This is a genomic window from Micromonospora gifhornensis, from assembly GCF_016863515.1.
Lineage (GTDB): Bacteria > Actinomycetota > Actinomycetes > Mycobacteriales > Micromonosporaceae > Micromonospora > Micromonospora gifhornensis.
The window spans coordinates 112,004-162,416 of the sequence record NZ_BOPA01000028.1 but is presented as its reverse complement, the minus strand read 5'-3'; the positions used below and the strand labels follow the sequence as shown (position 1 = coordinate 162,416).

General features: G+C 70.8%; 46 protein-coding genes and 1 pseudogene (1 of these 47 only partly in view). 33 read left to right on the top strand and 14 right to left on the bottom strand.

Annotated features, from left to right (window positions below):
• The first annotated feature begins 118 nt into the window (after window positions 1-118).
• From Vgi01_RS20900 to Vgi01_RS20815, 18 genes are all read left to right on the top strand, one after another.
• Window positions 119-826, top strand: a complete 708-nt coding sequence (locus tag Vgi01_RS20900) for a demethylmenaquinone methyltransferase (RefSeq protein ID WP_102657977.1) — start codon at window positions 119-121, stop codon at window positions 824-826.
• Between the two features lie 60 nt (window positions 827-886).
• Complete coding sequence (locus tag Vgi01_RS20895) at window positions 887-1,102, top strand: hypothetical protein (protein ID WP_204292108.1); 216 nt, start codon at window positions 887-889, stop codon at window positions 1,100-1,102.
• An 89-nt stretch (window positions 1,103-1,191) separates the two neighbouring features.
• On the top strand, window positions 1,192-2,466 hold the full coding sequence (locus Vgi01_RS20890) for a geranylgeranyl reductase family protein (RefSeq protein WP_204292107.1): 1,275 nt from the start codon (window positions 1,192-1,194) through the stop codon (window positions 2,464-2,466).
• Between the two features lie 97 nt (window positions 2,467-2,563).
• Window positions 2,564-2,929 (top strand): NADH-quinone oxidoreductase subunit A, encoded by a 366-nt coding sequence (locus Vgi01_RS20885; protein ID WP_013731018.1) that lies wholly within the window; start codon window positions 2,564-2,566, stop codon window positions 2,927-2,929.
• Between the two features lie 13 nt (window positions 2,930-2,942).
• On the top strand, window positions 2,943-3,620 hold the full coding sequence (locus Vgi01_RS20880; RefSeq protein ID WP_102657964.1) for a NuoB/complex I 20 kDa subunit family protein: 678 nt from the start codon (window positions 2,943-2,945) through the stop codon (window positions 3,618-3,620).
• Window positions 3,617-4,348, top strand: a complete 732-nt coding sequence (locus Vgi01_RS20875) for an NADH-quinone oxidoreductase subunit C (RefSeq protein WP_204292106.1) — start codon at window positions 3,617-3,619, stop codon at window positions 4,346-4,348. Before Vgi01_RS20880 ends, Vgi01_RS20875 begins: the two co-directional genes overlap by 4 nt.
• Complete coding sequence (locus Vgi01_RS20870; RefSeq protein WP_204292105.1) at window positions 4,345-5,670, top strand: NADH-quinone oxidoreductase subunit D; 1,326 nt, start codon at window positions 4,345-4,347, stop codon at window positions 5,668-5,670. Before Vgi01_RS20875 ends, Vgi01_RS20870 begins: the two co-directional genes overlap by 4 nt.
• Window positions 5,667-6,704, top strand: coding sequence for an NADH-quinone oxidoreductase subunit NuoE (gene nuoE, locus Vgi01_RS20865; protein ID WP_204292104.1), 1,038 nt, complete (start codon window positions 5,667-5,669; stop codon window positions 6,702-6,704). Before Vgi01_RS20870 ends, nuoE begins: the two co-directional genes overlap by 4 nt.
• Window positions 6,701-8,017: an NADH-quinone oxidoreductase subunit NuoF gene (gene nuoF, locus Vgi01_RS20860; RefSeq protein WP_204292103.1), complete on the top strand. Its 1,317-nt coding sequence runs from the start codon at window positions 6,701-6,703 to the stop codon at window positions 8,015-8,017. The genes nuoE and nuoF overlap by 4 nt, the downstream gene beginning before the upstream one ends.
• On the top strand, window positions 8,017-10,512 hold the full coding sequence (locus Vgi01_RS20855) for an NADH-quinone oxidoreductase subunit G (protein ID WP_204292102.1): 2,496 nt from the start codon (window positions 8,017-8,019) through the stop codon (window positions 10,510-10,512). Before nuoF ends, Vgi01_RS20855 begins: the two co-directional genes overlap by 1 nt.
• Window positions 10,509-11,855 carry an NADH-quinone oxidoreductase subunit NuoH gene (nuoH, locus tag Vgi01_RS20850; protein WP_204292101.1) on the top strand — a complete coding sequence of 449 codons (1,347 nt, stop codon included), beginning with the start codon at window positions 10,509-10,511 and terminating at the stop codon, window positions 11,853-11,855. Before Vgi01_RS20855 ends, nuoH begins: the two co-directional genes overlap by 4 nt.
• Window position 11,856: 1 nt before the next feature.
• Window positions 11,857-12,498 carry an NADH-quinone oxidoreductase subunit NuoI gene (gene nuoI / locus Vgi01_RS20845; protein WP_102657960.1) on the top strand — a complete coding sequence of 214 codons (642 nt, stop codon included), beginning with the start codon at window positions 11,857-11,859 and terminating at the stop codon, window positions 12,496-12,498.
• Window positions 12,495-13,265, top strand: a complete 771-nt coding sequence (locus Vgi01_RS20840) for an NADH-quinone oxidoreductase subunit J (RefSeq protein WP_102657959.1) — start codon at window positions 12,495-12,497, stop codon at window positions 13,263-13,265. The genes nuoI and Vgi01_RS20840 overlap by 4 nt, the downstream gene beginning before the upstream one ends.
• On the top strand, window positions 13,262-13,579 hold the full coding sequence (nuoK, locus tag Vgi01_RS20835; protein WP_013731028.1) for an NADH-quinone oxidoreductase subunit NuoK: 318 nt from the start codon (window positions 13,262-13,264) through the stop codon (window positions 13,577-13,579). Before Vgi01_RS20840 ends, nuoK begins: the two co-directional genes overlap by 4 nt.
• Before the next feature lie 12 nt (window positions 13,580-13,591).
• Window positions 13,592-15,550 carry an NADH-quinone oxidoreductase subunit L gene (nuoL, locus tag Vgi01_RS20830; protein WP_204292100.1) on the top strand — a complete coding sequence of 653 codons (1,959 nt, stop codon included), beginning with the start codon at window positions 13,592-13,594 and terminating at the stop codon, window positions 15,548-15,550.
• Between the two features lie 100 nt (window positions 15,551-15,650).
• Window positions 15,651-17,177, top strand: a complete 1,527-nt coding sequence (locus tag Vgi01_RS20825; RefSeq protein ID WP_204292099.1) for an NADH-quinone oxidoreductase subunit M — start codon at window positions 15,651-15,653, stop codon at window positions 17,175-17,177.
• Window positions 17,178-17,262: 85 nt separating this feature from the next.
• On the top strand, window positions 17,263-18,813 hold the full coding sequence (gene nuoN / locus Vgi01_RS20820; protein ID WP_102657956.1) for an NADH-quinone oxidoreductase subunit NuoN: 1,551 nt from the start codon (window positions 17,263-17,265) through the stop codon (window positions 18,811-18,813).
• A 107-nt stretch (window positions 18,814-18,920) separates the two neighbouring features.
• Window positions 18,921-19,988, top strand: coding sequence for a polyprenyl synthetase family protein (locus Vgi01_RS20815; RefSeq protein WP_239089092.1), 1,068 nt, complete (start codon window positions 18,921-18,923; stop codon window positions 19,986-19,988).
• 25 nt (window positions 19,989-20,013) lie between these two features.
• Here Vgi01_RS20815 and Vgi01_RS20810 read toward each other — a convergent pair whose 3' ends face one another.
• Window positions 20,014-21,216 carry an MFS transporter gene (locus Vgi01_RS20810; protein ID WP_204292097.1) on the bottom strand — a complete coding sequence of 401 codons (1,203 nt, stop codon included), beginning with the start codon at window positions 21,214-21,216 and terminating at the stop codon, window positions 20,014-20,016.
• 154 nt (window positions 21,217-21,370) lie between these two features.
• On the opposite strand from Vgi01_RS20810, the gene Vgi01_RS20805 reads away from it, so the two are divergent.
• The gene (locus Vgi01_RS20805) at window positions 21,371-22,153 is read left to right on the top strand and encodes an IclR family transcriptional regulator (protein ID WP_102657975.1); all 783 of its coding nucleotides are present in this window, start codon (window positions 21,371-21,373) and stop codon (window positions 22,151-22,153) included.
• Window positions 22,154-22,228: 75 nt separating this feature from the next.
• Here Vgi01_RS20805 and Vgi01_RS20800 read toward each other — a convergent pair whose 3' ends face one another.
• Window positions 22,229-24,040, bottom strand: coding sequence for a PhoX family protein (locus Vgi01_RS20800; protein WP_204292096.1), 1,812 nt, complete (start codon window positions 24,038-24,040; stop codon window positions 22,229-22,231).
• 241 nt (window positions 24,041-24,281) lie between these two features.
• Here Vgi01_RS20800 and Vgi01_RS20795 point away from each other — a divergent pair, with 241 nt between their 5' ends.
• Window positions 24,282-24,776 carry a sigma-70 family RNA polymerase sigma factor gene (locus tag Vgi01_RS20795; protein ID WP_233196787.1) on the top strand — a complete coding sequence of 165 codons (495 nt, stop codon included), beginning with the start codon at window positions 24,282-24,284 and terminating at the stop codon, window positions 24,774-24,776.
• Window positions 24,773-25,465 (top strand): anti-sigma factor family protein, encoded by a 693-nt coding sequence (locus tag Vgi01_RS20790; protein WP_204292095.1) that lies wholly within the window; start codon window positions 24,773-24,775, stop codon window positions 25,463-25,465. The genes Vgi01_RS20795 and Vgi01_RS20790 overlap by 4 nt, the downstream gene beginning before the upstream one ends.
• A 7-nt stretch (window positions 25,466-25,472) precedes the next feature.
• On the opposite strand, the gene rarD is transcribed toward Vgi01_RS20790, so the two are convergent.
• From rarD to eccE, 4 genes and pseudogenes are all read right to left on the bottom strand, one after another.
• The gene (gene rarD / locus Vgi01_RS20785; protein ID WP_204292094.1) at window positions 25,473-26,393 is read right to left on the bottom strand and encodes an EamA family transporter RarD; all 921 of its coding nucleotides are present in this window, start codon (window positions 26,391-26,393) and stop codon (window positions 25,473-25,475) included.
• A gap of 17 nt (window positions 26,394-26,410) precedes the next feature.
• On the bottom strand, window positions 26,411-26,890 hold the full coding sequence (locus Vgi01_RS20780) for a GNAT family N-acetyltransferase (protein WP_102657952.1): 480 nt from the start codon (window positions 26,888-26,890) through the stop codon (window positions 26,411-26,413).
• A 146-nt stretch (window positions 26,891-27,036) separates the two neighbouring features.
• A complete protein-coding gene (locus Vgi01_RS20775; RefSeq protein WP_102657951.1) occupies window positions 27,037-27,423 on the bottom strand; it encodes a phage holin family protein in 387 nt (128 codons plus the stop codon).
• A gap of 13 nt (window positions 27,424-27,436) precedes the next feature.
• Window positions 27,437-29,300 (bottom strand): annotated as a pseudogene (eccE, locus tag Vgi01_RS20770) (type VII secretion protein EccE).
• A 240-nt stretch (window positions 29,301-29,540) separates the two neighbouring features.
• Between eccE and Vgi01_RS20765 the strand changes: the two are divergent.
• Together Vgi01_RS20765 and Vgi01_RS20760 are read left to right on the top strand one after the other, a co-directional pair.
• Entirely contained in the window at window positions 29,541-29,861 is a 321-nt protein-coding gene (locus Vgi01_RS20765) for a WXG100 family type VII secretion target (protein WP_013731042.1), read from the top strand.
• Between the two features lie 21 nt (window positions 29,862-29,882).
• The gene (locus tag Vgi01_RS20760) at window positions 29,883-30,176 is read left to right on the top strand and encodes a WXG100 family type VII secretion target (RefSeq protein ID WP_013731043.1); all 294 of its coding nucleotides are present in this window, start codon (window positions 29,883-29,885) and stop codon (window positions 30,174-30,176) included.
• Window positions 30,177-30,322: 146 nt separating this feature from the next.
• On the opposite strand, the gene mycP is transcribed toward Vgi01_RS20760, so the two are convergent.
• Window positions 30,323-31,537 carry a type VII secretion-associated serine protease mycosin gene (gene mycP / locus Vgi01_RS20755; protein WP_373307006.1) on the bottom strand — a complete coding sequence of 405 codons (1,215 nt, stop codon included), beginning with the start codon at window positions 31,535-31,537 and terminating at the stop codon, window positions 30,323-30,325.
• A 191-nt stretch (window positions 31,538-31,728) separates the two neighbouring features.
• Between mycP and Vgi01_RS20750 the strand changes: the two genes are divergently transcribed.
• Together Vgi01_RS20750 and Vgi01_RS20745 are read left to right on the top strand one after the other, a co-directional pair.
• Complete coding sequence (locus Vgi01_RS20750) at window positions 31,729-34,692, top strand: SseB family protein (RefSeq protein WP_239089090.1); 2,964 nt, start codon at window positions 31,729-31,731, stop codon at window positions 34,690-34,692.
• Window positions 34,689-35,054 (top strand): UCP033725 family protein, encoded by a 366-nt coding sequence (locus tag Vgi01_RS20745; RefSeq protein WP_204292090.1) that lies wholly within the window; start codon window positions 34,689-34,691, stop codon window positions 35,052-35,054. Before Vgi01_RS20750 ends, Vgi01_RS20745 begins: the two co-directional genes overlap by 4 nt.
• Here Vgi01_RS20745 and Vgi01_RS20740 read toward each other — a convergent pair whose 3' ends face one another.
• The 3 genes from Vgi01_RS20740 to acs form a co-directional block, all read right to left on the bottom strand.
• Window positions 35,055-35,987, bottom strand: coding sequence for an alpha/beta fold hydrolase (locus tag Vgi01_RS20740; protein WP_204292089.1), 933 nt, complete (start codon window positions 35,985-35,987; stop codon window positions 35,055-35,057). It lies immediately after the preceding gene.
• 135 nt (window positions 35,988-36,122) lie between these two features.
• Window positions 36,123-38,528, bottom strand: coding sequence for an immune inhibitor A domain-containing protein (locus Vgi01_RS20735; RefSeq protein WP_204292118.1), 2,406 nt, complete (start codon window positions 38,526-38,528; stop codon window positions 36,123-36,125).
• A gap of 285 nt (window positions 38,529-38,813) precedes the next feature.
• Window positions 38,814-40,808, bottom strand: a complete 1,995-nt coding sequence (acs, locus tag Vgi01_RS20730; protein ID WP_204292088.1) for an acetate--CoA ligase — start codon at window positions 40,806-40,808, stop codon at window positions 38,814-38,816.
• Window positions 40,809-41,210: 402 nt separating this feature from the next.
• Here acs and Vgi01_RS20725 point away from each other — a divergent pair, with 402 nt between their 5' ends.
• On the top strand, window positions 41,211-41,957 hold the full coding sequence (locus tag Vgi01_RS20725; RefSeq protein ID WP_102657945.1) for a Fic family protein: 747 nt from the start codon (window positions 41,211-41,213) through the stop codon (window positions 41,955-41,957).
• A 142-nt stretch (window positions 41,958-42,099) separates the two neighbouring features.
• Here the strand turns inward: Vgi01_RS20725 and Vgi01_RS20720 are convergent, their stop codons facing one another.
• The 3 genes from Vgi01_RS20720 to Vgi01_RS30795 all read right to left on the bottom strand — a co-directional run bounded on the left by Vgi01_RS20720 (window position 42,100) and on the right by Vgi01_RS30795 (window position 44,474).
• Window positions 42,100-42,906, bottom strand: coding sequence for an HAD family hydrolase (locus Vgi01_RS20720; RefSeq protein WP_102657944.1), 807 nt, complete (start codon window positions 42,904-42,906; stop codon window positions 42,100-42,102).
• 464 nt (window positions 42,907-43,370) lie between these two features.
• The gene (locus Vgi01_RS20715; RefSeq protein WP_146017526.1) at window positions 43,371-43,574 is read right to left on the bottom strand and encodes a hypothetical protein; all 204 of its coding nucleotides are present in this window, start codon (window positions 43,572-43,574) and stop codon (window positions 43,371-43,373) included.
• Window positions 43,575-43,754: 180 nt separating this feature from the next.
• Window positions 43,755-44,474 (bottom strand): VHL beta domain-containing protein, encoded by a 720-nt coding sequence (locus Vgi01_RS30795; RefSeq protein ID WP_239089089.1) that lies wholly within the window; start codon window positions 44,472-44,474, stop codon window positions 43,755-43,757.
• Between the two features lie 449 nt (window positions 44,475-44,923).
• Here Vgi01_RS30795 and ssd point away from each other — a divergent pair, with 449 nt between their 5' ends.
• Genes ssd through Vgi01_RS20675 form a run of 7 tightly spaced genes read left to right on the top strand, consistent with a single transcriptional unit; the run spans window position 44,924 to window position 50,212 of the window.
• The gene (gene ssd, locus Vgi01_RS20705) at window positions 44,924-46,021 is read left to right on the top strand and encodes a septum site-determining protein Ssd (protein ID WP_102657943.1); all 1,098 of its coding nucleotides are present in this window, start codon (window positions 44,924-44,926) and stop codon (window positions 46,019-46,021) included.
• Complete coding sequence (locus Vgi01_RS20700) at window positions 46,018-47,268, top strand: TadA family conjugal transfer-associated ATPase (protein ID WP_204292087.1); 1,251 nt, start codon at window positions 46,018-46,020, stop codon at window positions 47,266-47,268. Before ssd ends, Vgi01_RS20700 begins: the two co-directional genes overlap by 4 nt.
• Complete coding sequence (locus tag Vgi01_RS30790; RefSeq protein WP_239089088.1) at window positions 47,265-48,542, top strand: type II secretion system F family protein; 1,278 nt, start codon at window positions 47,265-47,267, stop codon at window positions 48,540-48,542. Before Vgi01_RS20700 ends, Vgi01_RS30790 begins: the two co-directional genes overlap by 4 nt.
• Window positions 48,542-49,306: a type II secretion system F family protein gene (locus Vgi01_RS20690; protein WP_204292086.1), complete on the top strand. Its 765-nt coding sequence runs from the start codon at window positions 48,542-48,544 to the stop codon at window positions 49,304-49,306. The genes Vgi01_RS30790 and Vgi01_RS20690 overlap by 1 nt, the downstream gene beginning before the upstream one ends.
• A gap of 32 nt (window positions 49,307-49,338) precedes the next feature.
• Window positions 49,339-49,497 (top strand): DUF4244 domain-containing protein, encoded by a 159-nt coding sequence (locus Vgi01_RS20685; protein WP_013731057.1) that lies wholly within the window; start codon window positions 49,339-49,341, stop codon window positions 49,495-49,497.
• 47 nt (window positions 49,498-49,544) lie between these two features.
• The gene (locus tag Vgi01_RS20680; protein ID WP_486348001.1) at window positions 49,545-49,862 is read left to right on the top strand and encodes a TadE family type IV pilus minor pilin; all 318 of its coding nucleotides are present in this window, start codon (window positions 49,545-49,547) and stop codon (window positions 49,860-49,862) included.
• Window positions 49,859-50,212, top strand: a complete 354-nt coding sequence (locus Vgi01_RS20675) for an Rv3654c family TadE-like protein (RefSeq protein WP_102657939.1) — start codon at window positions 49,859-49,861, stop codon at window positions 50,210-50,212. Before Vgi01_RS20680 ends, Vgi01_RS20675 begins: the two co-directional genes overlap by 4 nt.
• A 93-nt stretch (window positions 50,213-50,305) precedes the next feature.
• Here the strand turns inward: Vgi01_RS20675 and Vgi01_RS20670 are convergent, their stop codons facing one another.
• Window positions 50,306-50,413: the end of a hypothetical protein gene (locus tag Vgi01_RS20670; protein ID WP_239089087.1), read on the bottom strand. The gene runs 309 nt beyond the window's last position; 108 of the gene's 417 nt are visible here — the last part of the coding sequence; its start codon lies off the right edge, out of view — the gene reads right to left on this strand; its stop codon occupies window positions 50,306-50,308.

Genomic DNA, 50,413 nt, shown 5'->3' with positions numbered 1-50,413 from the left:
GCGGGCCGTTCACATAACGCACGGCAGTGAGGGCGGGGTGGGCAACCACCTCGCCCTCACTGTGTTCGCCGGTGACCTCGCCGCCAGCCGTCGCGGACCGGGCTGGCAGAGTGGAGGGGTGAGCATCCCGCAGGGCCGGCGCGCCAGCCTGGACAAGCAGCCGCACGAGGTCGCCGCGATGTTCGACGGGGTCGCGGCCCGCTACGACCTGACCAACACCGTCCTCTCCTTCGGCCAGGACCGGTTCTGGCGGCGGGCCACCCGCGCCGCGCTCGACCTGCGCCCAGGGGAGCGGGTGCTCGACGTGGGCGCGGGCACCGGGGTCTCCACCGAGGAGCTTTCCCACTCCGGGGCGTACGCGGTCGGTGCCGACCTGTCGCTCGGCATGCTCTACGCCGGCAAGCGCACCCGGCCGCAGGTGCCGCTGCTGGCCGGGGACGCGCTGCGGTTGCCGTTCGCCGACGCCAGCTTCGACGCGGTGACGATCTCCTTCGCGTTGCGCAACGTCAACGACACCGACGCCGCGTTGCGCGAACTGGCGCGGGTGACCCGTCCGGGTGGCCGGCTGGTGGTGTGCGAGTTCAGCACTCCGGTGAACCCCGCCTTCCGTACGGTCTACCTGTCGTACCTGATGCGGTCGCTGCCGGCGGTGGCGCGGACCGTCTCCAGCAACCCCGACGCGTACGTCTACCTTGCCGAGTCGATCCGGGCCTGGCCCGATCAGGCGGCCCTGGCCGCCCGGGTGCAGGCGGCCGGCTGGGGTCGGGTGGCCTGGCGCAACCTGACCGGTGGTGTGGTGGCCCTGCATCGCGGCATTCGGCAATGATTGGCGATATTTAGGAGAAAATCGGTCATTCGCCCTGATTTGCGGCTTAGGCTGGCCGGCATGACGGATCCGAGGGATGTCGCCGACGGCGACGCCGCCGAGTTGGTGGAGCAGCTGCGGGATCTGGCCGGCGCGGATCCGGCGGAGGTGCGGCAGGTGGTGTCCGAGGTGCTGGCGGCCCTGGACCGGGCCGCCGGAGGCGCCCTGCGCGAGCACCTGCCGGAGACGATCCGGGCTGGTCTCGACGCGGCCAGTCCGGTTTCACGAGTTAGGTAGCCCTAACAAACCGAGCGTACGGCCACAGTCCTAGACTCGTCTCGGCTGGCTTGTGAAGCATTTCACGAGCACGCGGGGAGGAGGCGCAAATGACTGCGGTGGAGAACGACGCCGACGTGATCGTCGTGGGCGCCGGTCCCGGTGGCTCGGCGACCGCTTACCACCTGGCTCGGCACGGCGTACGCGTGCTGCTGCTGGAGAAGACCGAGTTCCCTCGGGAGAAGGTCTGCGGTGACGGGCTGACCCCCCGCGCGGTGCGCCAACTGATCCGCATGGGTGTGGACACCTCGCCCGAGGCCGGTTGGCTGCACAACCGCGGCCTGCGGGTCATCGGTGGCGGCGTCCGACTGGAACTCGACTGGCCGGATCTGGCCAGCTTCCCGAACTACGGCCTGGTGCGTACCCGCCTCGACTTCGACGACCTGCTCGCCAAGCGGGCGGTCTCCGCCGGTGCCGACCTGCGCACCAGCGTCAACGTCATCGGCCCGGTGCTGGACGACAACGGCCGGGTGATCGGCGTCGAGGCCGAGACCGGCCCGGACAAGGCCCCCGCCACCTTCCACGCGCCGCTGGTGGTCGCCGCCGACGGCGTCTCCGGTCGGTTCCCCCTCGCGCTGGGGCTTGCCAAGCGCGAGGACCGTCCGATCGGCGTGGCGGTGCGCCGCTACTACCGCTCCGAGGTCCGGCACGACGACGACTACCTGGAGTCGTGGCTGGAACTGCGGGCCAAGGGCACCGGCGAACTGCTGCCCGGGTACGGCTGGATCTTCGGCCTCGGTGACGGTCGGGTCAACGTCGGGCTGGGCATCCTGAACTCCTCCTCGGCCTTCGGCAAGACCAACTACCGACGGCTGCTCACCGACTGGTTGGCCAACACCCCACCGGAGTGGGGCATGACCGACGAGGCGAACGCCGAAGGGCCGACCCTCGGCGCGGCGCTGCCGATGGGCTTCAACCGGGTGCCGCACTACACCCGTGGCGTCATGCTCGTCGGCGACTCCGGCGGCATGGTCAACCCCTTCAACGGCGAAGGCATCGCGTACGCGATGGAGTCCGGCGAACTGGCCGCGGAGGTCGCGGCGCAGGCGCTGGCCCGACCGGCCGGTGCCGAGCGGGAGCGGGCGTTGATGGCCTACCCGCAGGAGCTCAGGACGCGCTTCGGCGGCTACTACCGGCTCGGCGGGATCTTCGTGAAGCTGATCGGCCGCCCGGAGGTCATGCGGGTGGCGACGAAGCATGGCATGCCGCACCCGACGCTGATGCGCTTCGTGCTCAAGCTGCTGGCCAACCTCACGGACCCCCGGGGCGGTGACGCGATGGACCGGGTGATCAATGCGATGACCCGGGTCGCGCCAGCGGTCTAGGACGCAAGGCCACCCCGCCGGAGGGCGTCGGGTGGGATGTGAATAGTGTGAATTTCGCCAACGAACGAGGGCAGGGAAGGACGAGCAGGAGAAGAATATGTCGCTCTCGCCTTACGTACCCATCATCGGGCTGTTCGCCCTTGCCGCGGCCTTCGCGCTGTTCTCGACGGTCGCCACCCGGTTCACCGGGCCTCGGCGCTACAACCGAGCCAAGCTCGAAGCCTACGAGTGTGGAATCGAGCCTAGCCCGCAGCCGATCGGTGGCAGCCGCTTTCCGGTCAAGTTCTATCTGACGGCGATGCTGTTCATCGTCTTCGATGTGGAAATGATCTTCCTTTACCCGTGGGCCGTCTCTTTCGACGCCCTACCGGTGTTCGGGCTCGTGGCCATGTTCGTGTTCATCGGTGCGGTCTTCGTCGCGTACGCCTACGAGTGGCGTCGCGGCGGCCTGGACTGGGACTGAGGGAGGAACCCAGATGGGTATCGAGGAAAAACTTCCCGCCGGTGTCCTGCTCACCTCGGTGGAGAAGCTGGTCAACTGGTCGCGCAAGTCCTCGGTCTGGGGCGCCACGTTCGGCCTGGCCTGCTGCGCGATCGAGATGATGGCCGCCGGTGGGCCGCACTACGACATGGGCCGCTGGGGCATGGAGGTCTTCCGGGCCTCGCCGCGCCAGGCGGACCTGATGATCGTCGCCGGCCGGGTCAGTCAGAAGATGGCCCCGGTGCTGCGCCAGATCTACGACCAGATGGCCGAGCCCCGCTGGGTGCTCTCCATGGGCGTCTGCGCCAGCAGCGGCGGCATGTTCAACAACTACGCCATCGTGCAGGGCGTCGACCACGTCGTACCGGTCGACATGTACCTGCCCGGCTGCCCGCCGCGGCCGGAGATGCTCATCGACGCGGTGCTCAAGCTGCGCGAGAAGATCGGCCACGAGCCGCTCGGGGCGAACGGTCGCAAGATGCTCGCCGCCCGCGAGGCACGCGGTGACGTGCCGGTGGTGCCGTACGGCTCGATGCCGTCGTCGTACCGCAGCGACAAGGCCCGGCGGGCCGAGTGGACGAAGGCTGTCCGTGAGGGCCGCGAGGAGCAGCTGCGGATCGAGAACTGGATGAAGGCCCAGAACCACCTCCAGCCGTACCGGGGGATCAAGTGACTGACTCCAAGCCGAGCACCGGCGGCGTACCGGTTCCGGTGACGCCGGCCGGGGCGACAAGTGGCGCTCCCGCCGAGCTTCCTCCGTCGGCACCGGCCGGCCGGGGCATGTTCGGCAACCAGGGCAGCGGTGACGTCTCCGGTTTCGGTGGCCTGGTCCGGCCGCAGCGCACCATCGAGGATTCGCCCCGGCCGTACGGTGGCTACTTCGACGAGGTCCGTGACGCGCTGGAGGAGGCGTACCCGGCCTTCGGCGAGGCGATCGAGCACGTGGTGGTCGACCGTGGCGAGCTGACCCTGCACATCCGGCCGGAGCGCATCGCCGAGGTCTGCCAGGTGATGCGGGACGACCCGGCGCTGCGTTTCGAGCTCTGCTCCTCGGTCTCCGGGGTGGACTACCTCGGCGCCGACGACCGTCGGCTGCACGTGGTCTACCTGCTGACCTCGATGACCTACCGCCGGCGGGTCCGGTTGGAGGTCGCGGTCTCCGCCGAGGAGCCGCACCTGCCGAGTGTCACCGCCGTCTACCCGACGGCCGACTGGCAGGAGCGGGAGGCGTACGACATGTTCGGCGTCATCTTCGACGGTCACCCGGCGCTGACCCGGATCCTCATGCCGGACGACTGGGAGGGTCACCCGCAGCGTAAGGACTACCCCCTCGGCGGTGTGCCCGTGGAGTACAAGGGCGCCGAGATCCCGCCGCCCGACAAGCGGAGGTCGTACCAGTGAGCGCTTCCAACTACGCCACCGAACGCGAGACCACCGAGGGTCGCGTCTTCAACGTCACCGGCGGGGACTGGGACGACGTGGTGTCGGGGGTCGACCCGATCAACGAGGGTCGCATCGTCGTCAACATGGGTCCGCAGCACCCGTCCACGCACGGCGTGCTCCGGCTGGTCCTGGAGCTGGAGGGCGAGACGGTCCGGGAGGCCCGCTCGGTCATCGGCTACCTGCACACCGGCATCGAGAAGAACCTGGAGTACCGCAACTGGGTCCAGGGTTCCACCTTCGTGACCCGGATGGACTACCTCTCGCCGATCTTCAACGAGACGGCGTACGCGCTCGCGGTGGAGAAGCTGCTCGGCATCACCGACGACGTGACCGAGCGGGCCAACACCATCCGGGTGCTCATGATGGAGCTGAACCGGATCTCCTCGCACCTGGTCTGGGTGGCCACCACGGCCATGGAGCTCGGCGCGATCAACATGATGCTCTACGGCTTCCGGGAGCGCGAGTACATCCTGGAGATCTTCGAGCTGATCACCGGGCTGCGGATGAACCACGCGTACGTCCGGCCGGGCGGTGTCGCCCAGGACGTGCCGGACGAGGCGATCGTCAAGATCGGCGACTTCCTCAAGCTTCTGCCGAAGCGGCTCAAGGAGTACGAGGACCTGCTCTCCGGTCAGCCGATCTGGCTGGAGCGGACGCGCAACGTCGCGGTGCTCGACGTGACCGGCTGCGTGGCGCTGGGCGTCACCGGCCCGGTGCTGCGTTCCGCGGGCCTGGCCTGGGACCTGCGCAAGACGATGCCCTACTGCGGCTACGAGACGTACGAGTTCGACGTGCCGACGCACGCCGACGGTGACGTCTGGGGCCGCTACCTGGTCCGGATGGCCGAGATGCGCGAGTCGCTCAAGATCATTGAGCAGGCGGTCGACCGGCTCAAGCCCGGCCCGGTGATGGTGGCGGACAAGAAGATCGCCTGGCCGGCGCAGCTGGCCATCGGTGTCGACGGCATGGGCAACTCGCTGGAGCATGTCGCCAAGATCATGGGGCAGTCGATGGAGTCCCTGATCCACCACTTCAAGCTGGTGACGGAGGGCTTCCGGGTGCCGCCGGGGCAGGTCTACGTGGCGGTCGAGTCGCCCCGTGGCGAGCTGGGCGTGCACGCGGTCTCCGACGGTGGCACCCGGCCGTACCGGGTGCACTACCGGGAGCCGAGTTTCGTCAACCTCCAAGCCCTGCCGGCGATGGCCGAGGGCGGCCTGATCGCCGACGTGATCGCCGGCGGCGCTTCGCTGGACCCCGTGATGGGAGGTTGTGACCGGTGACTACGGTCTTCACCGACGAGACCCGGGCCCGGGCGCGGGAGATCATCGCCCGCTACCCGGCCGACCGGTCGCGCTCGGCCCTGCTGCCCCTGCTGCACCTGGTGCAGTCCGAGGAGGGCTACGTCTCCCCGGCCGGTGTGGCGTTCTGCGCCGAGGTCCTCGGCCTGAACAAGGCCCAGGTCGGCGCGGTCGCCAGCTTCTACACCATGTACAAGCGCCGGCCCACCGGCGACTACCTGGTCAGCGTCTGCACGAACACGATGTGCAACGTGCTCGGTGGCCAGGAGGTCTACGACACCCTCGCCGAGCACCTGGGCGTCGGGCACGACGAGACCACCGAGGACGGCAAGATCACGCTGGAGCACGCCGAGTGCCTGGCGGCCTGCGACTACGGCCCGGTGATGACCGTCAACTACGACTTCTTCGACGGAGTCGACCCGCAGGGCGCGGTGGGCCTGGTCGACGAGCTGCGGGCCGGCAACCGGCCCACGCCGAGCCGGGGCGCCCGCCTCTGCACCCTCAAGGAGATGTCGGTCCAGCTCGCCGGGTTCGCCGACGAGCGCGAGGGCGCGGTCGCCGACGGCGTGCCGGGCGAGCCTTCGTTGCGCGGCCTGCGGCTGGCGCAGCAGCACGGTGTGGCGGCACCGGGCTTCGACCCGAACACCCCGATCCGCAGCAGCAAGGCCGGTGACAAGCCGGCCCCGGCCACCCCGCCGAAGGCGGCACCGACCGGGACCACCGCACCCGACGTCGCGGCTCCCGACCGCAAGTCGCCGCAGGTGCGTACAGCCGAGACCCGCCAGCCGGACGCGAAGACCGCCGTGCCGGACGCACCCGGCACGAAGGTCCCGACCGACGGTGCGGCACCCGGGCCGCGGGACGCCCAGGCGGCGGAGGCGGCCGGTGTGGCGGCCAACAAGCCGGCCAGCGACGCCAAGCCCGCCGGCGACGACGCCGAGGCGCAGGAGCGCAACCTCAGTGAAGCGGAGTCCACCGGCCGTGGCTCCGCGAACGACAAGGGGGGTCAGAAGTGACCACGCCTCGGCCGGAGACCCTGGCCAAGCTGACGCCGGTGCTGACCAAGCGCTGGCTGTCGCCCGACGCCTGGCAGATCGGCACCTACGAGAAGCTCGACGGCTACGCGGCGCTGCGCAAGGCGCTCAAGGCCCACCCGGACGACCTGATCCAGCTGGTCAAGGACTCCGGGCTGCGCGGCCGTGGCGGCGCGGGCTTCCCGACCGGTCTCAAGTGGGGCTTCATTCCGCAGGGTGACGGCAAGCCGCACTACCTCGTGGTGAACGCCGACGAGGGCGAGCCGGGCACCTGCAAGGACCTGCCGCTGATGACGCACGACCCGCACTCGCTGGTCGAGGGCGTGATCATCGCGTCGTACGCGATCCGGGCCAGCCGGGCCTACATCTACATCCGGGGCGAGGCGGTGCACGCCGCGCGTCGGCTGCGCAACGCCGTCGAAGAGGTGAAGGCCAAGGGCTACCTGGGAAAGAACATCCTGGGCAGCGGCTTCGACCTGGAACTGGTGGTGCACTCCGGCGCCGGGGCGTACATCTGCGGCGAGGAGACGGCGCTGCTCGACTCGCTGGAGGGCTTCCGCGGCCAGCCTCGGCTGCGTCCGCCGTTCCCGGCCACCCACGGCCTGTACGCCAGCCCCACGGTGGTCAACAACGTCGGCACCATCGCCAGCGTGCCGTACATCGTGCTCGGCGGCGCGGACTGGTGGAAGTCGATGGGCACGGAGAAGTCCGCCGGCCCGATGATCTACTCGCTCTCCGGCCGGATCGCCAACCCCGGCCAGTACGAGTGCGGCCTCGGCATCACGCTGCGCGAGCTGATCGAGCTGGCCGGTGGGATGCAGCCGGGGCACAACCTGAAGTTCTGGACCCCGGGTGGCTCGTCGACGCCGCTGCTCACCGCCGAGCACCTGGACGTGCCGATGGACTTCGAGGGCGTCGCGGCAGCCGGGTCGATCCTCGGCACCACGGCCACCCAGATCTTCTCCGACCAGGACTGCCCGGTCTACGCGACCTACCGGTGGCTGGAGTTCTACCACCACGAGTCGTGCGGCAAGTGCACCCCGTGCCGGGAGGGCAACTACTGGATGGTGCGGGTCTACCGCCGCATCCTGGCCGGTCAGGGCACCCACGACGACCTGGACACCCTGCTCGACACCTGCGACAACATCCTCGGTCGCTCGTTCTGTGGCCTGGGTGACGGTGCCACCAGCTCGGTGACCTCGTCCCTGAAGTACTTCAAGCAGGACTACCTCGACTACATCGAGGGCCGGACTGCGCCGAAGTTGTCCGACAAGCAGTTGGTGGGAGCCCACTAATGACGGACGTAGCGAAGTCGACCGAGACGGTCACCCTCACCATCGACGGTGTCGAGGTCACCGCCCCCAAGGGTGCGCTGCTGATCCGGGTGGCCGAGCAGATCGGCACCGAGATCCCCCGGTTCTGCGACCACCCGCTGCTGGCCCCGGCCGGCGCCTGCCGGCAGTGCCTGGTGGAGGTGGAGGGGCAGCGCAAGCCCGTCGCCTCCTGCACCCAGACGGTGGCCGAGGGCATGGTGGTGCGTACCCAGCTCACCTCCCCGGTCGCCAAGAAGGCGCAGGAGGGGGTCATGGAGCTGCTACTGCTCAACCACCCGCTCGACTGCCCGATGTGCGACAAGGGTGGCGAGTGCCCGCTGCAGAACCAGGCCATGTCGACCGGGCGCACCGACTCCCGGTTCCACGAGCACAAGCGGGAGTACCCGAAGCCGCTGCCGATCAGCACCCAGGTGCTGCTCGACCGCGAGCGGTGCGTGCTCTGCCAGCGCTGCACCCGGTTCTCCGAGGAGATCGCCGGCGACAAGTTCATCGACCTGATGAACCGCTCCTCCGCCGAGGAGATCAACATCTACCGGGACGAGGCGTACGGTGAGGAGGGCGACTCCGGGGACGTCCCGTTCAACTCGTACTTCTCCGGCAACACCGTGCAGATCTGCCCGGTCGGTGCGCTGACCGGCACCCAGTACCGCTTCCGCGCCCGCCCGTTCGACCTGGTCTCCACGCCCAGCGTCTGCGAGCACTGCTCGGCCGGCTGCGCCCAGCGCACCGACTGGCGGCGCGGCAAGGTGCTGCGCCGGCTGGCCGGCGACGACCCGCAGGTCAACGAGGAGTGGAACTGCGACAAGGGCCGCTGGGGCTTCCAGTACGCCCGGGCCACCGACCGGCTCACCACCCCGCTGGTCCGCGACCAGAGCACCGGTGAGCTGCGGGAGGCTTCCTGGAGCGAGGCGCTGCGCGTCGCCGCCGAGGGTCTGCGGGCCGCCCGTGACGGTGGCCAGGGTTCGGCGGTGCTCACCGGCGGCCGGCTGACCGTCGAGGACGCCTACGCGTACGCGAAGTTCGCCCGGGTCGCGCTGCACACAAACGACATCGACTTCCGCGCCCGGCCGGTCTCCCGCGAGGAGGCCGACTTCCTGGCCAGCACGGTCGCCGGCAGCACCGACGTCACCTACGCCGACGTCGAGAAGGCCCCGGCGGTGGTGCTGGTCGGCCTGGAGCCGGAGGAGGAGTGCCCGATCCTCTTCCTGCGCCTGCGCAAGGCGTACCTGAAGAACAAGCTCAAGGTGTACGCGATCGCCCCGTTCGCCACCCGCGGCCTGGAGAAGCTCGGTGCCAAGCTGGCCCGGGTGGTGCCGGGCGAGGAGGCCGGGGTGCTCGCCGAGCACGCGACGGTCACCGAGGCGCTCAGCGCCGAGGGCGCGATCCTGATCGTCGGCGAGCGACTGGCCAGCGTGCCGGGTGGTCTCTCCGCCGCCGCCGAGGTGGCCGCGCGTACCGGCGCGAAGCTGGCCTGGGTGCCGCGGCGCGCGGGTGACCGTGGCGCGGTGGACACCGGCTGCCTGCCCAACCTGCTGCCCGGTGGGCGTCTGGTCACCGAGCCGGCCGCCCGCGCCGAGCTGGGTGAGGCCTGGGACATCCCGGCCGGGGTGATCCCGAGCCAGGCCGGTCGGGACACCGACGGCATCCTCGCCGCCGCCGCGGCGGGTCAGCTCGGTGCCCTGGTGGTGGCCGGCGTCGACCCGGCCGACCTGGCCGACCCGCGGCTGGCCGAGCAGGCCCTGGACGCGGTGCCGTTCCTGGTCAGCCTGGAGCTGCGGGCCACTGCGGTGACCCGCCGGGCGGACGTCGTCCTGCCGGTCGCGCCGGTGGTCGAGAAGGCCGGCAGCTTCCTGGACTGGGAGGGTCGGCTGCGTCCGTTCGACGCGGTGCTGACCACGGCCGCGATGACCGACGGTCGGGTGCTCGACGCGCTCGCCGCGCAGCTGGACGTGCGGTTGGGCACCGGGGACGTGCTGAGCGTCCGCCGCGAGCTGGGTGGACTGCCGCAGACCAGGACGACCCGGCCGGGCGCCCCGTCGGTCACGCCGAGCGCGGTGCCGCAGCCGGGTGCCGGCGAGGCGGTCCTGTCGACCTGGCACCAGCTGATCGACCTGGGCAGCCTCACCGACGGTGACGAGCACCTGGGTGGCACCGCCCGTCCGCCGGTGGTCCGGCTGGGCAAGGGCACCGCCGACGCGCTCGGTGTCGCCGACGGCGACCCGGTGACGGTGGGCACCGACCGGGGGGCGTTGACCCTGCCGGCGGCGATCACCGAGATGCCGGACGGGGTGGTCTGGCTGCCCACCAACTCGCCCGGCGCGACCGTGCGGCGCAGCCTGGGCGCGACCTCCGGCGCAGTGGTGCGGATCTCCGCGCCCGGCACGACCGAGTCGGTCGCCGCCGACGCGGCCGGCCGTCCGGGCCCGCTCCTCAACTCCTCCGGGGGTGTCGCATGATCCCGATCGCTCAGCCACCGTCGCTTTCCGACTTCGGTCACGACCCGTGGTGGCTGGTCCTTGGCAAGATCGTCTTTGCCTTCGTCGTCGCACTGCTCGGCACGCTGCTCGGTGTCTGGTTCGAGCGACGGGTCGTGGGGCGGATGGCGGTGCGGCCCGGCCCGAACCAGCTGGGCCCCTTCGGTCTGCTCCAGACCCTCGCCGACGGTCTGAAGATGGCATTCAAGGAGGACATCCTCCCGAAGGCCGCCGACAAGGTCATCTACTTCATCGCCCCGGCCATTTCGATGATCTGCGCGGTCACCATGCTCTCGGTGATCCCGTTCGGTCCGATGGTGAGCATCTTCGGCCACCAGACGCCGCTGCAGGTCACCGACGTGTCGGTGTCGGTGCTTGTGGTGCTGGCCCTGTCGTCGATGGCGGTGTACGGCATCGTGCTCGCCGGTTGGGCCTCCGGTTCGACCTACCCGCTGCTCGGTGGTCTGCGCTCCACCGCCCAGCTGATCTCGTACGAGGTGTCGCTGGGTCTGTCCATCGTGGCGGTCTTCATGCTCGCCGGCACGATGTCCACGAGCGAGATCGTGGCCGCGCAGGGGCAGGGCGTCACGCTCAACCTGTTCGGCGCCGAGCTTCCCGGCCCGGGCTGGTTCGCACTGCTGCTCTTCCCGAGCTTCGTGGTCTTCTTCATCTCCATCGTCGGTGAGACCAACCGGCCGCCCTTCGACATGCCCGAGGCGGAGTCGGAGCTGGTGGCGGGCTTCATGACCGAGTACAGCTCGCTGAAGTTCGCGCTGATCATGCTCAGCGAGTACGTCGCGATGGTGGCCATGTCGGCGTTCACCGTGACGCTCTTCCTCGGCGGCTGGTACGCGCCGTGGCCGATCAGCATCTGGTCGGGTGCCAACTCCGGTTGGTGGCCGCTGCTCTGGTTCTTCGCCAAGGTCATCCTGCTGGTCTTCGTCTTCGTCTGGCTGCGTGGCACGCTGCCCCGGCTGCGCTACGACCAGCTCATGCGCCTCGGCTGGAAGGTCCTCATCCCGGTCAGCCTGGTCTGGATCGTCTTCCTGGCCACCTGGCTCAAGGTGCAGGACTGGGAGCGCAACGACCGGCTGGTGGTGTTCGGCATCCTCGGCGGTATCGCACTGATCGCCGCCCTGTTCTGGCCGAACCGCAAGCCGGAGCAGAAGCCGACCGTCGCCGAGCAGGTCGAGAACCGGCCGCAGGGCAGCTTCCCGCTGCCCCCGATGGACCTGCAGGTACCACCGAGCCCGCGCACCCGGCGCATGGTCGCCGAGCGGGAGCCGGCCAACGTCCCCGCCGGCCAGGACTCTGAGGAGGTGTGACGTGGGCGCGATCACCGGAACGTTCAAGGGCTTCGGGGTCACCTTCTCGCACATGTTCAAGAAGGTCGTCACCACCGACTACCCGTTCACCCCGCCGACGCCGGCCCCCCGTTACCACGGGCGGCACATCCTCAACCGGCACCCGGACGGGCTGGAGAAGTGCATCGGCTGTGAGCTGTGCGCCTGGGCCTGCCCGGCGGACGCGATCTACGTCGAGGGTGGCGACAACACCGACGAGCAGCGGTTCTCGCCGGGTGAGCGGTACGCCAGCGTCTACCAGATCAACTACGCGCGGTGCATCTTCTGCGGACTGTGCATCGAGGCATGCCCGACCCGTTCGCTCACCATGAGCAACGAGTACGAGCTGGCCCGGGACAACCGGCAGGACCTGATCTTCACCAAGGAGCAGTTGCTCGCGCCCCTGCTCGAAGGGATGGAGCAGCCGCCGCACCCGATGCGCCTGGGCGACAGCGAGAAGGACTACTACGTCGGCAGCCTGACGAACCCGGGTACCTCGGCCGGTGCCGAGCGCTCGCCGATGGGGCCGGGCCGCTACCAGGTGGACGAGCACCCGGGCGTCACGTTCCCCGGTGCCGAGCAGGCCGCCCAGCGAGCTGCGGCGGAAAAGGGAGAGACGGCATGACCACGTCGACGGTGCTCGCCGCCGCGGGGGCGGTCTCCGGCGGGGAGGCGGTGACCTTCTGGATCCTCGCCCCGCTCGCGTTGGCCGGCGCGATCGGCATGATCGCGGCGCGCAACGCGGTGCACTCGGCGCTCTGGCTGGTGCTGACCATGCTCAGCCTGGGCGTGTTCTACGTGCTCCAGGCGGGGCCGTTCATCGGCATGGTGCAGATCATCGTCTACACCGGCGCGATCATGATGCTCTTCCTGTTCGTACTAATGCTTGTCGGCCGGGATGCCTCCGACTCGCTGATCGAGGTACTACGCGGTCAGCGGATCGCCGCGATCGGGCTCGGCGTCGGCTTCGCCGCCCTGCTCGGCAGCGGCACCTACCGGGCCACCCAGGGCACCGAGGCGGTCGGCCTGGAGCAGGCCAACGCCGGCGGCAACGTACAGAGCATCGCCCGGCTGCTGTTCACCGACTACGTCTTCGCGTTCGAGCTCACCGCGGCGCTGCTGATCACCGCCACCATCGGCGGCATGATCCTGGCGCACGTCGAGCGGCGCAAGGAGGACCGGCGCGACCAGGTGGCCACCATGAAGGCGCGCTTCACGCCCGGCAACTACCCCGGCCCGAAGCCCGGCCCGGGTGTCTTCGCCACCTCCTCGTCGGTCGCCACCCCGGCCCGCCTGCCGGACGGGCGACTCAGCGACCGGAGCACGCCGGACATCCTGCCGGTCCGCGAACTGACCGCCGAGGAGACCACCCTGAAGGGCACTGAGAAATGAGTGACTTCTTCTCGGTCGAGCCGAACTACTACCTGGTCCTCGCCGCGGTGCTGTTCACCATCGGCGCGGCCGGGGTGCTGGTCCGGCGCAACGCGATCGTGCTGTTCATGTGTGTCGAGCTGATGCTCAACGCGGCCAACCTGGCGTTGGTCACCTTCAGCCGGATGAACGGTGACCTCAACGGCCAGATCATGGCGTTCTTCGTGATGGTGGTGGCGGCGGCCGAGGTCGTGGTCGGGTTGGCCATCATCATGGCGATCTTCCGCACCCGGCGCTCCGCCAGCGTCGACGACGCCAACCTGCTGAAGTACTAGAGGGGCCCACCGGTGGACGAAATTCTGACGTACGCCCAGGCTGCTCCGGCCGAGACGGTCTCGTACGCGACGGCCGACGGCCTGCTGAGCAGCGTCTGGCTGCTGGTGGCGATCCCGCTGCTCAGCGCGGCGGTGCTGCTGCTGCTCGGGCGGCGGGCCGACCGTTGGGGACACTGGCTCGGCGTCGCCGCCATCGGCGCGGCGTTCGTGCTCGGGTTGAGCTACTTCCTCGGTCTGCGCGGCCTGGAGAACAAGTCGGTCGAGCTGAGCCTCTGGGACTTCATCGCGGTCGGCGGCCTGCACGTCGACTTCGGCCTGCTCTTCGACCCGCTGGCCGGTGTCTTCGTCCTGCTGATCACCGGCGTGGGTCTCCTGATCCACCTGTACGCGGTCGAGTACATGGCGCACGACCCGGGTCGGCGGCGGTTCTTCGCCTACTTCAACCTGTTCGTCGCGGCCATGCTGCTGCTGGTCCTCGGCAACAACTACGTGATGCTGTACTTCGGCTGGGAGGGCGTCGGTCTGGCGTCGTACCTGCTGATCTCCTTCTGGTACACCAAGCCGGCCGCTGCCACCGCCGGTAAGAAGGCGTTCCTGATGAACCGGGTCGGTGACGCCGGTCTGGCCATCGCCATCTTCATCATGTTCGCCACACTCGGCACCACCCAGTACGACGAGGTCTTCAACGGCGTCGGCGCGCTGGCCGGTGGCACCGTGCTGGTGCTCGGCCTGCTCCTGCTGCTCGGTGCGGCCGGTAAGTCCGGTCAGTTCCCGCTGCAGGCGTGGTTGCCGGACGCGATGGAGGGCCCGACCCCGGTGTCGGCGCTCATCCACGCCGCGACGATGGTCACCGCGGGCGTCTACCTGATCGCCCGATCCAACATCATCTTCTCGGTCAACACCACCCTGCAACTGGTGGTGGTGAGCGTCGGTGCGCTGACCCTGGTGATGGGCGCGATCATCGGCTGCGCCAAGGACGACATCAAGCGGGTGCTGGCCTGGTCGACGGTGAGCCAGATCGGCTACATGTTCCTCGGCGTCGGCCTGGGTGGCGCGGCGTACGCGCTGGCCATCGTGCACCTGCTGGCGCACGGCTTCTTCAAGGCCAACATGTTCCTCGGTGCCGGCTCGGTCATGCACGGCATGAAGGACCAGGTGGACATCCGCCGCTTCGGTGGCCTCTCCAAGTACATGAAGATCACCTGGTTGACCTTCGGTGCGGGCTGGCTGGCCATCATCGGCATGTTCCCGTTCTCCGGGTACTTCTCCAAGGAGCCGATCATCGCCGCCGCCTTCGAGCGGGAGGGCTGGACCGCCTGGCTGTTCGGTGGGGCCGCGGTACTCGGTGCCGCGCTTACCGCCTTCTACATGACCCGGCTGTTCATGCTCACCTTCCACGGGCCGAAGCGGTGGACCACGGACATCGAGCACCCGCACGAGTCCCCGCCGCTGATGACCATCCCGCTGATCCTGCTCGGCATCGGCTCCCTCGGCGCGGGTTGGCTGCTGGCCACCTCGGTGCCGGACTGGCTGACCGCCACCGCCGGGCTGAGCGCGGGCGAGGCGCACCACGACGCGGTGCTGCCGCACTGGGCGATCGTCGCGCTGTCGCTGGGCGTCACCGTGCTCGGTGCCCTGCTCGGTTGGTTCCTGTTCCGGGGCGGTACGGCCATCGAGCCGCAGCCGGCCGGGGTGCTTGTCACCGCCGCTCGCAAGAACCTCTACACCGACACGGTCAACGAGGCGGTCTTCGAGAAGCCGGGCATCTTCCTCACCCGGGCGCTGGTCTACCTGGACAACCGGGGGATCGACGGGCTGGTGAACGGTCTGGCTGCCGGTGTCGGCGGCGGTTCGAGTCGCCTGCGGCGGATGCAGACCGGCTTCGTCCGGTCGTACGCCACCTCGATCCTGACCGGTGCGCTGCTGGTGGTGGCCGCCTTCCTGGCCGTCCAGGCGGGGTGGTTCGCGTGATCGACCTTCAGGGGTCGGGAAACCGCGCGGCTTTCCCGACACTCTCCCAGGCGGCCGTCGCCGGCGGACCGCGCTTCGACGACGGAGGTAAGGCCGCATAATGTCCGACTTCCCGTTCCTCTCGGTGCTCACCGTGGCGCCGCTGGTCGGCGCAGTGGTGGTCGCCCTCCTGCCGCGTAGCCGGCCGACGCTGGCCAAGCAGGTCGCGCTCGGCTGGTCTCTGCTGGTGCTGGCGCTGTCGATCGTCATGTGGGTGACCTGGCAGGTCGACGGCCAGCGCTTCCAGTTCCGCGAGTCGTACCCGTGGATTCCCAACTGGGGTGTCAACTTCACCTTCGCCGCCGACGGCATCGCGCTTGTCATGCTGATGCTGATCGCGGTGCTGGTGCCGCTGGTGATCCTGGCCTCCTGGCACGACGCCGAATCCTCGAAGCGGTCGGTACCTGCCTACTTCGCGCTGCTGCTGGTCCTCGAATGCACGATGCTCGGTGTCTTCGCTGCCGCCGACGTCTTCCTGTTCTACGTGTTCTTCGAGGTCATGCTGGTGCCGATGTACTTCCTGATCGGCAGCTACGGCGGCCACCAGCGGCAGTACGCGGCGGTCAAGTTCTTCCTCTACTCCCTGGTCGGCGGTCTGTTCATGCTGGCCGCGGTGATCGGCCTGTGGGTGGTCGGCGGCAAGACCTTCGACTGGGTGGCGCTGTCCGAGGTGGACATCTCCACCGGCGCGGAGCGCTGGCTGTTCCTCGGGTTCTTCATCGCCTTCGCGATCAAGGCACCGTTCTTCCCGTTCCACACCTGGCTGCCGGACGCCGGTGGTGCGGCGCCGGCCGGTGCCGCCGCCCTGCTCGTCGGCGTGCTGGACAAGGTGGGCACCTTCGGCATCCTGCGCTACTGCCTGCCGCTGTTCCCGGACGCGGCGCAGTGGTTCGCGCCCTGGGCGCTGGCCATCGCGGTGATCGGCATCATCTACGCCGCGCTGCTGGCGGTGGGTCAGAACGACCTGAAGCGACTTGTGTCGTACACCTCGATCGCGCACTTCGGCTTCATCGGCGTCGGCATCTTCGCCTTCACCACCCAGGCCGGTACGGGTGCGGTGCTCTACATGGTCAACCACGGGCTCGCCACCGGTCTGCTCTTCCTGGTGGTCGGCATGCTGGTCGCCCGCCGGGGCTCGGCGTTGATCAGCGACTTCGGTGGTGCCGGCAAGCTGGTTCCGGTGCTGGCCGGGGTGCTCTTCTTCGCAGGTCTCGCCTCGCTGGCGCTGCCCGGCACCGCGCCGTTCGTCTCCGAGTTCCTGGTGCTGATCGGCACGTTCACGGTGAACAAGCCGGTGGCGGTGATCGCCACGCTCGGCATCATCCTGGCCGCCGCGTACGTGCTCTGGATGGTGCAGCGCACCACGCAGGGCACGCTCAACCCGGCGCTCACCGAGATCGACGGGATGAAGCGGGACCTGAACCTCCGCGAGAAGTTCGTGGTCGCGCCGCTTATCGCGCTGATCGTGCTGCTCGGCTTCTACCCCAAGCCGGTCACGGACGTGATCAACCCCGCCATCCAGGCGACGATGGAGGACGTCGGCCGGACCGACCCGGCTCCGACGGCAGTGCAGGAGGCCGCCCGGTGAGCGCGAGGAGTGAGCTTGCTGGTTCGGTGAGCGCGAGGAACGCAGCGCAGCGGAGTACCGCAGTCGCGAACGAAAGGCTGGTCTGGTGAACGAGTTTGAACTGCCGCCGATCGACTACGCGGCACTCGCGCCGATCCTGATCATGATGGGCGCGGCGGTGGTCGGGGTGCTGGTCGAGGCGTTCGTGCCTCGCCGCCTGCGGCACCCCATCCAGCTGCCGCTGGCGCTGCTGGCGGTGCTCGCCGCGCTGACCATGGTGGTGTTCAACGCCGACAAGCGGCTGATCACCATCGGGGTGATCGCCATCGACGGGCCGACGCTGTTCCTCCAGGGCGGAATCCTGGTGCTCTCGGCGGTGGCGTTGCTGCTGATCGGTGAGCGGGCGATCGAGCGTGGTGGCGCGTTCGTCGCCCAGGCCGCCATCACCGCCGACTCGCCGGACGACCGGCGGCAGGCGCAGCGCGCCGGCGGTGCCGGCGAGGTGTACCCGCTTGTCACCTTCGCCATCGGCGGCATGCTGATCTTCGTTTCGGCGAACGACCTGCTGACCATGTTCATCGCGCTCGAGGTCTTCTCGCTGCCGCTCTACCTGCTCTGTGCGCTGGCCCGCCGCCGCCGCATCCTGAGCCAGGAAGCGGCGATGAAGTACTTCCTGCTCGGCGCGTACGCCTCGGCCTTCTTCCTGTTCGGCCTGGCCCTGCTGTACGGCTTCACCGCCGGCCTGGGCGACCGCCCGGCGGGGGTCGACTTCGCCACCATCCACGCGGCGGTGGCCAACTCGACGCAGAGCCCGGTGCTGCTCTTCGCCGGTATGGCGCTTGTGGCGATCGGCCTGCTGTTCAAGGCCGCTGCGGCACCGTTCCACGTCTGGACTCCGGACGTGTACCAGGGCGCTCCGACGCCGGTGACCGGCTTCATGGCGGCCTGCACGAAGGTGGCCGCGTTCGGTGCCCTGCTGCGGGTGTTCCACGTCGCCTTCGAGGGTGCGCGCTGGGACTTCACTCCGGTGCTCGGCGTGGTGGCGGTGCTCACCATGCTGGTCGGCGCGGTGTTCGCGGTGACCCAGACCGACATCAAGCGGCTGCTGGCGTACTCGTCCATCGCCAACGCCGGGTACCTGCTGGTCGGCGTGTTGGCACCGGGCGCGAACGGGCTCTCCGGGACCATGTTCTACCTGGTCGCGTACGGCTTCGCGGTGCTCGCCGCGTTCGCGGTGGTGACCCTGGTCCGGGACGCCGACGGCGAGGCCACCCACCTGTCCCGGTGGGCGGGGCTGGGCCGGCGTTCCCCGCTGTACGCGGCGGTGTTCACCTTCATCCTGCTGGCCTTCGCCGGCATCCCGCTGACCAGCGGCTTCACCAGCAAGTTCGCGGTGTTCGGGCCGGCCCTGGAGGGTGGGCAGGTCTGGCTGGTGATCGCCGGTGTGCTGACCAGCATGGTGCTGGCCTTCCCGTACCTGCGGGTCGTGGTGATGATGTGGCTGTCCGAGCCGGGTGAGTCGACTCCGACGGTCACCGTGCCCGGTGGGTTGACCTCGGCCGCCCTGGTGATCGGCGTAATCGCCACCCTGGTGCTCGGTGTCGCGCCGGGCCCGCTGCTGGATCTGGCCTCCGGTGCCGCCGAGTTCGTGCGGTAGCTGCTGACCCTGCTGGCGAGGGCCTGCCCACGACTGTGGGCCGGCCCTCGCCGCGTATCCCCGGTCCGGTGCAGGTAGAGGCCGTGTGGCATGGTGGAGCTGTGGCGATCAGGGGTGGCGAGGGTTCAGGTGTCACCGGCTCCGGTGCCCGCCGGAACCGGCTTGGCGCAGGTCAGTTCGGCGCGCTCGGCCTTCATCTCGCCGACTCTCGCACGGAGGAGTCCGTGCTGGGTCTGCTGGAGGCGGTAGAGGCGGAACTGCGGGAAACCGTCGCCAGCGCCGACCCGTTCGTGACCGAGGCCGCCCGCCACCTGGCGGACGCCGGTGGGAAGCGTTTCCGGCCGCTGCTGGTGGCGCTGGGCGCGCAGTTCGGCGACCCGAGCCGGGCGGAGATCGTGTCGGCCGCCGTGGTGGTGGAGCTGACCCACCTCGCGACGCTCTACCACGACGACGTGATGGACGAGGCGCCGGTGCGCCGGGGCGCCCCGAGCGCCAACTCCCGCTGGACCAACTCGGTGGCGATCCTGGTCGGCGACTACCTCTTCGCGCGGGCCGCGGACGTCGCGGCCGAGCTTGGCCCCGAGGCGGTACGCCTGCAGGCACGCACCTTCGCCCGACTGGTGCACGGTCAGATCGCCGAGACCGTCGGGCCTCGGGCCGGCGACGACCCGGTGACGCACTACCTGCGGGTGATCGCGGAGAAGACCGGTTCGTTGATCGCCACCAGCGCGCACTTCGGTGGCCTGTTCTCCGGGGCGACTCCGGAGCACGTGGCGGCGCTGGCCGGCTACGGCGAGACCATCGGGGTGGCGTTCCAGCTCTCGGACGACCTGCTCGACATCGCCAGCGAGTCCACGGAGTCGGGCAAGACGCCCGGCACCGACCTGCGGGAGGGTGTGCCGACGCTGCCGGTGCTCTACGCCCTGGCGGCGGACGACACCGACGCCGCCTCGGTGCGACTGCGGGAGATCCTGGCCACCGGCGCGTTGACCGACGACGCGCTGCACGCCGAGGCGCTCGGTCTGCTCCGCGAGTCCGCGGCGCTCAAGCGCGCCCGGGAGACCGTCCGCAGTTACGCCGAGGACGCGCGGGCCCAGCTGGCGTCGCTGCCGCAGATCCCGGCCCGACGGGCCCTCGAATCGCTCTGCGACCACATCGCCGACCGCACCAGCTGACCCACCGTCGATCGTTCGGCACCTCTCAAGCCGAGCGGGTGGCCACCGGGTGGCGCTGGGCGGACAGCAGGCGGGTGGCGGTGAGCATCAGGGCGGCGGCGGCGAGCATGGCGGCGGCCGCGGTGAGCCACATCGTCGGGTAGCCGGCTGCGGCGGCGAGCGGGCCGAGGGTCAGTGGACCGAGGGCGCCGCCCGCGTACACCCCGGTCTGGGTGATCGAGGTGGCGGCCCCCGGTGCCTGCGGATGCAGCTGGACCACGGCGAAGTTCATCAGGCCCGGCCAGGACCAGCCCAGGGCGAAGCCGAGCAGTACGCCGATCACCAGCGGGGCTGAACCGGCCATCGCGAGCAGGGCCAGCCCGATCGCCCCCACGACGAGATTGCCGGCGATGATCGTGACGTGCCCGCCGGAGCGGCGGTCGGCCAGCCAGCCGAGACCGACCCGGGCCGTGATGCAGGCCGCGCTGCCGAGGGTCAGGGTCAGCCCGGCCAGCGCAGGTTCGAGTCCCCGGTCGACTGCCGCGTCCACCACGAAGGTGCCAAGCGCGCCCGCCGCCCCGGCGGCGAGCGTCGCGGCGATGCCGACCACCACCAGCGGAAACGTCCCGCGCCCGGCACCACGGACCGAGCGCCGGGCGGGTTGCGCCGGCTGCGCGGGTACGGCCGGCAGGGTGGCCAGCGCGGCACCGGCGGCGGCCACGAACGCCCAGCGCCAGCCGACGGTGAGGGCGAAGGTGGGCACCGCGGCCCCGGCCAGCAGGGTGGAAACCGGAATGGCGGCCTGTTTGATGCCGAACGACAGGCCCTGCCGCCGTGCCGGCACGTGCCGGGCGAGCAGCACGTTGCTGGACAGCTGGCCGAGCGCGTTCGCGGTGCCGGAGACCGCGAGCAGGGCGAGCAGCACCGGGTACGACCGGGCCAGCACCGCCACCGCGAGCAGGCAGGAGGCGGAGACGAGGATGCCGGCGCGGGCCACCACGGCACCGCCCCAACGCTCCACCAGAGCCCCGGACGGTACGGAGGCGAGCGCGCCCACCCCGAAGTAGACCGCGACGACCAGCCCGAGCCCGGCGGGTGAGAAGTGCAGGTCCTCCCGCATCTGCACGGCGAGGCCGCCGACCAGGAAGACCGGTAGGACGCAGGCGATGGTCACCACGACGGCCACCGCGCTGGCTCGGACCGGCCTGGTGGTGGCCGTGCTGTCGGGAAGGGGAGCGGCGTCGGGCATGGTGAGATCAACCTATTCGAGCGCCGGCGCGGCGACACAAAGTGCAACCGAGATCACTTCACGTGTGCCGATTGCCTGCGTCATCCATCCGATCAGGGATTTCGCCTCGGGCCGCTTTTTCATATGGTGTAAGTCCCTGGTGGCGGAGGTGGTTGTGCGTGACCCCCTGGCGGAGCCTTCGGACCTGATCCGGAGCGTGTCCCGCGCACTGCGAGTGCTCGAGTCGGTCGGTCGTGCCCCGCGCGGGCTGACCGTGAAACAGATAGCCCGACGCTGCGAGCTGACCGTGGCCACCACGTACCACCTGGTGCGGACCCTCGCGTACGAGGGCTACGTGATCCGTCGGGAGGACGGGACGTACATCGTGGGCCTGGAGGTGGCCGACCGCTATCGCGAGCTGGTCGCCGCGTTCCGGGGTACGCCGGCGGTCGGGGAGACGCTGCGCCGGGTCGCGCTGGAGACCGGCTGGAGTCACTACCTCGGCCGGTTCGTCGGCGGGCAGGTGGCCATCACCGCCGTCGCGGAGGGCCACCGATCGCCCTACCTGGAGGATCTCGTGCCGGGGTTCGACGAGGGCGCGCACGCGACAGCTCTCGGCAAGGCCCTGCTCGCCACGCTCACCGCCGAACAACGCCACCGCTACCTGCGGGAGTACGGCATGCGCCCGTTCACCAGCACCACGTTGAGCACCCCGGAGGCGTTCGAGGCCGACCTGGCTGCCGGGGAGCGCCGTGGCATGCAGCTGGAGCTGGGGCAGTTCCGCCAGGGGGTGGCGTGCGCCGCGGTGCTGATCAGCCCGGACAAGGACATGGAGCGCCGGACCGTGCTGGCCTGCGCGCTGCCGGCCAGCGAGATGATGACCTCCGCCCGGGTGGTCCGGACGAAGCTGCTCACCGCCGCCCGCGCGATCGCCGACAGCCTCGCCACCGACAACTGACCGCTGCAGCCCGACGGCCCTCGTCCTGGTGGGACGAGGGCCGTGGGAGCGGCCGGCGCGGATGCCGGGGCGGGGTCAGCTACCGACCGGTCCGCCGTCCAGCCGCCAGGTGACCACCACGCCCGGCTTGGCGTGGTCGCCGTCCGGCCAGGTGGAGGCCGGGTTGTCGACCGTGGCACCGGTGGTCTCTCCCGGGTGCTGCACGGCGACGAAGAGGGAGCGGTTGTCGCCGGTGACGAACGGCCCGCAGGTCTCCGCGCCACGCGGCACGGTGAGGAACTGCTTGAGGTGGCCGCGTTCCGGGCAGGAGATCGGGGAGACCCTGGTCTTGTCGTATCCGGCGAAGTAGGTCGACGGGTCCGCCGGGTCGCCGCAGACGATCGGCAGTGACCAGGTGAACGTCTCAGCGGTGTGATCCGACCGGTCCTCCACCAGTTCCAGGATCCGGCCGTGCCGGTTGGCGGTACGCGGGTTGGCCTCGTCCGGCTTCGGGTTGCTGCCGACACCCCGGCTGGTGTTGTTTGTCAACGCCACATACACCTTGCCCGTGTGCGGGCTCGGCTCGACGTCCTCCGGCCGGTCCATCTTGGTCGCGCCGACCCTGTCCCCGGCGAGCCGGGTGAAGGTGAGCACCTCGGCGGCGCTCATGCCGTCCACGTACGACCGGTTGCCGCTGACCAGCTTGATCCAGCGGCCGTCGCCGTTGAACGCGCCGTCGCTGGGCAACGCGCCGGAGCCGTCGATCTCGGCGGCGCTGGTCTGGCCGAACTGGGCGACGTAGAGGGTGCCCGACTCCAACAGGGTCAGGTTGTGCCTGCGGGCGACCCAGGAGTCACCCGTCATGAACTTCTTGTCGGAGACGAACTTGTAGAGGTAGTCGAAGCGCTCGTCGTCGCCCATGTAGACGACCACGTGACCGCTGCGAGCCACGATGACGTTGGCGCCCTCGTGCTTGAACCGGCCCAGCGCGGTGTGCTTGCGGGGGCGGCTGTCCGGGTCGTACGGGTCGATCTCCACGATCCAGCCGTGCCGGTTGGCCTCGTTGGGGTGCCTGGCCAGGTCGAAGCGGTCGGCGACGCGTTCCCACCGACGGCTGCCGCTGCGGTAGCGGGCGGTGGTGGTGATGCCGTAGCGCGCCAGCTGGGGCTTGTCGGCCTCCGGCGCGGCGTCACCGCCGACGAAGTACTGGTCGAAGTTCTCCTCGCCGGAGAGCACGGTGCCCCACGGGGTCACCCCACCGGCGCAGTTGTTGAGCGTGCCGACCACCCGACGGCCCTTCGGGTCGGCGGCGGTCTTCACAAGCGACGAGCCGGCGACCGGGCCGGTCAGCTCGAAGGTGCTGCTCAACGCGTCGACCCGCCGGTTGTACGGGCGGCGGCCCGAACCGGCCACCCGCCACTGACCGGTGCCGGCGACCCGCTCGATCTCGACCACCGACATGCCGTGCGCCGCCATCGCCACCTTGACCTGCTCGACGGTGAGCGCCTCCTGGCTGGTGAAGCCGGGGAACATCAGCTCCTCGTTCGTGTACTCGTGGTTGACCACGAGCAGCGCCCGCCTGCCGCCCTTGTCCAGCGGCAGCACGCCGACGAAGTCGTTGTTGTAGCCGAACTGCCTGGCCTGCGCGGCGGCGGTCTGCCTGCGCAGGTCGAAGGCGGGGGCACCGGGCACCACCGGGTCGCCCCAGCGGATCAGCACCGCGTGGTCGTAGCCGTTGGGCACCACGAAGGTGTCCAGGGTGGCGAGATCACCGAAGTACGGGTTGTCGGAGGTGTTGGGTACGGGGTGGTCGCAGGCGTTGGCGCAGCGGTACAGACAGGTCATGGCGTCACGGCTGCCGTGGCGGGTGGTGCCCAGTAGCGGCAGCGGCCGGGGACGGTCGCTCATGGGGGAGCCTCCTGGGGTCGGTGCGCACCGGCGCAACCCACCGGCGCGTACCCGCCGGACGCTAGGTGCGCCCGGTGAGCGCGGGTCGGCCACTGTCTGAACCAGCGATGAAAATCGCCACCGAGGGCAGGTTTGAACTGGGACTGAACTGTTGGGGGTGACCGCACGTATCAACCCTCGTAACGCCGAGCCCGCTCCCGGCGAGAGCGAGGAGAGGACCATCAGCGACCACGACGCGGATCTGCTGCGTGCCCTGCATGACGAACATGCCGACGCGCTGTACGCGCACGCGTTGCGCCTGGTCAACGGCGACCGGCAGCGCGCCGAGGACCTGGTGCAGGAGACGCTGCTCCGGGCCTGGCGCCACCCGGAGTCGCTGGACCCGCGACGCGGCTCGGTACGGGCCTGGCTGTTCACCACCGCGCGGAACCTGGCCATCGACGCCTGGCGACGCCGCTCCACCCGGGTCGGTGAGATCTACACCGACGAGCTGCCCGAACCGCCCGAGGTCGTCGACGAGACGGAACGTGCCGTCGAGGCGTGGACGGTCGCCGAGGCGCTGAACCGGCTCAGCCCGTCGCACCGTGACGTGCTTGTCGAGTGCTTCTACCAGGGGCGTTCGGTTTCCGAGACGGCATCCCGGCTGGGCGTCCCGCCGGGGACGGTGAAATCCCGAACCCATTACGCGCTGCGGTCACTACGGTTGGTCCTTGCCGAGATGGGGGTGACCGGATGAGCCGCTGCGACTTCGCGTACGACGATGGCGCGTACGTGCTGGGCGCCCTGTCTCCCGCGGACCGCGCCGCCTACGAACGCCATCTGGTCGACTGCCCGGCCTGCCAGCAGTCCATCTCCGAGATCGCCGTGCTGCCCGGCCTGCTCGGCCGGTTGGATCCGACAAGCCTGGAGCAGTTCCTGCCGCCGCCGGAGAACCCCCGGGTGCCCGAGCTGCTCAGCGTCGCGCGGGAACGTCGCCGCCGCGAACGGCAGGCCAACCGGCTGCGGTACGCGGTGATCGGGCTGGCGGCTGCCGCGCTCGCCCTGGTCGTCGGCTTCGGTACGGCCACCATGCTGCCCGGACCGGAGACGAACGCGCCGCTGGCCCAGGTGCGGATGGTGCAGATGCGGCCGGTGGCGGGCACCGTGCCGCTGCACGCCGAGATCGGGCTCACCGGCACGAACTGGGGTACCGAGGTCACCATGACCTGCGGGTACGACGAACGGTCCGGTTACGGCAAGGCGAACGCGTTCCGGCTGGTGGCGCATGCCGCCGACGGCTCGCAGGAGCAGATCGGCTCCTGGCTGGCCGCGCCCGGCGACGATCTGCGGATCAGTGGCGCGACCCGGTTCACCAACGCCGAACTGGTCCGGCTGGAACTGGTCCGGGCCGACGGCACCGTCGTGCTGGCCTACGACGTGCCCTGAGCACTGATCAGCTGACAGCGGCCGGAGACACGGTGACCGGCGGCTGGCGGCGGGTACGCCGGGCCTGGCGCAGCCCGTCCGCGGTGAAGACGATCAGGGCGAGCCAGACCAGGGCGAAGCCGGCCAGCCGCGCCGGGGGCATCGGCTCGTGGAAGATCAGGACCCCGCAGCCGAGCTGGAGGATCGGGGCCACGTACTGGAGCATGCCCAGGGAGCTCAGCGGAAGCCGGTTGGCGGCCCCGGCGAAGAGCAGCAGCGGGATGGCGGTCAGCGCGCCGGCGATGACCAGCAGCAGGGTGTGTCCCGTCGACACCTGCCCGAACGCGATCTCGCCGGTGGCCGCGAGCCAGCCGAGGTAGCCCAGCGCGGGCAACGCCAGCACTGCCGACTCGACGAACAGGCCCTCCGCGGCCGGCAGCCCGAGCTGCTTCTTGACCAGGCTGTACCCGCCGAAGGTGAGCGCCAGGATCAGCGCGATGTATGGCAGTTGGCCGTAGTCGACGGTGAGCACGGCCACCGCGAGTCCGCCGATGCCCAACGCGCACCACTGGGCCGGACGCAGCCGTTCCCGCAGCACCGCCACCCCGAGCAGGACCACCACCAGCGGGTTGATGAAGTAGCCGAGGGCGGTCTCCACCACCCGGTCGGAGTTGACCCCGTAGATGTAGGTGAACCAGTTCAACCCGATCAGCACGGCTGCCGCGGCGATTCCCGCCAGGGCGCGCGGCCGGCGCAGCAGGGTCCGCAGGAATCCGATGTTGCGCATCGCGCCGAGCAGCAGCGCGACGAACGCCACGGACCAGATCACCCGGTGGGCGAGGATCTCCAGCGGGCCTGCCGGACGCAGCAGCTTGAAGTAGAGGGGAAAGAACCCCCACAGCAAGTAGGCGGCGAACCCGTAGAGATATCCGAGGCGGAGCGGCGTCACGGCTTTACGGTAAGGGCCTAACCGGCCGACTGATCCTTGCCGGTGAGCGGGCTCACTGCCGAGTCGTGACGACGATCCAACTCCATCCAGCGCTCGCCGTCGACAGTGGTGAAGCCGAGCTTCTGGTAGAGCCCGTGCGCGTCGAGGGTGGCCAGCAGCATCCGGCGTACGCCCAGGGTGGCGAGATGGTCGCGGACCGCGCCCGCCAGCCAACTGCCCAGGCCGTGACCTCGCTCGGTCCGGTCGACGTACACGTCGCACAGGTAGCCGAAGGTGGTCCGATCAGTGATCACCCGGGCCACGGCGACCTGGCGGTCGTCGACCGGCCGGTAGACGCCGTACCCGATCGAGCCGGCGAACGCCCGGGTCACCGTCTCCTGGTCCCGCCCGATCGCCCAGTAGGCGTCCGTGCTGAGCCAGTGGTGCACCCGGTCCAGGTCCAGCCGGTCCGGATCGGTGCTGATCGTGTAGCCGTCGTCGCGGGTCAGGGTGAACACCCTTGCGACGGTAGTCCGTACCGCGGTGCAGTCCGGTAGCCGGATACCGCAATCTGGTCTGCCCAGCCGGGCAGGTACCGCTCGTCCGGTGAGCGGTACCTGCCCGGCTGGTCGGTTCGGCGTGGGTGGCCGGTGTGGTTCGGGGGTCAGTCGCGGTCGAGGACGGCGCCGAGGATCCAGGTGACGACGCCGACGAAGAGCGCACCCAGGACGGCGGCCGGCCAGAAACCGTCCACCTCGAAGGGCAGCCCGACCTGGTCGGCGATCCAGCCGGTCAGCAGGAAGAGCAGACCGTTGACCACAAGCGCGATCAGGCCGAGAGTCAGCAGGTAGAAGCCGCAGCCCACGGTCTTGATGATCGGCTGGAGGACTCCGTTCACCACGCCGAAGATGACCGCCACGAGGACCAGCGTCAGCACCGTTTCGCTTGCCGACGCGGTGTCCAGAGAGATGCCGGGAATGACCAGGGTGGCGAGCCAGAAGGCCACCGCCGTGGCGCCGACCCGGATCAGTAGACCTTTCAGAAAACCCATGGCGGGCATGGTGTCACGGCCGGGCTATGGGCGGTACCCGCTCAGGTGTCGAGTCTCGGGACGGGCGACCGACCACTTGCGCCTCCAACGCCGTGCCGGCGAGCACCGCCCAGCGCAGGGCGCGACGGTTCACCACGGCCACCATGTCGTGCCGGATCCGGGTCAGCCAGTCGGCGGAGTCACCGAGCCCCAGCGCGGCACCGGCGATCCCCGCCTCCGTACGACTCAACGGCTGGAGCACCGCCAGATCGGATCGGCCGAGCGCGTCCGCGTCGGCGGGGGTCAACTCGTCCCGAACCAGCAGGGTTGTCTGCCAGGCAGCACCCGGCCGGGGACCGCCGGTGGGGGGCGGCGCGTCCAGAACCACAAGCACCGGGGACAGCGGCGTGCCCGGACCGGTCTCGATCTGCCGGCCGGGCGGGAGCAGCGGAATCGGCTCGCCCGGCGTGCCGACACCGCGTACGAACGGCTGCCAGAGCTGTGGGCGGGTGGTCTGGACGACGACGCGGCTGCCCAGCGCCATCGCCCGCATGGTCACCAGTTGGGCTGCCCGCACCCCGCCGACGATCATCACGCGGGTGCTCTCCGGCCGGAACAGTCGGACGGTGACCGGGCTGCCGTGCCGGTTCGTGCCCACCACCAGGCCGGCTGAGCCGTACGGCAGCTCCAGCCCTGCGCCCTCGCCGGTCGCGACCGGGACAGGTGGGGCCAGCGGCAGGGTGTCGGCGAAGCCCGGCAGGTGCGCCCCGTCGAGTCGCTGCACCAGGCCACCGGCCGCCGTCACCAGCGCGCGCAGCGCCCTGGCGGCAGCGGACAACTCGGCGGGCGTCGACGCACCGATCCGTACGGTCAAGCCGGTGGTCGCCGTCGCACCGGCCTCGGCGTGCAGCGACACCGTCACCGCGGTCGCCGGCAGCTGCAACAGCCGCGACACCAGGTGGCGTGCGGCCTCCGGGGCGGGCCACCGGCGGAGCCGGAAGGTGGTCTGCAGCAGCCCACCGGACCGCACGGCCTGCCAGGACTCCCGGACGGGCCGCCCGTCGTAATGGGCGAGCTCGGCGAAGACACGCAGCGCCGCCGGTTCACCCAGCGGCCGTACCGACAGCGGTCGGGCGCGTCGGACGATCCGGCGTACGGTGCTGGCGAGGGTGTTTCGTAACGCCTGCTCCGACCAGCCTTCGGCCCGCGCCACCCGGACGGCCAGCACCACCCGTTCCCGCCCTGCCACCCGGCCCTGGGTCAGCTGGCGGTACGAGGTGGCGGCCGGACCGCCACCGGCCCCCGCCACCGGCCCCCGTCACCGGCACCGCGGACAGTACGAGCTGGACGCGTACCGGCGGACCATCGCCCGGGTCGGCCGGCAGCAGCGAGGCGGGCGAGGGCAGCTGCTGCCCGCCGTCACCGAGCAGGTCGGCCCGGTCGCCGAACTCCAGCAGCGCCACCACACCGCCGGGGTCGTCCAGCAGCACGGCCGATGATCCGGCCAGTTCGACCGGATGGCGAACGGTGTCCGGAGCCACCAGGTCGAGCAGCGCCACCGGCCCGCCGTCCGGGGTGACCGTGCGTCGCCGGGTGGCGTAGCCCAGACTGATGCTCAACCACTCGTACAGCCACCGCCGGCGGACCCGGCACCAGGCGAGGAACAACACCGCCCCGGCCAGCGCGGCGGCGGCCAGCATGGTGGGCAGACCCCGACCCAGGGCCGCGACGGGTGCCGCCAGCGCCACCTGGGTGGCGACGATCTGTCCGGCCCGGGGACGGAGATCTCGCCAGCGGTCGCCGGGCCCGGTCGACACGGTCGCGGGCGTGACCCGCTGCTCGGACGCGGATGATCCGCCGGGCGGTGGGTGCCCAGGCGCGACCGGGACACCCGTCATCGCCACCGCACCCTCCTCGGCCGGTCACCCGCCGCGACCTGACTGCCGCCCATCGTAGTGAGCTGGGTGGATCCGCGTTGTCCACAGGGGAACGGGACGGGGTAGCACAACAGCGATGGTGCCGCTACCGTCAGCGACGAGACTTCAGTGGTCCGATCCCACGGCACGCAGCCCCTCCGGTGCCAGTGGGTGTGCGTTTGCCGGGCCAGCCACGAGCCAGCAGACAAAGGAGACGTCGGGGTGTCCCAGACCCAGGCACAGGCCGCGGTGATGCAGCAGACCGCGGCGAAGTTCGAGCAGGCGGACCAGTCGTTGCAGTCGATGCTCAGCGGGCTGCTGACTCAGCTGGAGGTTCTTCAGCAGGCCTGGCGCGGAGCCGGCGGCCGCTCGTTCGAGCAGGTCAAACAGCAGTGGTCGCAGGATCAGGCGGCCCTTCAGCGGGCGTTGCGCGAGACCGCAGGGGCGATTCGCACCGCCGGCGTGCACTACGACGCGTCGGACGCCGAGGCGGCCAGCCGGGTGTCCGCCACCAACCGCGGCGGCATCCAGCTGCCGCTCTAGACCACCTTCAGGGGGAATCCGATGGAGCACGGTGTGCTGGTCGTCAACTTCGCCGCGCTGCAACAGGCCAGCGCGGACATCCAGCGGGCGTTGAACACGCTCGACTCGCAGCTGGGGCAACTGGAACGCGACGCCGCACCGCTTGTGGCCAGCTGGTCCGGTGAGGCCCAGCAGGCGTACGAGCAGCGGCAGGCCCGGTGGCGCAACGCCTCGCAGGACCTTCAGGCGATGTTGCGTGACATCAAGCTCGCGGTGGACGAGTCCGCGACCGACTACCTCGACACCGAGAAGAAGAACGTCGGCCTGTTCCGGTGACCGCACGGCGACGCTGCCCGGAGTCCGGGCAGCGTCGCCTTGTGCATGCTGTTGTCCCCCAGCCGAGCGTCACCCCACGGCCCGGACGACCGTCCCTCGGCCCGGGTGGGGTTGACGATCGGCCCTCGGCCCGGGTGGGGTTTCGGTCAGCTCGGGTCGGCGGGACGCCAGCGGCGGCGGGCACCTCGGGGCACGATCAGGGCGACCAGCACGATGCCGACCACCATCAGCCCACCGACGGCGGCCAGCAGGACGGCCCGTTGCCGTGCGTCCGCCCGCCGGTTCTGCTGGGCGGCCAGCGCCGGGTCGGGGCGCTCGTCGGCCAGGGCGATGACCGGGGCGGTGCGGGCCGCCGGGCCGCCGGTGGTCTCGGTGATGGCCCGATACGGATTCAACACACCCGCGCCGTACCCGTTGCCGGGTGCCGGGTCGGCGGTGGACACCAGTCGCCCGGCCACCTCCTCGGCGCTCAACTCGGGGTGGTACTCGCGCAGCAGGGCCGCCGTGGCGGCCACGAACGGTGTGGCATAACTGGTGCCTTCGGCACGATGATGGCCCTGCCCGGGAGCGGCCATCAGCACGTCCGACCCGGGCGCCACCAGATCCACATAGGAGCCGATCTGCGAGAAGTCGGCCCGTACGCCGTCCGCACCGATCGCGCCGACGCCGAGTACCCCCTCGTACGCGGCGGGGTAGGGGCGCGGATCACCGTTGCCGTGCAGATTGCCCACGGCGGCGACCACGACCACGTCCCGCGCGAGCGCGTAGCCGACCGCGTCGCGCACCGACGCGTGGTCGGCGTACAGGACGACGGAGAGGTTCACCACGTCGGCGTGGTTGTCGACCGCCCAGCGGATGGCGCGGGCGAAGTCGCCCGGGGCGACCGTGCGACCGGTGCCCTGACCGTCCACGACCTGCTGCTCGCTGACCCGTACCGGCAGGATCCGGGCAGCGGGTGCCAGTCCGCGCAGGCCACTGCCGTCGTGGGGTACGGCGGCGATGATGCTCGCCACCCCGGTGCCGTGGCCGACGCAGTCCCGCGTGCCGTCGCCGCCGGGATCGAGCAGGTCCGTGCCACCGAGTACGCGGCCGGCGAGCTGTGGGTGACGTCGGTCCACCCCTGAGTCGACCACCGCCACGGTCACCCCGGCTCCGGTCGCCAACGCGTGCAGCCGCTCCGGCGCGTACCGCTGCTGAGGCCAGGGAACCGCGGACACCGACCGGGCCGGCGCGGGCGGTGTCGCGCAGTTCGGCGCCCTGCCCGCCGCGACCGCCGACGCGAGCGCCACCGTGACCGCTGTCGGGTCCGTCACCACGGCAGGTACGGCGGTCATGGAAACGGCAAGCAGAGCGGCCGCCATAACCGGAAAAGAGGGATGCGGACCGTACCGGGACATCGACAGCCTCCGTATCGTGTCGACACCGGAACGGGATGTTAGCGCGTCGGGCGATACCGGACCGGATCCCGGCCAGCCTTGTCATTGTGATCTTGATGTGACCTTGTAGGTTGTAACCGACACCTATGGCCTGGGCCCGGGAGGAGGGGGTGGCCGTGACCGACTGGGAGCCGGCCACCGAGGCGGAAGCCGCACTGCGAGACGCGCTACGCAGCAATGACCAGCAGCTTTACTTCCGCATCCTGTCCAGCATCGAGCTGCTCCTGCCGATCGCCGCGCCGGCCGTCGGGTCCGCGCCGGTGGGCTGGGGCACCTGGACCACCGGCGGCCGTACCCACGTGCTGGCATTCACCTCCGTCGAGGCGATGCGGGCGTGTCTGGGTGAGCACGGCGGGTCCGCCCGACGCACCGGCTACGCCGAGTTGGCCACCGGCTGGCCCAACCACGAGTGGTGGCTGGCCGTGAATCCCGGGTTGCCCATCGAGGGCTACCTGCCCGCCTGGTACGTCGCCCAACTGTCCCGTGGCGACGTCCGGCTACCCGGCCGTACCGTCGGTGCCCGAGCCAGGTTGGAACGGGTCGAGGCGCTGAGCCGGCTGCGCGAATCCGACCCGGGTGCGGTGACTCCGCCCGCGACCGACCCCCCACCACCCCCGGCTCCGCCCCGCCCACCGATGCCCTCCCGGGTCGTCCCCACACCGTTCCAACTCCCGGAGGTTCCCGTCGCCGCACCGGGCACGGGACCCGGGGCAACCGGCCAACCGTCCGGCGGCCAGGCAGCGGGCTATCCGGGCAGCGGTCACGTCGGGCCGCCCGGCGCAGATCAATGGCCCGGGCCTGCCGGCAACCAGCCACGCTCCCTGGGTGCCGAGCGTTCGGGCCTGATCGGTGGCACGCGTACGGATCTGGCGGCCGGCGCGCGGCCGGATGCTCAGGGCACCTTGCCGCCACGCCAGCCCATGCCGGCGCGCGGGGAGGCGTCCGGTCGTCCGGGCCACAACCGGCCGGTCGTCGCGGAACCGCCCGCTGCTTCGACGAACGGGCAGCCCGCCGACGCCGGCACCGACCAGACGACCCGGCGGTCCTTCTTCGAACCGGCGTCCAACCGAGCGGCGTCCCGAAGCGAGCGAGCCACCCCGCCTTCCCGATTCGCCCGGAGCGGGCAGCCGTTCCCCCGCCGGGGCGCGGCCCCCGAGCCGGCGACCGACGGCAACACCCGAGCCTTCGACTTCAGCCAGGACGCCCAGGCCGGCAGCGTGCCCCGGCCCGAGTCGAACGGTGCGGCGACGCAGCCCCTGCGGCCGTCCGCCGGCCTGTCGCAGGATCCGACCCAGCGTCTGCGGTTCAACGCGCCGGCCGACCTGACCGGCTCGACGCAGGGTGCCCCGACCGCCGCGGAGGCCACCCAGCCCCTGCCGCGCCGGCAGTCGACGGAACACGACGAGGGGACGTCCCCGTCGCCGGCGGAACCGGTTTCCAGTCCGCCGGCACCGCGGCGCGGGTTCACGCCGATCGTCATCGAGGGCACCATCATCGAGGCCCGCGACCTGACGACGCCGCCGGAGCCCGACGTCGACCGGGACGCGCCGACCTACGCCTCGGCAGCCGGAACCACGGCGACCGGTACGCCTGCGGCTCCTCCCGCCGACACCGAGCCGACAACACAGATCTTCCCGCCGCAGGCTGAGCCGACGACGACGCTGTTCCCGGCGCAGGCGGAGCAGACGGTGTCGCTGTCTCCGGATCAGTCTGAGCCGACGACGGTGTTCCCGGCGCAGGCCGAGCGGACGGTGTCGCTGTCTCCGGAGCAGGCGGACCCGACGACGGTGTTCCCGGCGCAAGCTGAGCAGACCACGCTGTTCCCGGCGCAGGCGGAGCAGACTGCGGCGGTTCCGACGGTGGCGGACGAGGTGACCGCCCCGGTTCCCACGCCTGCGTCGGAGTCGACCCACTCCGAGACGGTGCAGCCGCCGGCGACCGGGTCCTCGCTGTTCGACCCGTCACCGTCGCGTACGGACGCCGACGGACCGAGCGCCGTCGACCCGGGCTTCGAGGACGCTGCGGCGACGACGCAGCGGATGGCCACCCCCGATGCGCCGGTGTCGTCGTCACCTGTCGATTCCGCCCCGGAGCCCACCGCACCGACGGCGGCCGGGTTCGAGCCGGCCAACGAGGTGGAGGAGAACCTGCTCGCCGCCGCGGGGACCGCGAACACCGACACGTTTCTGTCGACGCTGCTGCTGGCGTGGGTCCTCATGCCGGTCGCCGTCGACTCGGCCCCCGGCAGCCGGCCCGGTGATCCGGGGTACGTCTGGCCGACGGTGGACCTGGACGATCAGACGTTCGTGGTGGTCTACACCTCGTCGCAGCGACTCGCCGACCATGCCGACCCGACAGCCAAGACGATCAAGGTCCGCTTCGTCCAGCTGATCCGCTCCTGGCCCGACCTGTCGTGGTCGTTCGCGGTCAACCCGGGCACCCCGGTCGGCGCGAAGCTGCCCGGCGAGCAGATCGTCGGGCTGGCCAACTGGGCAGCGGAGCTGGGACTCGGTGACGAGAACGAGCCGGAACCGAGCGCCGACAAGCCCACGTCGACAAGCAGTCCACAGAAGACGACGTCCGCGGCCGACCCGACCCGTCCGATCGTGATGCAGAAGGCGATCGCGCCCAGTCAACTGGGCTACTACCTGGAACGCGGCTACGACCGGGTCTCCGGCTTCGTGCACCGGGCCACCGAACTGGCCCACCTCACCACGCCGGCACAGCTCTACCGCGCGCTCGGGCTCAGCCATCCGGAGTCGCCGTTCGCGCCGGACGCCGAGGAGATCTACGTGTTGCGGTGGCCGGCGTACCGGCCGAGTCTCTACCGCATTCCCTACGGTGGGCAGAGCGAAGCCGCGATGCGGGCGATGGAAGGCTGGGTCATCGAACGCGCCCCGTTCCGGGGCAACGGCTTCGCGCCCGGGGAGAGCAGTGAGGTGCTGGCTGAGTTCAAGGTGGACAGCGTCCGGCTGCCACACGGCGCACAGCTGCTCCGCCTCGGTGCGGACGGCACCGAGCGGCTGGTCGCCGTCTTCGACGCCGACACGCTCGGCTGGCGTGAGGTCGGTGAGCAGTGACCCGCGACGGTTACGTGGCCCGCTGGCACGGCCGGGAGTACCAGGCCAGCCCGGACGGCGGCGACGTGCGGCTGTACCAGGCGGAGCCGGGTGACGGCTTCGTCGAGGTGCGGCCCGGCCGGTACGTCCGGGTGGTGCCGGCCGCCGAGGTCGAGGAACTGACCTACGTGCGTACGACGTGCACCTGGAAGGGGCAGCCGTTCATCGTGCTCGGTGAGCACGACGGATGGTTGCGGGTCGAGTACACGGGTGGGCGCTGGCCGGTGGCGCAGGCGATGCGGCTGGAGGCCTTCGACTTCGGCGTCTATCAGGGATGGGCGCCCGTCGGAGAGGTCACCGACCTGCGTGAGCAGCGGGTCTGATCACGACTTCGCCCAGCGCAGGATCTCGCCGAGCACCAGCTCCGTGGCCTCCAGGTGCGGGAAGTGGCCGACCTGGTCCAGCAGTCGCCACTCGTACGGCCCGCTGACGTAACGGCCCGAACCCTGGGCGGTACGCGGCAACGAGGCCACGTCCAGAGCGCCGTGCAGATGCAGGGTCGGTGCGACAAGCGGTCGTTGCATCAGCTTGACGAACCGGTAGCCGTGCAGCCGCAGCACCGACCGGAACGCCCAGCGATAGCCCTCCAGCGCGCAGAACGCCGCCTGCGGGATCCGCATGGCCTGCCGGTAGCGCCGCGCGTAGTCGGCGAATTCCGGGCCGGCGACCCAGCGGGGCCCACCCCAGCGGCGCAGGATCTCCTCCACCGCCCGGCCCTCGTCGCGGGTGAGGACATGTTCGTAGCGGGGCAGCTGGAACTTCAGCGTGGGGGTGGAGGCGGCGAACTGCCCACGAGGGTCGGCGAAGATGGCCGCCCGTAGCCGCAGCGGGTGTGGCGCACCGAGCACCACCAGCCGGCGTACAAGCGTGGGATGGAACGACGCCACGGTCCAGGCCACCATGCCGCCGGCACCGGTGCCGACCACTGTCGCCGAGCGTTCACCAAGCGCCCGGATCATCCCGGCGACGTCGGCGGCGAGGGTGTATCCGTCGTACCCCCGGGGGGGTTTGTCGCTGGCGCCGTAGCCGCGCAGGTCGACGGCGACCGCGCGGAAACCGGCGTCGGCGACTTCGGGGAGCATCCGGTGCCAGGCCCACCAGTGCTCGGGGAAGCCGTGCAGGAAGAGCACCATCGGCCCGGTGCCCGCCTCGACGACGTGGAACCGGCTGCCGTTCGCGCCGACGAACCGGTGCGTCCACGGCCCCTCGGTGAGGACGCAGGACTCGTCGACGGCATCGCCGCGCTGCTCGGTCATGACGACAGCCTATGACCCCGCCGCCGGTCGCCCGTCCGGCGGCGTCGGCGATGTGAGGTGGGCCGGGGAGAGCTGGGAAGGGCGATGCCCCGGGCAGGTCACCTGCCCGGGGCATCGTGGTGTCGCGTCGGTGGTTCAGGAGAAGCGGACCTTGGTGTTGAGGCCCTTCTGCTCCAGCACCTGGATCTTGGTGCCGGTGGCCGGGAGCTTCACACCGTGGTTCGGCAACTCGGGGAACCAGTACTGCTTGGTGTCGTCGAACAGGGGCTGCGCCGCCTGGCCGCGGATGTACTGCGGCTGGCTGTTGAGGTGCAGCGTGAACGAGTCAGCCTTCTTCAGGCTGAACGGCGCGTCGTAGACCTGGATCCGGGCCCGCCACGGCTGGCCGGTCAGGTTGTAGATCGGCCGGGGCCGGGAGTCGATGATCAGGTTCCGGCCCTCACCCGGGTGCGCGAACGTGTCGTTGTCCGCCCACCGGGTGTTCCAGTACGAGATCAGCAGACCCTCCTGGTACGCGTAGTGGTCCACGTAGTCCGGCTTGGTGTTGGCGTACCCGAAGAAGTACGGGCCGGTCTTGAGGTACTTGTCGTACGAGATGTACTGCCGCGTGCCCGCGATGTAGTAGTTCGCGAACTTGCGGGTGTAGCTCTCCTCGACCACCTCGAAACCACCGGCCAGCGTCCAACCGGCCCCGCCGTCCTCAGCACCGTCGGTGAAGACGGTGGCGCCGTCGGCGGTCAGCGTGACCGCGTCGCCGAAGAAGCCGCCCTCGGACACCGCACCGTCGGTCTGGTACCGCAGCCGGAAGCCGACCTGGTTGCCGACGACCCCGTCCAGCGGAATCGTGACGTCCACCCACTCGTCGTCGGAGCTGCCGTCCAGCGCGAAGCGTCCGGGGGAGATCTCCTTGAGCGGCTGGCCGCCTGCGGTGCCGGGCTGCGGCGTCCAGGTCTGTCCACCGTCGATCGAGGTTTCGAAGAACAGGTAGTCGTACTCCGCCTCGATGCTGTAGCGGCCCTTCATCGACAGCGTCGCCGACGACTTCCCGGTCAGGTCGAACGTCCTGGTCATGGTGCTGTTCAGGTCGTCCGCGTTGCCGGAGAAGAACTGCTTGCTGCCCTCGAACGGCGCACCGTTGTCGAAGGTGTACTCCCGCTCGGGCAGCACCACCACGGCGGCCTGGGCCTCCTTGGTGTTGTATTCCTGCGGGCCGAGCACCAGGGTGCGCTTCTGGCCGGCGACGATCACCTCGTAGTCGAGCCAGCCGAGCTGGAGCTTGTTCCAGGCACCCAGGTCACCGCCGCGCTCGCCGATGCCGCCGTCGTTCTTGGCACCGAGGCGGCTCTGGGCCATCAGGGTCCAGTGCTCGTTGTTGTTGTCGCCGCCGCTGATGACGTTGTAGTCGTCCGGCAGGCCGAGGTCGTGGGCGTACTCGTGGTAGAAGACGCTGCGACCGCCGTTCTCCGGCTGGATCGTGTAGTCGCCGATCCAGATGCCGGTGTCGCCGATCTGGGTGCCGCCGGCCGGGAAGTTCGGCGGGCCGGTACGTCCCTGGTCGGAGGCGTACGCGTACCAGCGGTGGCTCCAGATGGCGTCCTCGCCGTAGATCGGGTCACCGTCGGCCATGTCGCCGCCGGCGTGCACGATCTGGAAGTGGTCGATGTAGCCGTCGGGCTCGTTGAAGTCGCCGTCACCGTCGTGGTCGTAACGGTCCCACTGGTCCATCGCCCGGACGTCGGCGGCGATCTGCGCATCGGTGCGGCCGGCGGCCTTCTGGTCGGCCACCCACTGGTTGGCGGCGTCGCGCACCAGCGCCCAGACGTTGGAGCAGACGATCGAGTCGCACGGGTAACCGTTGGAGCGGCCGTACCGGGCCTGGTTGTAGTTGACCTTGACCCAGTTGCTGACCACGCCGTCGACGCTGTAGCGACCCGAGGACTGCGCCTCGTAGTACTGCTTCACGGACTCGTCGCCCGGGGCGGTGCCGAAGTAGAGCTTCCTGAAGTGATCGGCGTCGTAGTTCGGCTGCCAGACGGTCGAGTTGTCGACCCGCCGGTCCGGCTGCGGGATCTCGTTGTGCATCGGCCCGTCGAACCGGGCGGGCCCCGGAACGTCGGGGTCGGTGTCCTGGTCGGGGTAGTCCGGGTGCCGCTCGTTGCCGAACTCGGCCAGGATGACGAAGATCTGGTCGGTCTTCTCCCGGGAGAGCTCGACGTACTGCTTCTCGGTCGGACCCTTGCCGCCCTTGGGGGTCTTGGCGTTACGGCCGGCCTTGCCACCACGGACGGCCCGGTCGCCGACCTTGGCCACCGTGCTGCCGTTGATCCGCTCCGTCTTGACCCGGCCCGAGAGCACCTCGCTCAGGCCTTCCTGACGCAGTGCGCGACGCTTCTCTTCCAGCGGGTTCGGCAGGTCGTGTTCGGCGTGGGCTGGCTCGGCGATCGACGGCGCTGCCGTCGGCGGCTCCGCGATCGGCGCGGCGGCGGCCGAAGCTCCGACCGTCAGCCCTGTCGCCGTCATCGAAAGCCCGAGCAGACCCACTGCGACTTTCCGCACGTGGTACCTCCGGATTGAGGGAACCGGCCCATCGGGGGTTGCAAGCCGGTGAGATCGGCCCCTACGGATATGGGGCCACTGGTGAACTTAGGCACTAGTGGGGCCCCTGGGAAGGGGTAGCCATCGATATTATGGCAGTGAATTGCCTACAGGTCCCTTCACTGTCACAACCCGTGCCGGCCGCCACCCGCCATCCCCGCAGGTCCGGACAGACGACGACGGGTGGCGGTCCGCGCCGGACCACCACCCGTCGAGAGGTACGCCTGCCTGTCAGTCCTCGTCCGACTTGCCGCCACCCATGCCGGAGGCGATCAACTCCATCACCGAGGAGTCCTGCAACGTGGTCACGTCACCGAGCGACCGGTTCTCCGCCACGTCCCGCAGCAGCCGACGCATGATCTTGCCCGACCGGGTCTTCGGCAACTCCGGCACCAGCATGATCTGCCGGGGCTTGGCGATCGGCCCCAGCGTCTTCGCCACGTGGTTACGCAGATCGGCGATGAGCTGCTCACCTGCCTCACCGGAGATGTCGGTGCTGCCGCGCGGAATGGCGAACGCGACGATCGCCTGACCGGTGGTCGGATCGGTGGCACCCACCACCGCCGCCTCGGCCACCGACGGGTGCGAGACGAGCGCCGACTCGACCTCCGTGGTGGAGATGTTGTGCCCGGACACGAGCATCACGTCGTCCACCCGACCGAGCAGCCAGACGTGCCCGTCGTCGTCCTTCTTCGCCCCGTCACCGGCAAAGTAGATCCACTCGTCGCCGCCGGTGCCGCTCGCGCCCGCACCGAACCGGGACCAGTACGTCTCGATGAACCGGTTGTCGTCACCCCAGATGGTGCGCAGCATCGACGGCCACGGCTCCCGCAGCACCAGGTAGCCGCCACCACCGTTGGGCACCGACTGGCCCTGGTCGTCGACCACGTCTGCGCTGATGCCGGGCAGCGGGGTCATCGCCGAACCCGGCTTGGCGGCGGTCACCCCCGGCAGCGGCGAGATCATGATGCTGCCGGTCTCGGTCTGCCACCAGGTGTCCACGATCGGCAGCTCGCCCCGCCCGACGTGCTGGCGGTACCACATCCACGCCTCGGGGTTGATCGGCTCACCGACGCTGCCGAGCAGCCGGAGCGTGGAGAGGTTGTACTCGGCGGGGATGTCGTCGCCCCACTTCATCATGGTGCGGATCAGCGTCGGCGCGGTGTAGAGGATTGTCACCCCGTACCGGTCGACGATCTCCCAGAACCGGCCCTTGTGCGGGGTGTCCGGGGTGCCCTCGTACATCACCTGGGTCGCGCCGTTGGAGAGCGGACCGTACACGATGTAGGAGTGGCCGGTCACCCAGCCGATGTCCGCGGTGCACCAGTAGACGTCGGTCTCCGGCTTCAGATCGAAAACCGCGTGCGAGGTGTACGACGTCTGGGTCAGATAGCCACCCGTGGTGTGCAGGATGCCCTTCGGGCGGGCCGTCGTGCCGCTGGTGTAGAGGATGAACAGCGGGTGCTCGGCGTCGAACGCCTCGGCGGTGTGCTCGGTCGACGCCTGCTCCACCGTCTCGTGCCACCAGTGATCCCGCTGCGACCAGTCGACCGACTCGCCGGTCCGGCGGACCACAAGCACGTGCTCCACCGACGGGCAGTTCGCCACCGCCTCGTCGACTGTCGGCTTGAGCGCGGACGGCTTGCCCCGCCGGTAGCCGCCGTCGGCGGTGATGACGACCTTGGCGGAGGCGTCCTGGATCCGGTTGGTAAGCGACTCGGCGGAGAACCCGCCGAACACCACGCTGTGCGTGGCACCGATCCGGGCGCAGGCGAGCATCGCGACCGCCGCCTCCGGGACCATCGGCATGTAGATCGCCACCCGGTCACCGGCGACCACCCCGAGGTCGGTGAGCGCGTTCGCCGCCTGGCAGGTCATCCGGTGCAGGTCGGCGTAGGTGATGGTGCGGGTGTCGCCCGGCTCGCCCTCCCAGTGGATGGCCACCTTGTCGCCCCGACCGGCCTCGACATGCCGGTCGAGACAGTTGTACGCCACGTTCAGCTGCCCGCCGACGAACCACTTGGCGAACGGCGGATTCGACCAGTCCAGCACCTGGTCCCACTGCCTCGCCCAGGTCAGCCGCCCCGCCTGGCGCTCCCAGAAGGCCAGCCGGTCGGCCTCCGCCTCGGCGTACGCCTCAGCGGTGACGTTGGCACTGGCGGCGAGTTCCGCCGGCGGCGGGAACTGGCGCGTCTCGTTCAGCAGATTGGCCAACGCCTCGCTCATGCCAGCACTCCGCTTCGCTCCGTGCTGTCATGAGGCACCAGCGCGCTGTATCGATGATCCACTCGCTGCCGCTCGCTCATGCGGTGCTCCTCGTCGTCGGGGTGACCTGCGCCTCTTCGGGGCAGGTTAGCCGGGGCTGCCGACCATGGCGACGGAACCCACCCGCCTGCATCGCCCAGTGGACCCTCTCGCGCGCCGAGGTGCACAACGTTCTCGATGAACGCCGCTGGTCCTCCCGGCGGCGGCTACCGCAGACAACCGCCCGGCGTCGGTCGGTCCACGCCGCGCGGTGTCGGTCGGTCCACGCCGCGCGGTCGGTCCCGGCGCGGCAAGCGGGTGGTGCCCGTCGCGTTGCCGGTGACTGGGGCACGGGCCGACCAGCGGGCTCGATAGCGTGACGAGGTGACGACCGACCCGCTCGCACCGCTGCTCGCGCTCGCCGACGTCGCCGACGCCGTCGAGCAGGCCCGGATCCGCTTCGACACCGCGCTCGGTCACCGGGCGCTGCGCCGGCACGGCGGTCAGGTGGCCGCCGAAGTGAGCCTGCGATCTGCGGTCGCCAGCGCCGCCCTGGAGGGCCGGGTCCACGAGCGCGAGGCGGTCCGGGCCGGCACGGTGACAGACCCGGTGTTGCAGGGCGCGCTGCGGGTCGCCGGGGCACTTCCCGGGCTCAGCGACCGCTGGCCCAGAGCACCCCGGCAGGTGCTGGCGAAGCTGCACGTGCTCGCCAGCAGGGACGTGGTCGGCGCGGCCGAACTTGGCCGCCCCGTCGAGGACCCGGTGGTCTCCGCCCGGCTGGACGCCCTGGTCGGGCTCGTCGCCGGCGGCACGAAGGTCCCACCACTGGTGCTGGCCGCCGTCGTACACGGGGAACTGCTCAACCTGCGTCCGTTCGCCGGCCCGTCCGGCGTGGTGGCCCGCGGTGCCGCCCGCCTGGTGCTGCTCTCCAGCGGATTCGACCCGCGCGGCCTGCTCGCGATCGACGTCGGCCACCGCGAGCGCGAACCGGAGTACGTCGGGGGTGCCGGTGCCTTCGCCACCGGCACCCCCGACGGGCTACGGTCCTGGCTGCGGCACTACATGGCCGCCGTCGAGATGGGCGCCGACCAGTTGACCGAGATCGGCGACGAGGTCCTGGCCGCGAGCTGAACCCGGTAGCGGGCCCGGTGCGGCGGGCCGGACTGGCGGCGCGGGCTGTTGGCGTGGACCTGAATGCTGGCGTGTGCCGGACTGGCGGCGTGAGCCGGACTGGCGTCGTGGACCGGGCTGTTGGCGCGGATCGGCGACGGGGTCAGGCTGGGGTGGTCGAGGCGCGGGTGCGCCGGTGGCGGCCGTACCAGGCGATACCGATCGCCACCCCGACACCGACCCCGATCGCGGCAGCGGCGACCGGCACCGCCGGCCGCTCCCGCAGCCGGCGACCCAGCGGAATCGGGTGCCGGAACTCCAGCACCGGCCAGGCGTTCTCGACGGCCAGCCTGCGCAACTGCCGATCCGGATTGACCACGGTCGGGTGGCCCACACACTCCAACAACGGCCGATCACTGTACGAGTCGGAGTAGGCGTACGAGTCGTCCAGGTCGTACCCGCGCTCGGCGGCCAGCTCGCGGACCGCCTCCACCTTGCTGGGCCCGGCCGCATAGAACTCGACCTCGCCGCTGTACCGCCCGTCCACCACCGCCATCCGGGTGGCGATCACGTCGGTGACCCCGAGCAGCACCCCGATCGGGCGCACCATCTCCTCGCCGGAAGCGGAGACCAGCACGACGTCCCGGCCAGCTGCCTGGTGCTCCTCGATCAGGGCGGCAGCCTCGGCGTACACATAAGGGTTGATCAGCTCGTGCAGCGTCTCGGCGACGATCTGACGGACCTGCTCCACCTGCCAGCCCTTACAGAGCGTGGCAAGGTAGTCGCGGGTGCGGGCCATGGTCTGCTCGTCGGTGCCGCCCAGCCGGAACATCAGCTGCGCGTACGCCGACTTGACGACATCGCGTCGAGTGATCAGGCCATCCCGGTAGAACGGCCGACCGAACGCCAAGGCGCTCGACTTGGCAATGACGGTCTTGTCGAGATCGAAGAAAGCGGCACTTCGGCCCACGGCGCGAAAGTCTAGCCCGATGGTCTATGGTCGGCGGGTGCCCGGGGGCCGAACGCCCCTCGGACCTGCGGGACAGCCCCCACCACGCTTGCAGACAGTGATCGCGGTCACACTCTGCGAACAGGTTTTCGCGGGGAGTGGAGGCTACACCACTCGACGTACACAGGTTCACTCAGGCAGACTTGTCCACAAGGCGAGTATTCATATCGCGAACGACCGGCAGACTCTCGGCGGTTGCACCCCCCCCGTGACCGCTGAGCAGGTTCGGCTCGACCCCCCCGGAGCCGAACCTCCGACGACCCCCGTCTCCCCCCGACGGGGGTCGTCCCTTTGGCAGGTAAGCGCTGCCACGCAGGTCTCGCACCGTCCCCGACAGGTTCTGGTCACCGGCGCCCTCGACCCAGCCCTACCGCTCCCGCTCGGTCCGGCATCGGTCGGCGCGGCGGGCCAGGAGACAGCGGCGGTCAGGCGTCATCGGTGTCGTCGTCACCGTCTTCGTCGCGTAGCAGGCGATCGAGATCCTCCGGTCTCATCCGCTTGATCTCGGCTTCGAGTTTGCGGCTGTAGCGACGGTCGTTGGGGTCGCTGCCGTTGCTGGCCGCCACACGTCCGTACGCCTTCATGAACGACCCGATTTCACGTCGAATTCGATCCTGACGACGCCCCATGGTGCGACGGTAGGAGGCTGCCATCGCCTTCTCACAGCGATTTACGCGTCGACGAGGTGGCTCAGGTCGACGCTGGTGTCGTCGCGATCGCGACGATCATGAAGGACCGGGCAGTTGGACGATCGGCTATCCCCGTGGTCATCCTGACATGCCGCGTTTCCCGTGGGAGGGGCTTCCCGGTCAGCGGATCACGGCGCGGGCGGGGGCGGCGGTGGGCTCGAAGCAGACCAGTGACCTGCCTCGGCGGTCGGTCACCACCCACGGATGCCCGACGTAGGTGTGCTGCTGGTACGACTCGGACGGCTCAAGTACCGCGTACTGCTGTCTGTGGCCGTGGTGGTCCAGCCAGTACACGATCACTGACCGTGACCTGTGGTTGACGAACTCGATGCTGGTCTCCCGGCCACCGCTCACCGAGCGCAGATCCCGCTCCCGCCAGGGTGGCAACGGCGTCAGTTCTCGCGGTTCGGCGGGTCGAGGGCTCGGGGTCGGTCGTACCGTCCGGTTTGGTGACGCACTGGGTCTGGCGCCGGGTGCGGTTGGGCTGGCGGTGCGGGTGGCGGTCGGACTGGTTCTGGTAGCCGTCGCCGACGGCGATCGGGTGGGTGACGACACCTGGCTGGGTGCGACCGGGCGGGTGGAGGAGACGCCGCCCACGGACGACGAGGCCTGCGGGGCGGAGGGTGTCAGGGTGCCGGAGGGTGGCAACGGCAGGTCGGGGGCATGGGGCCAGCCGAACCGGCCGGACGGAGTCGGCGGTTCGGCGACCGGGGACGGCGGGGTGGTCGGCCAGAGTGCGGTCAGCAGGAGGCCGAGCACGGCGGTACCCACGCCCGCCAGGATGAGCCGGTGGGAGCGGCGTTCGGTGGGGTGCGGTGTCGGATCGATCGGTACGACCATCGGCTCGGATGGTGATGCCTGGTGGCCGGAGAGGTCCGGGGGTGTCGACAGTGCGGGCCTGACCGGTGTCGCCGAGATGGCGAGGCGTGTCAGCGGCATGGTGTCCGAGTCGGGGTCGGGCAGCCACGGGCCGATCCGAAGACGCGGTTGCCTGCTTGCGTGGTCGTGATCTGGCGGCTGAGTCATGACCCCGATCCGGCGAGGGTTTGCCGTCTCGCCGACGACAGAGGAAGTCGATTATGCGTGGTGGGCATCACTCCCGTCACGGGGGTATGACCGAAGTGGACGGTCTGTGAGCATCCGCGTACGCATAGCAGATCAACGAGCGTTGCGGGCGTTGTCCACAGAAGCGTTTGTTGTCCACAGGGCAGGCGTTCGGGGCGGCGTTCGTCGCACCACGGGAGGCAAGGTTCGGCCCAGCGAACCCGCGCCGACCGTTGGAGGCCGCGATGCCGTCCCGTACCTCCGTTCCGCCGCACCGGCGACCACCGCTGGTGGTCACCGCCGACGGTGACCTGCTCGACGACCTGCTCCGGCTCGCTGCCGCGGGTGACGTCGAGGTGGAGGTCGCCGCCGATCCGGCAGCCGCCCGTACCCGATGGCAGCCGGCTCCGCTGGTGCTTGTCGGTGCCGACCAGGCGCAGCCCTGCCTGCGGGCGCGGCTGCCCCGACGCTCCCGGCTGGTGCTCGTCGGTCGGGCCGAGGACCTTGATCCCGGGTGGCAGGTCGCCGACCTGCTCGGCGCGGAGCATGTGGCCGTGCTGCCGGCGGCCGAGCCGTGGCTTGTCGACCGGTTCGCCGAATGCGGCACCGACGGCACTGCTCAAGCCCGGGTCGTCGCCGTGGTGGGTGGGCGCGGCGGAGGTGGAGCAAGCATCCTGGCGGCCGGGCTCGCGGTTACCGCTGCCCGGGGGCGGCTGCGGACCCTGCTGCTCGATGCCGATCCACTCGGCGGCGGCCTCGATCTGGTGCTCGGCTGGGAGCAGTTGGAAGGGCTGCGGTGGCCGGCGCTGTCGGGCGCCGACGGGCGGGTCGATCCACCGGCACTGGTGCGGGCGCTGCCGAGCCGAGGTGACCTGGTGGTCCTCTCCTGGGACCGGGGTGATCCGGTGGCCGTGCCGGCCGAGGCGATGGCCTCCACCCTGACTGCTGCTCGGCGTGGCCGGGATTTCGTCGTCGTCGACCTGCCCCGACAGTTCGATGATGCGGCCGTCACCGCCATGCAGGCGGCCGATCGGGTGTTCGTGGTGGTGCCGGCCGAGCTTCGGGCGACGGCCGCCGCGGCGCGGGTGGTGGCGGTGGCCGCGCCGAACTGTCAGGACCTGTCGGTCATCGTCCGTGGGCCTGCTCCCGGGCGACTTCGTGCAGCGGAGGTGGCTCGGGCACTCGGGCTGCCACTGGCCGGGACGCTCCGTCCGGAGCCGGGACTGTGCCGCGGGCTTGAGCGGGGCGAGGCGCCGGCGGCTGACGGACGCGGCCCGCTCGCGGAACTCTGCCAGCGGATCGTCGCCGACCTGACCGGCCGAACGGTTGCGGGTGCGGCATGACCGGGCAACCGTTGGCGGCCCGGGTCCGGCAGCGAATCGCCGCAGCCGCGACGCCGGTCACCCCGGCCACGATCGTCTCGGCGGTACGCGCCGAGGCCGACACTGCCGTCCTCGGTGACACCGCGCTGCTGCGGATGGCCGACCAGGTGCGCGACGACCTGGTGGGTGCGGGCCCGCTGGCCCCGCTGCTGGCCGACCCTGAGGTCACCGACGTGCTGGTCAACGGCGTTCGGGTGTGGGTCGACCGAGGGCAGGGGCTGCATCAGGTTCCGGTGCCGGTGGGCACCGTGGACGACGTCCGTCGGCTCGCCCAGCGCCTCACCGCCGGTGCCGGTCGCCGCCTCGACGACGGCTCGCCCTGCGCCGACGCGCGGCTGGCTGATGGCACCCGGCTGCACGCCGTACTGCCGCCGGTGGCCACCGACGGCCCCTACCTGTCGCTGCGCACCTTCCGGCAACGGCCGTTCAACCTGGATGAGCTTGTCGCTCAGGGAGCTGTTCCTCGTCCGGCTGCCGCGGTGCTCGCCGCCGTCGTCGCGGCCCGGCTCGCCTACCTGGTGATCGGTGGAACCGGGTCCGGCAAGACGACCCTGCTGAACACGCTGCTCGGCCTGGTGCCGAGCACCGAGCGGATCGTGCTGGTCGAGGACGCCGCGGAGCTGCGGCCGTTGCATCCGCACGTGGTGGGGTTGCAGGCCCGTACCGCGAACGTCGAGGGGCAGGGCACGATCGGCCTCAGTGAGCTGGTCCGGCAGGCGTTGCGGATGCGGCCGGACCGCCTGGTGGTCGGTGAGTGTCGCGGTGCCGAGGTGGTCGACCTCCTCGCGGCACTGAACACGGGCCACGACGGTGGTGCCGGGACACTGCACGCCAACGCTCCGTCGGACGTACCGGCCCGGTTGGAGGCGCTCGGGTTGCTCGGCGGGTTACCCCGTCCGGCGTTGCATGCCCAGCTGGCGGCAGCCCTGCAGGTGGTGGTCCAGATCCGGCGTACTGCGCAGGGGCGAGCCCTGGAGTCGATCTGCCTGCTGCTGCCCGAGGGGCCTGAGCGGCTGGTCAGGGCGGTACCGGCCTGGGTTCGGGGCCGCGGTGTCGGCCCGGCGGGACCGGCGTTGGCCGCCCTGATTCGCAGCCGGGACGTGCCGGTGCCGCCGATCCTGAACGAGCCCTGGCCCGGATCAGTGGGGCCGGACGAGCACCTCGCGGCGACGCCGCGGGACGACACGCAGCCCGGAGCGTCGAGATGAGCGGCCTGTCCTGGTGGATGCCGGCGCTGCTGGGCCTGATCACCGTCGTGGCGCTACCGGTTCGCAAGGTGGTGGTCCGGAAGCTTCGCTCGCGCCGGGTGGACGGCGACGAGGCGCTCGTCGACTGGATCGTCGCCCTGCGCAAGGCCGACGACGCGCCGATGACGCAGCCATCCGTGCTGCGACCCGCCGGTGTCGATTGCGCCGTACGCGAGCGGGCCGTTGCCCGCGCATCGACCACCGGACCATCGGCCTCGACCCGGCCGCCGCAATGGCGTGGAAGCCGGCGTCCGCCGACCTCAAGCCGTACGCCCTTCGTGCCGATCGGCTCCGACCTGGGACCTGCTTGCCCGACGGACGATGACTCCGAGCGCGGGTTGCGGCCGGGGTCGAGCCCGCCGATCTGGCCGGTGTCGAATCCGCCGACGCGGCCGGTGTCGGGCCCGCCGAGCCGGTCGAGCCCGCTGAGCCGGGCGGCGGCGATGCGGGCGGACACCACCGGAGCGTCCCGCTGGCCGACCTTGCCGCCGCGCTATCTGCTCCTTCTTCTGCTGCTCGGCTCCGGGGTCGCCGGACTGCTCGCCGGGCCGGTGGCGGCGGTCGCCTGCGGCGGGTACGGGGCGCTGGGCGTGCGGGCGTGGCACCGGCGTGGCGCGGCGGTGCTCCGGGTTCGGGTACGGCGGGAACGACTGGACCAGCTGTGCGCGCTCGCGGCGGACCTGAGGGCCGGGCTGCCGGTGCCGGTTGCGGCAGAGGCATTGGGGCTCGTCCGCCCGGTGTCGACAGTCCGTCGGGAGTTGGCGGCATCGGCGACCGGGCAGACGGCAAGGGTACAGCGCCTGGACAAGCCGGCGTTGCCTGACCCGGTGCTGCCTGGAAGCAGCACCTCGACGGGTGATCTCTCCGAGTCGGCTGGCCGCCTCGCTGCGCCGGACCGTCCCGGCCAGTTGGCCCAGGCGGCGGTGCGGCTCGCGGATCGTACGGGGGCACCGCTGGCCGACCTGATCGAGCGGATCGAAGCAGACGCCCGCTCGGCCGATCGGGCAGTGGCCGCCGCTGCCGCGCAAGCGGCCGGAGCTCGCGCGACGGCCTGGCTGTTGGCTGCCCTGCCGTTGGGCGGCATCGCCCTGGGCTACGGCATCGGAGCTGACCCGCTTCAGGTTCTGCTGCACACCCCGATCGGTGGCGCGTGCGCAGTCACTGCCATCGCCTTACAGGTGGTCGGGCTGCTCTGGGCGGACCGCCTCGGCACGGTGCCGGACGGAGGAAGCTGATGTCAGGTACCGCCCTGGCAGCAGGTTGCCTGGCCTGCGCCGCATTGCTCGCCGTGATGGCCGTCAGCCGACGCCGACCCCGGCGACGACTACGCCGGTTGACCGGTCACGACCCCGCCACCGTCGACCGGGCACCCGTTGGCGAATCCGCCCGTACACCCACCAGCCGGCGACTGGACCGCATCCGCCTGGCCGCCGCCCTGGCCGGGGTGGCCGTGGCGGTACTGGTCGAGGGATGGCCGGGCGTGGTGGCGGCGCTGGTCACCGCGGTGCTGCTGGATCGGCAGCTGCGGCGGATCGAGCCGCCCGCCGTCCGGAACCGGCGGCTGCGGGCCGCCGCGGATCTGCCGTTGGCCGCCGATCTGATGGCGGCGACCCTGCGGGCCGGCGCACCGGTGGAGCGTTCGGTGATCGCGGTGGCCGACGCGCTCGGCGGCCCGTTGGCCGACCGACTCCGGCGGGTCGGTCGGACGCTGCAACTCGGCGGGCTGCCGCAGGAGGCCTGGGCGCATCTGGCGGAGGTGCCGGGCGGGCAGCGGATCGCCACCGCCGCCGTTCGCTCGGCAAGCAGCGGGGCCGCCCTGGCCGGGGCCCTGGTGCGACTCGCCGATGACCTGCGCGCCGACCGGGTCACCACGATCGAGGCGGCCGCGCGCCGCTCGGGTGTGCTGATCGTGCTGCCCCTGGGCCTGTGCTTCCTGCCCGCCTTCATTCTCGCCGGCCTGGTGCCGGTGATCGTCGCCGTGCTCGGCGACGTGCTGTGAATCCATCGAGAAGGGACGACCAAGTGCGCAAAATGCTCGCCCGCCTGCGCGGGGACGCCGGCATGAACACCGCCGAGTACGCCGTCGGGACGCTCGCGGCAGTGGCCTTCGGCGGCATCCTGCTCAAGGTACTGACCTCCGACAGTGTGCAGTCGGCGTTGGCGGCTGTCATCGACCGGGCGCTGAAGTGACCGGGCGCCGGCTGGCCGGTCGTGACCGAGGCTCGTTCACCGCCGAGATGGCGGCCGGTCTGCCGGCGCTGCTGCTGTTCCTGCTCACCGGCCTGACTGCCGTCAACGCGGTCGGCACCAGGTCGGCCTGTCTGGATGCGGCCCGGGAGGCGGCGCTGGCCGCCTCCCGGGGCGAGGACGGCACACGCGCCGGCAACCGGTACGCCCCACCGGGTGCGTCGGTCACCGTGGTGGTGGAGGGCGATCTGATCCGTACGACGGTCCGCGCCCCGGTACGGGTTCTCGGCGGTGACCTTCCGGTGATCACCGTGGTGGGTGGGGCCGTGGCGGTCGCCGAGCCGGGCGTACCGGAGCCGCAGTCGTGAGGACCGACCGGGATCGTGGCGGGGCCACCATCTGCCTCTTGGCGGCGGGGCTGGTGTTCGTCCTGGCCGGCCTGTTCGGTGCCGGCGTCGGTGCCGCCCGGATGGCTCGCCAACAGGCCCGGGTGGCCGCCGACTTCGGTGCCTTGGCCGGTGCCGCCCGGGCCCTGCAGGACGAGCCGACGGTGTGCAGCCGGGCTGCCGAGATCGTCGCCGCGAACGGTGCCCGGTTGGTGCGGTGTCACCTCGACGGGCTGGACGTCCTGGTCACCGCCGAGCTGACCGTGGAGCCGCTGCCCGGGCTGCGCCGGGTCGCCACGGTGACCTCCCGAGCCGGACCGCTGCGCGGCTGATCACCAACACGCCGACGACCATCCTGCTGCCAGGCCAGCCAGCCGCCAGCGCGAACAGCCTGCGGAAGCCACGATCGCAGGCTGGGGGAGGGGTCAGCTCAACCGGCTGAGACCGTCGGTGATGGCCGTACGGAGTTGGTTGCCGTACTCGCCTGCCGGCAACGCGGCGAAGTGTTCGGCGGCTCGTTCGAAGGAGGTGCG

Coding starts and splice junctions, on each gene's coding strand:
- Vgi01_RS20895 (WP_204292108.1), top strand. CDS start 887: ATGACGGATCCGAGGGATGTCGCCGACGGCGACGCCGCCGAGTTGGTG.
- Vgi01_RS20890 (WP_204292107.1), top strand. CDS start 1,192: ATGACTGCGGTGGAGAACGACGCCGACGTGATCGTCGTGGGCGCCGGT.
- Vgi01_RS20885 (WP_013731018.1), top strand. CDS start 2,564: ATGTCGCTCTCGCCTTACGTACCCATCATCGGGCTGTTCGCCCTTGCC.
- Vgi01_RS20880 (WP_102657964.1), top strand. CDS start 2,943: ATGGGTATCGAGGAAAAACTTCCCGCCGGTGTCCTGCTCACCTCGGTG.
- Vgi01_RS20855 (WP_204292102.1), top strand. CDS start 8,017: ATGACGGACGTAGCGAAGTCGACCGAGACGGTCACCCTCACCATCGAC.
- nuoH (WP_204292101.1), top strand. CDS start 10,509: ATGATCCCGATCGCTCAGCCACCGTCGCTTTCCGACTTCGGTCACGAC.
- Vgi01_RS20840 (WP_102657959.1), top strand. CDS start 12,495: ATGACCACGTCGACGGTGCTCGCCGCCGCGGGGGCGGTCTCCGGCGGG.
- nuoK (WP_013731028.1), top strand. CDS start 13,262: ATGAGTGACTTCTTCTCGGTCGAGCCGAACTACTACCTGGTCCTCGCC.
- Vgi01_RS20825 (WP_204292099.1), top strand. CDS start 15,651: ATGTCCGACTTCCCGTTCCTCTCGGTGCTCACCGTGGCGCCGCTGGTC.
- Vgi01_RS20810 (WP_204292097.1), bottom strand. CDS start 21,216: ATGCCCGACGCCGCTCCCCTTCCCGACAGCACGGCCACCACCAGGCCG.
- Vgi01_RS20800 (WP_204292096.1), bottom strand. CDS start 24,040: ATGAGCGACCGTCCCCGGCCGCTGCCGCTACTGGGCACCACCCGCCAC.
- Vgi01_RS20790 (WP_204292095.1), top strand. CDS start 24,773: ATGAGCCGCTGCGACTTCGCGTACGACGATGGCGCGTACGTGCTGGGC.
- Vgi01_RS20775 (WP_102657951.1), bottom strand. CDS start 27,423: ATGGGTTTTCTGAAAGGTCTACTGATCCGGGTCGGCGCCACGGCGGTG.
- Vgi01_RS20760 (WP_013731043.1), top strand. CDS start 29,883: ATGGAGCACGGTGTGCTGGTCGTCAACTTCGCCGCGCTGCAACAGGCC.
- mycP (WP_373307006.1), bottom strand. CDS start 31,537: ATGGCGGCCGCTCTGCTTGCCGTTTCCATGACCGCCGTACCTGCCGTG.
- Vgi01_RS20740 (WP_204292089.1), bottom strand. CDS start 35,987: ATGACCGAGCAGCGCGGCGATGCCGTCGACGAGTCCTGCGTCCTCACC.
- acs (WP_204292088.1), bottom strand. CDS start 40,808: ATGAGCGAGGCGTTGGCCAATCTGCTGAACGAGACGCGCCAGTTCCCG.
- Vgi01_RS20715 (WP_146017526.1), bottom strand. CDS start 43,574: ATGGGGCGTCGTCAGGATCGAATTCGACGTGAAATCGGGTCGTTCATG.
- Vgi01_RS30795 (WP_239089089.1), bottom strand. CDS start 44,474: ATGGTCGTACCGATCGATCCGACACCGCACCCCACCGAACGCCGCTCC.
- ssd (WP_102657943.1), top strand. CDS start 44,924: ATGCCGTCCCGTACCTCCGTTCCGCCGCACCGGCGACCACCGCTGGTG.
- Vgi01_RS20700 (WP_204292087.1), top strand. CDS start 46,018: ATGACCGGGCAACCGTTGGCGGCCCGGGTCCGGCAGCGAATCGCCGCA.
- Vgi01_RS30790 (WP_239089088.1), top strand. CDS start 47,265: ATGAGCGGCCTGTCCTGGTGGATGCCGGCGCTGCTGGGCCTGATCACC.
- Vgi01_RS20690 (WP_204292086.1), top strand. CDS start 48,542: ATGTCAGGTACCGCCCTGGCAGCAGGTTGCCTGGCCTGCGCCGCATTG.
- Vgi01_RS20685 (WP_013731057.1), top strand. CDS start 49,339: ATGCTCGCCCGCCTGCGCGGGGACGCCGGCATGAACACCGCCGAGTAC.
- Vgi01_RS20680 (WP_486348001.1), top strand. CDS start 49,545: ATGGCGGCCGGTCTGCCGGCGCTGCTGCTGTTCCTGCTCACCGGCCTG.